The sequence below is a fragment of the Streptomyces sp. NPDC032721 genome, from assembly GCF_055579625.1.
Genome location: NZ_JBVIMX010000017.1, coordinates 32109 through 87506, shown reverse-complemented (window position 1 = coordinate 87506; position 55398 = coordinate 32109). Strand labels below are relative to the sequence as shown.

The following is a 55398-nucleotide window of genomic DNA, read 5'->3' as shown; positions in this document are numbered from 1 at the left end:
ACCGCCGACAAGGCCCCGGCCGCCGCCGGATTCCCGTACACCGTCGAGAACTGCGGTGTGAAGACCACCTTCACCAAGCCCCCCGCCCGCGCGCTGCCGATGAACCAGCACGCGACCGAGGTCCTGCTTGAGCTCGGGCTCGCGAAGTCCATCACCGGGACCGCCTACCTCGACGACAAGATCCTGCCGAAGTACGCCGACGAGTACGCGAAGATCCCCGTCGTCGCCAAGGAGTACCCCGGCAAGGAGAAGCTCCTCGCCGCCAACCCCGACTTCGTCTACGGCGGTTACGCCTCCGCCTTCGACCCCAAGCAGGGCCGCTCCCGCGAGGACCTCAAGAAGTCGGGGATCGAGTCCCGGCTGAACATCGAGTACTGCACCAAGGGGAGCAGTGCCGTCGATGACATCTACCGCGAAGTGGCCGAGACCGGGCGGACGTTCGGCGTCGGGGACCGGGCCGACAAGTGGGTCGCCGGGGCGAAGAAGACCATCGGGGACACCGAGAAGCAGCTCAAGGGCGTGCCGCCGGTCAGCGTCTTCGCCTACGACAGCGGCGACAAGACCGCATCGACCACCGGCGGCAAGGGCATCGCCAACGAAATGATCACGCGGGCGGGCGGCAGGAACGTGATGGCCGACGTGGCCAAGTCCTTCACCGACGCCTCCTGGGAGCAGGTCGTCACCCGCAAGCCCGACGTCATCATGATCATCGATTACGGGTCGACGACCGTCGAGCAGAAGAAGAAGCGGCTGCTCGACGACCCGGTGCTCAAGGACGTGCCGGCCGTCAAGAACAAGCGGTTCGCCGTGATGCCGCTCTCCGAGCTGGTGGTCGGCGTCCGCGCCCCCGCCGCGATCGAGAGGCTGGCGCTCCAGCTGCACCCCGAGCTCAAGAAGTAGCGCGGGCGAGCCGGCCGTGAGCTGCAAGACCCCGCCCGCCAAGGGCCCCCTGCGCTACACCCTCGTCATCGGCGTGCTCACCGTCGTCCTCGCGGCGGCGATGGTCGCCGGACTCGCCCTCGGGCAGGTCCGGATCCCGGCCGCACAGGTGCTCGACATCGTCACCGGGGGAGCGGAGCCCAGCCCGTTCCGGACGATCGTCCTCGACGTACGGATGCCGCGCGTGCTGCTCGGGGCGATCGTCGGGGCGGGGCTGGCGGTCGTCGGCACCGTCCTCCAGGCGCTGGTGCGCAACCCGCTCGCCGACCCCTACCTCCTGGGCATATCCTCCGGCGCGTCCGCCGGCGTCGTGCTCGTCATCGTCTTCGGGCTCGGCAGCGGGCTGGGGCTGACGACCGCCGTCACCATGCCCGCCGGGGCCTTCGCGGGCTCGATGCTCGCGCTCGTGCTCGTCTACACGCTCGCCAGACGCGGCGGACAGATGACCGGAACCCGCCTGGTCCTGGCGGGAGTCGCCGTCGCGTACATCCTCTCCGCGCTGACCAGCCTGATCATGGTCACCTCCGCCAAGCGCGAGCACTTCCAGGAGGCGATGTACTGGACGCTGGGCGGGCTCGGCAGCGCCCGCTGGGACGCGCTGCCGCTGCCCGCCATCGTCCTCCTCGCGGGCACCGCACTCCTCGTCGCCCTCGCCCGGCCGCTCGACCTGATGCTGGTGGGGGAGGAGGGGGCGACCGTCCTCGGGCTCGACACCTCGCGCTTCCGGGCCGCCGTCTTCGTGCTGACCTCGCTGGTCACGGGCGTGCTGGTGTCCGTTTCCGGGGCGATCGGCTTCATCGGACTGCTGGTGCCGCACGCCGCCCGGATGCTGGTCGGCGCCTCGCACCGGACGCTGCTGCCGGTGGTCGGGCTGGGCGGGGCGGCGTTCCTGGTGCTGGCCGACCTGGCCGCCCGCACGATCGCCGAACCCCAGGACGTACCCGTCGGCATCCTCACCGCGTTGATCGGCGGCCCGTTCTTCCTGTGGCTGCTGCGGCGGCGTCCCGAAGGAGCCCCGGCGTGACCGTTCTCCGTACCGAAGCACTCTCGTACGGCATCGACGGCCGGCACCTCGTCGACGCCATCGACATCGAGGCGGGCCCCGGCGAGACCATCGGCCTCGTCGGCCCCAACGGCAGCGGCAAGACCACCCTGCTGCGCTGCGTCTACGGCACCCTCACCCCCACCCACGGCCGCGCCCTCCTCGACGGCGAGGACCTGCACGCCATGGGCGCCAAGAACCGTGCCAAGCGCCTCGCCACCGTCCCGCAGGACGGACAGGCGGTGTTCGAGCTGACCGTGCGCGAGGTGGTCGCGATGGGGCGCTCGCCGCACAAGAAGTTCTGGGAGGCGGACACCGCCGCCGACGCGGTCCTCGTCCAAGAGGCCCTGGAGCGGGTCGGCATCACGGACCTCACCGAGCGCGCCTTCCCCTCCCTCTCCGGCGGCGAACGCCAACGTGCCCTGGTAGCAAGGGCGTTGGTCCAGCAGCCCGCCCTCGTCGTACTCGACGAACCGACCAACCACCTCGACATCCGCTACCAGCTGGAAGTCCTCTCCCTGGTCCGCGACCTGGGCACCACCAACCTCCTCGCCCTGCACGACCTCAACCTCGCCGCGTACTACTGCGACCGGATCTACGTCCTGGACGGCGGCCGGATCGTCGCCTCCGGCACCCCCGACGAGGTCCTCACCCCCGACCTGCTCAAGCGCGTGTACGGGGTGAACGCCGAGGTCAGCATCCACCCCACGACCGGCGCCCCGACCGTCGTCTACCTCCCGCCGTCCGCCTGACGGACACATCCCTCTCACCAGGTGAGATCACATGCCCGGATCGGGGCCGGGAATCTATACGATGACCGCATGGTTCCCCATGACGTGACAGCGAAGACGACGCCGGGCAGCGTGCTTGCGCTCGCTCCGCTGCGCTCCGCCTCCACGCTCCTTTTGGGGGCCTTTGGATGTGGAGCGGCGCGCCTGCACGTCGACCTGTGCCGGCTCGACAGCACCCTCTGTACGGCTGCCTGACCCACCCGCACCACTGCGAACCACGCAACACCCCCGCGCGGGGGGAGGACGACCTGCCGCGCGCCCGTTCCCGCAAACGCCCCGCCCCTCTCGCGCACGTACTCCCCAGAAGGAGCCGCAAGCCATGGCCATCGAGGTCCGCATCCCCACCATCCTGCGCACCCACACCGACGGCGCCAAGGCCGTCGAGGGCAACGGCGCCACCCTCGCCGACCTCCTCGCCGACCTGGAGACCCGCCACACCGGCATCCAGGAGCGCATCGTCGACAAGGGCGAGCTGCGCCGCTTCGTCAACGTCTACCTCAACGACGAGGACGTCCGCTTCCTCGACGGCATCACCACCAAGCTCGCCGACGGCGACAGCGTGACGATCCTGCCCGCCGTCGCGGGCGGCTCCCGCTGACATGCGGTACGACTCCCCGCTCGCCGCGGTCGGCAACACCCCGCTGGTACGCCTGCCGCGCCTCTCGCCCTCCGCCGACGTCCGCATCTGGGCCAAGCTGGAGGACCGCAACCCGACGGGCTCGATCAAGGACCGCCCCGCGCTCCACATGGTCGAGCAGGCCGAGAAGGACGGCCGGCTCACCCCCGGCTGCACCATCCTGGAGCCCACCAGCGGCAACACCGGCATCTCCCTCGCCATGGCCGCCAAGCTCAAGGGCTACCGCATCGTCTGCGTGATGCCCGAGAACACCTCCCAGGAGCGGCGCGACCTGCTCACCATGTGGGGCGCCGAGATCATCCCGTCCCCGGCGGCGGGCGGCTCCAACACGGCCGTACGGGTCGCCAAGGAGCTCTCCGCCGAGCACCCGGACTGGGTGATGCTCTACCAGTACGGCAACCCGGACAACGCGGGCGCCCACTACGCCACCACGGGCCCCGAGATCCTCACCGACCTGCCCTCGATCACCCACTTCGTCGCGGGCCTCGGCACCACCGGCACCCTGATGGGCGTCGGCCGCTACCTCCGCGAGCACAAGCCGGACGTCAGGATCGTCGCCGCCGAGCCGCGCTACGACGACCTCGTCTACGGCCTGCGCAACCTCGACGAGGGCTTCGTGCCCGAGCTGTACGACGCCTCCGTCCTCACCACCCGCTTCTCCGTGGGCTCCGCCGACGCGGTCACCCGCACCCGCGAGCTCCTCCAGCAGGAGGGCATCTTCGCGGGCGTCTCCACCGGCGCCGCCCTGCACGCGGCGATCGGTGTGGGCAGGAAGGCCGTCAAGGCGGGGGAGTCCGCCGACATCGCCTTCGTCGTCGCCGACGGCGGCTGGAAATACCTTTCCACCGGCGTCTACACGGCCCCCACCACGGAGGCCGCCATCGAGACGCTGCAGGGCCAGCTCTGGGCGTAGCCAAGGACAAGGACGAAGGAAGGGCCCGGCGCGAACCACTTCGCGCCGGGCCCTTCCACGTGCGTACGAGCTCCTAGCGGGGAGCGGGAATGGTCGCCCGCACCTCCGGCTCCACAGCCTTCTCCTGCGCCTTCTCCTCCGGCGCGACCCCCACCTTGCGGCGCAGCCGCTGCGGCATCTTCCGGTTCAGCCACTTCGCCGCCGGTTCCTCCACGAAGTGGAAGAGCGCCCATGACATCGCCGTCACCACCAGGCCGCAGCCCAGCAGGTCGAACAGCACGCTGTCGTCGTCCCCGGCCCGGCCCCAGGCGTACGTCGCCAGCCGGGAGACCGAGTGGTGCAGCAGATAGAAGCCGTAGCTCCAGGCACCGAGCAGGATCAGCACCTTGTTGTTGAGGATGCCCCGGTGGCCGTTGATCTCCCGCTGTACGAACGCCACGATGATCAGCATCGACAGCAGGGCGACGACGGGCCGTACGGCGTAGTCGAGCTGCCCGACCCAGGCGTCGGAGAGCCGGGCGCGGCCCTGGTAGTACCCGTACACGTACAGCCCGAGCAGCAGCACCGGGACGATCGGGCGCATCGGCAGCCGCCAGCCCCGCCGCACCGCCAGCGCGACCGTCATGCCGAGCAGGAACTGCGGCAGGTAGACGAGCGGGTTCCGCATGATCCAGCCCTCGGCGGGGCCGGAGAAGGTGGCTGCCGCCCACCAGTTGACCGCCCACATGCCGACCAGGCCGACGCCGGTCGCCAGGGCCAGCGTCCGGGTGCGCAGCCGTACCGCGATCCGGGCGGCCAGCGGGAACAGCGCGTAGAAGAGCAGCTCGACGCTGAGCGTCCAGGTGACCTCGTTGCCCGGCAGCGTCGGCGTGACGCCGGGGAACCAGGTCTGCACGAGGAACAGCGACGAGATCAGGCTCGGCCAGTCGATGGAGTGGTGAGCGGCGATGTAGTACGCGTAGACGCCCAGCACGGCCGCCACCAGCGAGGCGGGCCAGATCCGGCCGATCCGCCGCCAGTAGAACGCGAGCGGGTGCTCCTGCGGCTTGAAGACCCAGGTCAGCAGGAAGCCGGAGAGCACGAAGAAGAAGGTGACACCGTGCCCGCCGATCATCGAGTACGGGAAGATCAGCGGCGCGGTGCCGTAACCGGTGCCCTGGCCGTGCCCGGAGAAGTGGTGGGCGAACACCGCGAACGCGGCGAAGAATCTGAGACTGGTGAGGGAGTCGAGACGATTGGGCAGAGCGGAGGAAACGGACGGCTGCCGGAACGACTCGGGGACGAGGCGCGGACGGGCAGCGGTGAGCGTCGCAGTCACAGGCATCTCAGTACGTCGGGGACATGGAGGGAACGTTCTGCAAAGGTGCTGTTGAGGTCTCGTGCACGCCGGGGGCGCATAGGGCGACCGGTGGGGTATCGACCAAGAGCGCACAGGCTAGCGCAGGCATCTGTGCCTCCGATGTGAGCTGCGTCGCCTCTGTTCCCCCTGGTCGGCCCTTGTGTGTCAACGACGCCGGAGCCTTTCGGGCAACGCCCGGGCCCTTCCCCGGCTCAGCGGGCATGCCGTTCCCGGACGGCGCCGGTACCTTCGAGCCATGGACACGTCGTGGTGGCTGGCGCTGCTCGCAGTGGTCGTGATCGCGCTGGTCGCCGCGCTCACGGACGGATGGGGCCGGAGCGGGCGCCCCCGCCGGCGCGGCCGGGGCCCCGCCAGGGACCGGACCCGCCCGCCCGGACGCCCCACCGGGCCCCGCCGCACACCGGGCAGACTGCCCACGCGGCTGCCGAGGGCCGGGGAGATCTGGTGGGCGGACGTGCCGTACGAGGACGGGCCCGGATCGAAGGACCGGCCCTGTCTGGTGCTGTCGGTGCGCGGGGAGAGCGCGGTCGTCGCGAAGATCACCAGCAAGTGGCAGCACGACCGGGCCGGAGTGATCGCACTGCCACCGGGCTCGGTGGGGGACGCACAGGGCCGCCCCAGCTTCCTGGAGACGGACGAACTGCGCGACGTGGCGCTGTGGGACTTCCGCCGCCGGGTGGGAACGGCGGACCCGACGGTGTGGGACCAGGTGCGGCACCTGGCGCACTGAACGGCGCGCCGCCCGGCTCACCGGTCTTCTGTCCCTCCCTCAACACCGTCCCGGTGAGGACCAGTTCGTCCCACGCTCCCCAGCCGGGTACGCGCCCCCGTGCGCTCCCCCCGAACCGGTGACACCCCAGGTGAGTTGCCCCACAACGACCGGCGGTCGAGGAGCGGGACCCCCTGGCGCGCCTTACGCTCGACGCACCCCACCCCCCTCCCCGCACCCGCCCCCGCACCACGGAGGTCCCAGCTCAATGAAGCTCACCGTCGTCGGCTGCTCGGGGTCGTTCCCGTCCGTGGAATCGGCCTGTTCGAGCTACCTCGTCGAGGCCGACGGCTTCCGGCTGCTTCTCGACATGGGCAACGGTGCCCTCGGCGAGCTGCAGCGCCACACCGGTCTCTACGACCTGGACGCGATCTTCCTCAGCCATCTCCACGCCGACCACTGCATCGACATGACCGGCTACTTCGTCACCCGCTACTACCGCCACGACGGCGGCCGCGCCCCCAGCCTGCCGGTGTACGGACCCGAGGGCACCGAGGAGCGGCTGTCCGCGGCGCACGCGGACCTCCCCACCCCGGACGCGATGAGCGAGGTCTTCGACTTCCACACCCTGAAGCCGGGCTCCTTCGAGATCGGCCCGTTCTCCGTGCGTACGGAGAAGATGCGCCACCCCGTCGAGACGTACGGCATCCGCCTGGAGCACGGCGGACGCACCCTCACGTACTCCGGGGACACCGGGCCCTGCGAGTCCCTGTACGAGCTGGCCCAGGGCAGTGACCTCTTCCTCTGCGAGGCATCGTTCCTGCACGGCAAGGAGGACATCCCGGAGCTGCACATCAACGGCCGCCAGGCCGGCGAGTACGCGCAGCGGGCCGCGGCGGGCCGCCTCGTCCTGACCCACATCCCGCCGTGGACGGACGCGGAGCGCAATCTGCGCGATGCCCGCCAGGTGTACGGGGGGCCGGTCGAGGTGGCCGCCAGGGGTGCGGTCTACCAGGTCTGACGCAGGGCCGGTAACGAACGGGGAAGGGCCCCGGAACCTTTCGGTTCCGGGGCCCTTCCGTCAGTACAACCGCCCTGCGGCGAGGCTTACTTCGCCTCGGCCTTCTGGAGCTCGGCGAGCTCCTCGTCGGACTCGCGGCCCGGCGTCGGGATGTTGAACTTCGTGATCGCGAAGCGGAAGACGAAGTAGTAGATCACCGCGAAGCAGAGGCCGACCAGGACCAGCATCCACGGCTTGGTGGCGATGCCCAGGTTGAGGAAGAAGTCGATCGCACCGGCGGAGAAGCCGAAGCCGTCCTTCATGCCGAGCGCCCAGGTCAGGGCCATGGAGACACCGGTCAGCACCGCGTGGACGCCGTAGAGCACCGGGGCCAGGAACATGAAGGTGAACTCGATGGGCTCGGTCACACCGGTCACGAAGGCGGTCAGCGCGAGCGAGAACATCATGCCGCCGACGATCTTGCGACGCTCGGGGCGGGCGCAGTGGACGATCGCCAGGCAGGCCGCCGGGAGGGCGAACATCATGATCGGGAAGAAGCCGGTCATGAACTGGCCCGCGTTCGGGTCACCGGCCAGGAAGCGGGCGATGTCGCCGTGCTTGCCGTCGAACTCGCCGGCCTGGAACCACGGGAAGGAGTTCAGCAGGTGGTGCATGCCGACCGGGATCAGCGCACGGTTGGCGACACCGAAGATGCCCGCGCCGACCGCGCCGGAGCCGACCAGCCACTCACCGAAGTTGTGCAGACCGGTGCCGAGGATCGGCCAGATGAAGCCGAAGACGATGCCGGTGATCAGACCCGCGAAGGCGGAGAGGATCGGGACCAGACGACGACCGCCGAAGAAGCCCGCCCAGTCGGGCAGCTTGGTCCGGTAGAACTTCTGGTACAGCAGGGCGACGATGATGCCCATGACCACGCCGCCGAGCACACCGGCGTTGACCGGGGCGTCGTTCATGACGATCTTGCCGTCGACGACCGCGGCGACCTTGGGCAGGTTGCTGTCGGTGAAGGTGGCGAGCACCTTCTGGAAGACCAGGTAGCCGGTGACGGCGGCCAGGGCGGTCGAGCCGTCCGACTTCTTCGCGAAGCCGATCGCGATACCGACGGCGAACAGGATCGCCATGTTGTCGATGATCGCGCTACCGCCGGCGGCCATGTAGCCGGCGATCTTGGTGAGGAACTCCGGGAAGCTGTCGCGGCCGAGCATGTCGGGCTGGCCGAGGCGGATCAGCAGTGCGCCCGCGGGCAGCACGGCGACCGGCAGCATGAGGCTGCGGCCGATGCGCTGCATGACGGCCATCACGCCCGCGCCCTTCTTCTTCTCAGCCGCGGGGGCGGCGCTGGCCTTGGACATCTGATCCTCCATGGGGGCAAGGCGCCGCCAGGACATGGAAAAGAGGGGGACGGCGGCGTCTCCGGGGGCTGCGCGCGAACCGAAGAGTTCGGGTCGCGTGGTCTACACCACTCAGTGGTGTAGACCAGTTGTAACACGGTGAGGGGGAGATAAGGAACCCGTGATTCCGCACCCCTTGGTCACATCCGCACAGAACAGACAAAGGCCCCCGGACCGCATGGGTCCGAGGGCCTTTTGGGTGGGGACGTACGCCCCTAAATCAGTGCCGCCTACAGCTGCTTGTCCGCTGCTTCTCTACTTCGTGTTCGCCCGCTCGATCTCCTCCTCCAGCTCCTCGGGTTCCCGTCCGGGAGTCGGCAGGTTGAACTTGGTGATCGCGAAGCGGAAGAGCACGTAGTACACGACCGCGAAGCACAGACCGATCGGAATGATCATCCAGGGCTTCGTCGCGAGGCCCCAGTTGATGACGTAGTCGATCAGACCGGCCGAGAAGCTGAAACCGTCCTTGACGCCCAGCCCCCAGGTCACCGCCATCGAGACACCCGTGAGCACCGCGTGGATCGCGTACAGCGCCGGGGCGATGAACAGGAACGAGTACTCCAGCGGTTCGGTGATGCCGGTGACGAACGAGGTCAGACCCACCGAGAGCATCAGTCCGCCGACCGCCTTGCGGCGATGCGGTCTGGCGCAGTGCGTGATGGCCAGCGCCGCCGCGGGCAGCGCGAACATCATGATCGGGAAGAAGCCGGAGGTGAACTGGCCCGCCGTCGGGTCGCCCGCCAGGAAGCGGTTGATGTCACCGTGCACGGTGGTGCCGTCCGGCTTGGTGTAGCTGCCGAACTGGAACCAGAGGGGCACGTTCAGGAACTGGTGCAGACCGATCACCAGCAGACCGCGGTTGGCGATGCCGAAGATCGCCGCACCCAGCGAGCCGAGTCCGATCAGCCAGTCACTGAAGCTCTCCAGGGCGCTGCCGACCGGCGGCCACACCCACAGGCAGAGCGCGGCGAAGACGATCGCCACGAAGGACATGATGATCGGCACCAGGCGCCGGCCGTTGAAGAAGCCGAGCCAGTCGACCAGCTTGGTGCGGTGGTACTTCTGCCAGAAGTACGCCGCCAGCAGACCCATCACGATGCCGCCGAACACACCGGGATTCTGGAACTGGAAGGCCGAGACGGTGTTGTCCGCCGCCTGGCACCCCGTCGCGACCGCCTTCGCGCCGTCCGCGCAGTCCATCGGGAACTGGCGCAGCACGTTGTAGTACACGAGGAAGCCGACCACCGCGGCCAGCGCGGTCGAGCCGTCCGCCTTCTTGGCCATGCCGATCGCGACGCCGACGCAGAACAGCAGCGGCAGCCCGAGGTTGGCGTCCAGCAGGGCGCCGCCCGCGCCCATCATGACCTTGGCGACGTTCTCCCAGCCGAGGCCGTCCTTGCCGAACACGTCCGGCTGGCCCAGGCGGTTCAGGATGCCCGCCGCGGGGAGGACCGCGATCGGCAGCTGAAGGCTGCGGCCCATCTTCTGCAGGCCCTGGAACAGGCCGTTCCACCACTTGGGCCGCGGCGCCGCCGCGCTCTGCACACTCATGGACGTCCTCCCGGAACAAGCCATTCCTCACGGGTGTTGCACACTGGTGTAGACCAGTTGCGATACGGTCCCGGAGTGCTGCGGTGCGCGGACCTCCGGTGATCGTCATCCTTTGCCACGTACGACCCAGGCGCCCGCGAAGATGGGCCAACCGTGGGTTAACGTGACAAAGCGGCCAACGCTGGGCCGACGCGGCGTGACGCAGCGACCTTTGATCATCAGGGAGAAACACATGGCCACCAAGGCTGAGAAGATCGTCGCCGGGCTCGGCGGGCTCGACAACATCGAAGAGGTCGAGGGCTGCATCACGCGCCTGCGGACCGAGGTCATCAACGCCGACCTCGTCGACGAGGCCGCGCTCAAGGCCGCGGGCGCCCACGGCGTCGTCCGCATGGGCACCGCGATCCAGGTCGTCATCGGCACCGACGCCGACCCGATCGCCGGCGAGATCGAAGACATGATGTGAGCCACTGAGCTCCCCCGCCAGGGCCCGGATCCGACCCCCGGATCCGGGCCCTGTCACGTCCGGCGACGACGCGTCCCGTGACCGGCCGCCCCGCCCTGCCGCGTCCACCGACGGCGCCCCTCGCGAACCGGCCTTCTCGCGCCCTTCGCGCATCGGTCACCCCGCGCCCTTTGCGCGCCGGTCACCCTGCCCCCGCGAACGGGCCGCCCGGCCCCCTCGCGAACCGGCCACCCCACACCGCCCCGGGCCGGCCCCCCTGTCGCAGCGACTAGGCTCGTCCCATGTCTCGTATCGACGGCCGAACCCCCGAACAGCTCCGCCCCGTCACCATCGAACGCGGATGGAGCAAGCATGCCGAGGGCTCCGTCCTCGTTTCCTTCGGTGACACGAAGGTCTTCTGCACCGCCTCCTTCACCGAGGGCGTCCCCCGCTGGCGCAAGGGCAGCGGCCAGGGCTGGGTGACCGGCGAGTACTCGATGCTGCCGCGCGCCACCAACACCCGGGGCGACCGCGAGTCCGTACGCGGCAAGATCGGCGGCCGTACGCACGAGATCAGCCGGCTCATCGGCCGCTCGCTGCGCGCCGTCATCGACTACAAGGCGCTGGGCGAGAACACCATCGTCCTGGACTGCGACGTCCTCCAGGCCGACGGCGGCACCCGTACCGCTGCCATCACCGGCGCGTACGTCGCCCTCGCCGACGCCATCGCCTGGGGCAAGTCCAAGAAGCTCATCAAGGCCAACCGCGAGCCGCTCACCGGCACCGTTTCGGCCGTCTCCGTCGGCATCGTCGACGGCGTCCCGCTCCTCGACCTCTGCTACGAGGAGGACGTCCGCGCCGACACCGACATGAACGTCGTCTGCACCGGCGACGGCCGCTTCGTCGAGGTCCAGGGCACCGCCGAGGCCGAGCCCTTCGACCGCAAGGAGCTCAACGCGCTCCTCGACCTGGCCGCCGGCGGCTGCGCCGACCTCACCGCTCTCCAGACCCGCGCCCTGACCGCGGCGAACGCGGACACCGAGGCCCCCACCGCACCGTAGGCGGGATCGCGCCACCCCGGGCGCCCCTCGGGTGTCCCGAGCAACCACCCGGATCCTCCCGGCGTCGTAACGGATACGGGTGTACGGCTTCAACTCCGTACACCCGTCCGTCCGTTGACCAACGACACCACCGACGCCACGGACCACACGTGGCCCGTCCCGGGAGGACCCTTCCCCATGCCGTCCGCTGTACGCCGCCCCCGCCAACGCGCCCTCCTGGCCCTCGCCGCGGCAGCTCTCGCGCTGCCGCTCGCCGTCGGCTGCGGAGCCCTCGACAAGGCCATGGACTGCGCCAAGACCGCAACAGCCATCGCCAGGAGCGTCGACAAGCTGCAGCAGGCGATCAGCTCGGCGGTGAACGACCCGACCCAGTCGAAGCAGGCCCTGGACGACATGGACCGCGAGCTGAAGAACCTCGGCGACCAGACGGACAACGCCGACCTCTCCAAGGCGGTCAAGGACCTCGGCGCGGGCATCACCAACGTCCGCAAGGCCATCGACTCCGGCGACACCAGCCCGGAACTCAAGCCCATCACCGACGCGGCCGGCGAGATCGGCAAGGTCTGCACCCCGGGATAGCGGGTCCGGACAGAGCCTGGGGCACGGGGCGGTCCCCGTGCCCCTTAGCGTGGACCCATGACCACCCGCCTCGTCCTCGCCACCCGCAACGCCGGCAAGATCACCGAACTCCGCACGATCCTGACCGGCGCAGACCTCCCGTACGAGCTCGTCGGCACCGACGCGTACCCGGAGATCCCCGACGTCAAGGAAACCGGCGTCACCTTCGCCGAGAACGCCCTCCTCAAGGCCCACGCCATGGCGAAGGCCACCGGGCTGCCCGCCATCGCCGACGACTCCGGTCTCGCGGTCGACGTGCTGGGCGGCGCCCCCGGCATCTTCTCCGCCCGCTGGTCGGGCACCCACGGCGACGACAAGGCGAACCTGGACCTCCTGCTGGCCCAGCTCGGCGACATCGCCCCCGAACACCGCGCCGCGCACTTCGCCTGCGCCGCCGCCCTCGCCCTGCCCGACGGCACCGAGCGCGTGGTCGAGGGCCGGATGCCGGGCACGCTGCGCACCGCCCCGGCCGGCACCAACGGCTTCGGCTACGACCCGGTCCTCCAGCCGGAGGGGTACGAGGTGACCTGCGCGGAACTCTCCCCGGCGGAGAAGAACGCCATCTCGCACCGCGGCAAGGCCTTCCGGGCCCTGGTGCCGGTGCTGCGCGAACTGCTGGGCTGAGCACGGCTTCAGCACACGTACGACCTCGGCGCGCACACGACGAAGGGCCGCCCGTGCGAGACGGGCGGCCCTTCGCCGTACGTGTGCGGCCGGGGGGACTCGAACCCCCACGGGTTTTACCCCACTGGGACCTAAACCCAGCGTGACTGCCAATTCCACCACGGCCGCGGGTGCGCCCCCATCGTAAGGGGCGCGTGCGGCTGGGCCGTGCGGAAGGTCAGAACTTGGGCTCGCGGACCTGTGCTTCGACCAGTTCCGCCGCTTCCTCCTTCGTCTCGACCGACGGAGGGGAGCCTTCCAGCGGCTTCTGGGCGGTCTCCTTCATGCAGGCGACCGCGATGATGCCGATCAGGGCGGCGGCCATCGAGTAGTACGCCGGCATCAGGTTGTTGCCCGTCAGCGCGATCAGCCCGGTGATCACCAGCGGCGTCGTACCGCCGAAGAGCGAGGCGGAGAGGTTGTAGCCGACCGACAGGGAGCCGTACCGGACCGAGGTCGGGAACAGTGCGGGCAGCGCCGCCGACATGGTGCCCAGCAGACAGACCAGGGACAGCCCCAGCATCAGCATTCCGGCGATGATCGCGGGGATGCTGCCCTGGCCGATCAGCAGGAAGGCCGGCAGCGAGAGGAAGAAGAAGCCGACCATGCCGGCCATCAGCAGCGGCTTGCGGCCGAAGCGGTCGCTGAGCTTGCCCACCTGATTGATGATCAGCATCAGGAACACCATGACGCCCAGCAGGATCAGCAGGCCGTGGGTCTCCGAGTAGCCCAGTTCGTCGGAGAGGTACGTCGGCATGTACGAGAGCAGCATGTAGTCGGTGACGTTGTACGCGCCGACCAGGCAGATGCACAGGATCAGGGTGGGCCAGTAGTCGCGGAAGATCCGGCCCAGGTCGCCCTTGGCGGACTTCTCGACGGCGTCGGCGGCCTCGGAGGCCCGCGCGTTCTCGTTCTCCAGCTTCTGGAAGGCGGGCGTCTCGTCCAGCTTGAGCCGCAGGTAGAGGCCGATCAGGCCCATCGGGGCGGCGACCAGGAAGGGGATGCGCCAGCCCCACTCGCGCATCACGTCATTGCCCAGGACCGCGGTCAGGGCGGTGACCAGACCGGCGGCGCCGACGTAACCGGCCAGCGTGCCGAACTCCAGGAAGCTGCCGAAGAAGCCCCGGCGCTTGTCCGGCGCGTACTCGGCGATGAAGGTGGACGCGCCGCCGTACTCACCGCCGGTGGAGAAGCCCTGGAGCATCCGGAAGAGGATCAGCAGGATCGGTGCCCAGATGCCGATCGAGTCCCAGGACGGGATGAGGCCGATGGCGAGGGTGCCGATCGACATCAGGATCATCGTCAGCGCCAGGACCTTCTTGCGGCCGATCCGGTCGCCCATCGGCCCGAAGAACATCCCGCCGAGCGGCCGCACCAGGAAGGCGACGGCGAAGGTCGCGAAGGAGGAGAGCAGCTGGGCGGTGTCGTTCCCGGACGGGAAGAAGACCTTTCCCAGGATGACGGCGAGATAGGAGTAGATGCCGAAGTCGAACCACTCCATGGCATTGCCCAGCGAGGCCGCCTTGACCGCCCGCTTGACCGCCGCTTCGTCCGTGATGGTGATGTCGGACCTGCGCAGACGCGGATTCTTGCGTCTCTTGATCGTGCGGAAGAGCGCACGGTGCCGCTTGACCGCCTCGGGGTCGGCCTCGGCCTGCGGCTCGTTCTCCGCCATGGTGCAGATCCTTTCCTTGAACACCTGTCCAAGGATTACTTCTGCACAATCGCGACGACCGCAAACGGAAGCCCTGTGCAAAGAGGACTTTCGTCACTCCGGCGCACAGGGCTTCGGTCCCGGTCCTGGGCGAGGACCGTCAGATCTTCAGGTCCTTGATGATCTTCGCTACGTGGCCGGTCGCCTTGACGTTGTAGAAGGCGTGCTCGACCTTGCCCGCCTCGTCCACGACGATCGTCGAGCGGATCACGCCCGTCACCGTCTTGCCGTACAGCTTCTTCTCGCCGAAGGCGCCGTACGCCTCCAGGGTCTCCTTGGACGGGTCACCGACCAGGGTGACCTTCAGGTCCTCCTTCTCGCGGAACTTCGCCAGCTTCTCCGGCTTGTCGGGGGAGACGCCGATGACGTCGTACCCGGCGGCGGCGAGCACGTCGAGGTTGTCGGTGAAGTCGCAGGCCTGCTTGGTGCATCCGGGGGTCAGCGCGGCCGGGTAGAAGTAGACGATGACCTTGCGGCCCTGGTGGGAGGCGAGGGAGACGTCGTTGCCGTCGGCGTCGGGCAGGGTGAAGGCGGGGGCGGTGTCGCCGGGGACGAGGCGCTCGCTCATGGGAACTCCCGGGTGGGGTAGGAGGCGGATACCGGACGAGCGTAATGGGGGTGCCGATGGGTGCGAGTGAGCGGGAGCTGACAGACTGCACGCGACGGAATACCGGACCGGACCACGGAGGCGGCGCAGTGTCGGAAGCCAGGACCCCTGCGCAGATCGAGGCGGACATCGTCCGCAGGCGCGACCAGCTCGCGGTGACGCTCGACGAGATCGGTGTACGACTGCACCCCCAGACCATCGTGGGCGATGCGAAGGCCAGGGTGAGGTCGGCGGTGGACGAGACCGCCGGGCGCGCCTTCGTCGCCGTGAACCGCAAGGTGACGGACGTACGGGCCCAGTTCGTGGACGCCGACGGCGCGCCCCGGCTGGACCGCGTGGTGCCGGTGGCGGTGGTCGCGGTGGCGGTCGTCAGCCTGCTCCTGGTCACCTCGCGCCGCCGCAAGGGCTGACCCGCGCGCGGACGCCGGACGTTTCGACAGGTAGGTTGCGTGGCGTGAGCGAGAAGACCCGTCCCCGCGACAACAGCGACGACAAGCTGCCCATCCGGATGCTGCACGACCGCGTGCTGGTGAAGTCCGACAGCCCGGAGGGCGAGCGCCGCTCCGGCGGCGGCATCCTGATCCCGGCCACGGCGGCGGTGGGCAAGCGCCTCGCCTGGGCCGAGGTCGTCGCCGTCGGGCAGAACGTGCGGACCGTGGTCCCGGGCGACCGGGTGCTGTACGACCCCGAGGACCGCGCCGAGGTCGAGGTGCGCGGCACCGCCTACGTACTGATGCGGGAGCGGGATCTGCACGCGGTGGCCTCCGAGCGGGTCTCGGAGGACTCGACCGGGCTGTACCTGTAGGGCCTGGATCCGTAGGACCTGTAGCCGCTGTAGCCGTGCGTGAAGGGCCTGGTGACCACCGTCACCAGGCCCTTCTGCTCGTACTTTGCTACTTTGGGGGGGCCCCGACGAGACGCGCCGTACCGGGTTTCACGACAAGACGACGCACCCGTGAGTTGTCCGAGTGCTGTTACTTGTCGGAGGTGCCGTCATGGCATGGGTTCTGTTGGTCGTCGCCGGTCTGCTCGAAGTCGGCTGGTCGATCGGGATGAAGTTCACCGAGGGGTTCACCCGGCTGTGGCCGAGCGTGTTCACCGGTGCCGGGATCGTCGTGAGCATGCTGCTGCTGTCGCAGGCGGCCAAGACGCTGCCCATCGGTACGGCGTACGGAGTCTGGGTCGGTATCGGTGCTGCCGGTGCGGCGGTGGTCGGCATGGTCGCGCTGAACGAGCCCGTCACCGCCGCCCGGATCTTCTTCGTCTGCCTGCTGCTGGTCGCCGTGGTGGGGCTCAAGGCGACCTCCGGCCACTGACCCTCCGGCCACTGACTAGCGGGGCGGGTTGCCGCCGTCCGCGCCGCCGCCGTTGCCGCCGTTCCCGCCCCCGTCGTCGCCTCCTCCGATGAGGCCGCCGATCGGGTCCTGGCCGCCGGTGTCGTCGCCGCCCCCGGTGTCGGCGGCGCCGCCGGTGTCGGTGGCCCCGCCGTCGCCGTTGCCCCCGGTGCTGGCGGTGCCGCCGTTCGCGTCGGTGCCGCCGGTCTGGCCGCCGGCCGGGTCGGTGCCGCCGTTGTTCGCCGTGCCGCCGTCGCCGGTCTGGCCGCCCTGCTGCTGGCCGCCGTCTGCTGCGGCACCGCCGGTGTCGGCGCCCGGGTCCTGGCCCGCGGTGTCCTCGTTGGACGGCGGGGCCACGGGCGAGGTCCGGACGGGCGGGGCCACCGGAACCTCGGCGCCCTCCTCCAGCTCCAGCTCGAAGTCCTTGACCTCCTTGCCCTTGAGCGCGGCGGCCGTGTACTGCGCCCAGGTCTCGGCGGGGGCGCCGCCGCCGTTGACGCGCTGCTGGCCCAGCGCCCCGTACAGCGGGGTCTGCACGGCGGTGTCCGGGTCGGCGCCCATCACGGCGACCACGGTGGCCAGGTCCGGGGTGTAGCCCGCGAACCAGGCCGCCTTGTCCTCCTCCGCGGTACCCGTCTTGCCCGCCGCCGGACGGCCCGCGGCCCTGGCGGCGGCGCCGGTGCCGCCGTCGACGACGCTCCGCAGGATCGAGGTGGTGGTGTCGGCGGCGGCCCGCGAGACGACCTGCTTGACCTCCTGGGTGGGCAGCGGGAGGTCCGTGCCGTTCTTGGAGATCTTCTCGACCATCGTGTACGTGCCGTGCTTGCCGTGGTTGGCGAGCGTCGCGTACGCCTCCGTCATGTCCAGGACGCTCGCGGTGGCGACACCGAGCGCGATCGAGGGGTACGGGGTCAGCTCGGGGGTCTCCTCGGGCAGGCCGAGCGCCACCGCGGTCTCCTTGACCTTGGCCGGGCCGACATCGACGGCCATCTGCGCGTACACGGAGTTGACGGACCTGTCGGTGGCGGTGCGCACCGAGATCTGACCGTAGGAGACGTCGTCCTCGTTCTCCGGGGCGAACGGGATCGAACTGCCCACGACGGGCCGCCTGTTGGTGCCGTCGTACGTGGTGTTGGGGGTGATCGGCACCCCGGCCTGGGTGGTGGAGCCGTTCTCCACGGCCGCCGTGAAGACGAACGGCTTGAAGGTGGAGCCGACCTGGAAGTCGCGGCGGGTGGCGTTGGAGACGTACTGCCTGGTGTAGTCGATGCCGCCGTACATCGCGACGACCTTGCCGGTGGCCGGGTCGATGGAGGCGCCGCCGACCCGGACGTTGCGGTCGGCCTTGCGGTCCTTGTCGACCTTGTCCATGACGTTGTCCTGGACGGACTTCACGAAGGCGTCCTGGCGGGGCTTCTCCAGGGTGGTGGTGATGCGGTAGCCGCCGGTGTTGAGGGTCTCCTCGTCGATGACCTTGTTGTCGGTGAGGTAGTCCTCGACGGCCTGCACGATGTACCCGCGCTGCCCGGACAGGCCCGAGGCGGGCTTGGCCTGCTGCGGCTGCGGGAACTTGATCCTCGCCCGGTCGGCCTGCTTCAGCCAGCCCTCCTTGACCATGCCGTCGAGCACGTAGTTCCAGCGGCCGAGCGCCTTGCCCCGGTTCTCCGGGTGGGTGGCGACGTCGTACGCGTTGGGGGCGTTGAGCAGCGAGGCCAGGTAGGCGCCCTCCGGCGCGCCCAGGGCCTCGATGTCCTTGCCGTAGTAGGCCTGGGCGGCGGCCTGGATCCCGTACGCGTTGCGGCCGAAGTAGCTGGTGTTGAGGTAGCCCTCCAGGATGGAGTCCTTGGACTCCTCGCGGTTGAGCTTGATCGCGATGAAGAACTCCTTCACCTTGCGGGTGACGGTCTGCTCCTGCGCCAGGTAGTAGTTCTTCACGTACTGCTGGGTGATGGTCGAGCCGGACTGCTTGCCCTTGCCGGTGAGGGTGTTCCAGGCGGCGCGGATCATCGCCTGCGGGTCGACGGCCGGTTCGCTGTAGAAGCCGCGGTCCTCGGCGGCGAGCACCGCGTGCTGGACGTCCTTGGGGACCTGGGAGAGCTTGACGTTCTCCCGGTTGACCTCGCCGTCGCGGGCCAGCGGGGTGCCGTCCGCGTACAGGTAGACGTTCGACTGCGCGGTCGCGGTGTCGTTCGCCTTGGGGATCTTCACCATGGTGTAGCCGGCCACGAACGCGCCGCTGAGCAGGAGTGCGAGCAGCAGGAAGGAGCCGAGGAGGAACCGCCAGGTGGGGATGAGCCGGCGCCAGCCGGTGCGCTTGGGCCGTTTGGGCTTCTTGCCCTTGCCGGTGGTGGCGGCCTCGTCGGTGGCTTCGTCCGTGCCCCCGTCCGTGCTGTCGCCCGTGGCGTTGCCCGTGCCGTCGCCCGTGGCTTCGGAGCCCGCCCGGTGGTTGTCCGGGTGGGAGGCGGAGTCCGGGGCCGGATTCGGTACGGAGGGATCCCGGGGGGCCCAGCCCGGTTGCTGCTGCGGCTCGTCGCTCATGCCTGTGAAGACTCCTCGGACGCGGCCAGAGGTTCGCTCTCCGGCATAACGGTGTCGTATCGGGCGATTTAGTAAGTACCCCCATAAAACACCGTGCCCCGCTGCTCGTCCCACCCGCCCCTCACGCGCGGCGAGTATTCGCTCGCGGACGGTGACCCCGTTGCACTAGGGTCGAACGCTTTGGTGTCGCAGGTGTGGCAGGGCCATGCGGCACAACGAGCGAGGAGGTGCGGGGGGTGTGGGTGCAGTGGCGGTTGTACGCGCTCGTGGCGGCCGGGGGCTTCAGGCGGTACGCCACGTACCGGCTCGGCACGGCCGCCGGGGTCTTCACCAATACGGTCTTCGGCTTCGTCATCGCGTACACCTACACCGCGCTCTGGGCCGAGCGCCCCGGCCTCGGCGGCTATGACCTGCCGCAGGCACTCACATACGTCTGGCTCGGCCAAGCGCTCCTGGCGGCCGCCTCGTTGATGGGCGGCGGCATGGAGAGCGAGCTGATGGAGCGGATCCGCTCCGGTGCCATCGCCACCGACCTCCACCGGCCCGCCGACCTCCAGCTCTGGTGGCTGGCCGGGGACCTGGGGCGCGGGGCCTTCCTGCTGCTGGGGCGCGGGGTGGCGCCGATGGTGGCGGGGGCGCTGGCCTTCGACCTCGCGCTGCCGCCGGTGTGGTGGCTGTGGCCGGCGTTCCTGGCGTCGGTGTGGCTGGGGCTCGTGGTGAGCTTCGCGCTGCGGTTCATGGTGGGGCTGAGCGCGTTCTGGCTGATGGACGGGGCGGGGGTGGCCCAGGTGGCGTGGCTGTCGGCGATGTTCTTCTCCGGGATGCTGCTGCCGCTGACGCTCTTCCCCGGGGCGCTGGGGGAGGTGGCCAGGATGCTGCCGTGGTCCTCGATGCTCCAGATCCCCGCCGATGTGTTCCTGGGCAAACGGACCGGCTGGGACCTGGTGGGCGCGTACGCCTTCCAACTGGGCTGGGCAGCCGCCCTGTTGACGGCGGGGCGGCTGTTGCAGGGCGTGGCGACGCGACGGGTGGTGGTGCAGGGTGGCTGAGCGGGCGGGCCGGATCGCCGTCGCCCGGGACGGGCTGCGGGCGTACGGGATGATCGCCGCGATGTGGGTGCGCTCGACGATGGCGTACCGCGCGTCCTTCGCGATGACCGCCCTCGGCAGCTTCGCGGCGACCGGGCTGGACTTCGTCGCCGTACTGCTGATGTTCCAGCACATCGACGTGCTCGGCGGATTCACCCTGCCCGAAGTGGCGCTGCTGTACGGACTGGCCGGTGCGGCGCTCGGCCTGGGGGACCTGGCGATGGGGCAGATGGGCAGCCTGGGGGCGAAGGTGCGCGACGGCACGCTGGACACCCTGCTGGTGCGCCCGGCGCCGGTGCTGGCGCAGGTGGCGGCGGACCGGTTCGCGCTGCGCAGGCTGGGGCGGGTCGCGCAGGGGCTGGGGGTGCTGGCGTACGCCCTCGTACAACTGGACCTGGAATGGACGCCGTTGAAGGTGCTGATGGTGCCGATGATGCTGGTGAGCGGCGGGGCGGTCTTCGCGGCGCTGTTCGTGATGGGGGGTGCGTTCCAGTTCTGGGCGCAGGACGCCTCGGAGGTGCAGTCGGCGTTCACCTTCGGCGGGAACGCGCTGCTCCAGTACCCGCCGACGGTGTTCGCGAAGGATCTGGTGCGGGGGGTGACCTTCGTGCTGCCGCTGGCGTTCGTGAACTGGATCCCGTCGATGTACGTGCTGGGGCGGCCGTATCCGCTGGAGGTGCCGGGGTGGTTCGCGTTCCTGCCGCCGGTGGTGGCGGTGGGGTTCTGGGTGGTGGCGGGGATCGTGTGGCGAGCGGGGTTGCGCTCGTACCGGAGTACGGGGAGCTGAGGGGTGGACGAGGGCATGGGTGAGGGCACGGGCGAGGGCACGGGCGAGGGCATGGAGTTCATCACGCTGGAGGGTGTCGAGAAGGTCTTCGACGTACGGCGGAAGACCGGATTCCTGCGGCGCGAGAAACGGCAGGTGCGGGCCGTCGACGGGATCAGCTTCACCGTGCCGCGCGGGGAGATGGTCGGCTACATCGGGCCCAACGGGGCGGGCAAGTCCACCACCATCAAGATGCTCACCGGCATCCTCACCCCCAGCGGCGGCCGGCTGCGGGTGGCGGGCATCGACCCCGCGCGCGAACGCACCCGGCTCGCACAGCGGATCGGGGTCGTGTTCGGCCAGCGGACCACCCTGTGGTGGGACCTGCCGCTCAAGGACTCGTACCGGCTGATGCACCGGATGTACCGGATCCCCGACGACCGGTTCGCCGCGAACATGGCGCGCTGCGTCGAACTCCTGGACCTGGGCGAGCTGTTGGACGTCCCCGTACGGCAGCTGTCGCTCGGGCAGCGGATGCGCGGGGACATCGCGGCGGCGCTGCTGCACGATCCGGAGGTGCTGTACCTCGACGAGCCGACGATCGGCCTGGACGTGGTCTCCAAGTCCAGGGTCCGCGAGTTCCTCCGGGACCTGAACGCCGAGCGCGGCACGACCGTCCTGCTCACCACCCACGACCTCACCGACATCGAGCAGCTCTGCAAGCGGGTGATGGTCATCGACCACGGGCGCCTGGTGTACGACGGCGCGCTGGCCGGGCTGCACGAGGTGGGGGAGAGCGAGCGGACGCTGGTGGTCGACCTGGAACGAGAACTTCCGCCCGTGGAGACCGAGTTGGCGCGGGTGGTGAAGGTGGAGGGGCCCAGGCAGTGGCTGGCCTTCCCGGCCTCGGTGTCGGCGGCGCCGCTGGTGGCCGCGCTCGCGGCGGCGTACCCGCTGGTCGACCTCTCGGTCCGGGAGCCGGACATCGAGGCCGTGATCGCGAAGATGTACGCGGGGAAGGGCGGCCCAACCGGTGCGCGGTTAGGCTGACTTGCATGACCAGTGACCTGCCGGACCGGCGTCCCGAACCGTCGGGCGGCGCCACCCCCGACGTACCCGATCTGCGTGCCTCCGACGCGGACCGCGAACGCGTGGCCGAAGTGCTGCGCGACGCGGTCGCCGAGGGGCGGCTCGACATGGAGGAGTTCGACGAGCGCCTCGGCGCGGCGTACCAGTCGCGCACCCAGGGCGAGCTCCAGCTGCTCGTACGGGACCTGCCGGCGGCCGCCGGGGCGGCGGCGCCGATGTCGCTCTCGAAGCCGGGCGGCGGCGAGGTGACGTCCTGGGCGGGACGGGTGGGGGTGCCGGCCACGTCGAAGGGGGCGTTCGCCTTCTGGGGCGGATTCCGCCGCTGGGGCAAGTGGAGCGTGCCGCGCAGCTTCACCGCGGTCGCCATCCAGGGCGGCGGCGAGATCGACCTGCGGGACGCGGACTTCGAGGACCGCGAGGTGGTCATCCGCTGCTTCACGCTGATGGGCGGGATCGTGGTGAAGGTCCCGAACGACCTGACGGTGCATGTGTCCGGGGTCGGGATCATGGGCGACTTCGAGGACAAGGCGACGGGGGAGGGCTCACCAGGCTCGCCGGTGGTCCGGGTGACGGGGTTCGCCCTGATGGGCGGCGTGGGCGTCGAACGCAAACTCCGCAAAGCGGAAAAGGAGCGCCTAAAAGAAACCCGCCGCAAAGAACTCGACTGACCGGGGCCGCCCCAACCCACCCCCGAGCCCCCTTGGGCGGCGGGGCCGCCCCCCGGGGGCGGAACGGGCGGGCAAGGGGGCGGCCCCCGGCGGAGCCGCACCCCTGGGCCCCGTCCCAGCTCCGCCTTGGCTCCCGCTCCGCATACGAGTGGTCCGCTGCGCGGGGCTTCACCCCACCCCGCCCCTTCCCGAAACCGGGGCTCCGCCCCGGACCCCGGGGTGGCAGCCCGGTTGGGGTGGGTGGGGGAGGTGCGGGTGCGTCGTGGCTGGTTGCGCAGTTCCCCGCGCCCCTGAAGGGCGCGCCTCAGCGCGGGGGTGGGTGGGGGCGAGGCGTCTCCGCGCCTCGAAGGCCTACACCCCCGACTGGCCGGAGGCCGTTCCGCCTCCCACCAAAGCCCCCAGCTCCACCCACTGCCCCATCCGCCGATACCCCTCGTCGCTCGGATGCAGATGATCCCCCGAGTCGTACACCGGCAGCATCCGCACCGGTGCGAACGGATCCCGTACCGCCCGGTCGAAGTCCACCACCCCGTCGAACACCTGCCCGGCCCGGATCTCCGCGTTCACCTCCTGTCGCACCGCCTCCAGCTCCGGCGTCCACCCCGAGTGCCCGCCGAAGGGCAGCAGCGTCCCGCCCAGCACCCGCTGCTGCCGCGTGTGCCCCTGCCGCACCAGTTCCCGCAGGCCGTCCACGATCCGGCCCGCGTCCAGCTCGTGCGGACGGGCGATGATGTCGTTGATCCCCAGCAGCACCACGACCGCCTTCGCCCCCGGCTGCCGCAGCGCGTCCTTCTCGAAGCGGGAGAGGCCGCTGGGGCCACGGTTGTCCAGGAGGAGGCGGTTGCCGCTGATGCCCTGGTTGAGCACGCCGTACCGGGGCGCCCCCGCCTCCGACCGCAGCCGGTCGGACAGCACGTCCGGGTAGCGGAGGTTGGCGTCGATGCCGGACGTCATCCCGTCCGTTATCGAGTCGCCGAACAGGACGACCGCGCCGTCCGCGTCCGCGTTCAGCACGTCCACACCGGTCAGATAGCGCCACCTGTTGGTGCGCGAGGCGTAGGCGCCGCCCGCGATGTCCTGGCTGCGGTCGCCGTGTGCCGAGTAGCCGGTCTGGCGCGCGTGCGGGTGGTACGTCACATAGCTGCCCGCCCTCGACGTGTACACGCTGACCAGCAGATCCCCGTCGTACGGCACCTTGATCGCCGTACCGTCACTGACCACCGACCCACCGGCCGGCACGGTCACGTACGGCTTCCCCCGGAACGTCACCGGCCGCATGCTCCCCGGCTCCGCCGCCGGGGCGCCCGAGGCGGCGGCGACCGCGATGGACGCGTGCGCGATGTAGAGCGGCGTGCGTCCGAAGAGGTTCGAGAGGGTGATGCGGGCACCGGTGCCGCCGATGCTGGTGTGCACGACGTTACGTATGGAACGCCCGGGAAGCCCCCGCGCGGTACCCGGCTCCGGGCCGACCGGCGAGGCGGTCCAGGTGCCGACCCAGCGGCCGGCGGTGGCGGGCCGCATCCCCTTGCCGTTCTCGCCGCGGCGGTCCTTCTTAGCGGCCTGGTCCTGGTGCGCCCCGGTCCTGCCGTGCGCGGGACCGTTCCCGCCCAGCAGGGAGGCGAAGGCGAAGATTCCGCCGGATATCAGTACGACCACTGCTGTCAGACCGGCCAGCAGGGCATAACCGTGGCGCCTGGTCATGCGGTGGGGGACTCCTTGGTGCGCGGGGGGAGTGTGGGGCTCCCCGTTCGAGATTCGAACTGATCACCATGATGGGGCATGGCGTTGAGATGTGTGACGCCGGGAACTCGACGTGCGTTCCAGGAGTAGGTCAGGTAAGGAGTTCGCGTACGGGTCTTCTCGTACGTACGACAACGCACGACAACGCACGAACGGAACCGGACGGCAGCGGCCACCCGGAACCGAGAGCAGCACCGGACGGCACCGGAGCCGGCACCGGACGGAAACCGGTCGGAACCGGCACGGGCGAACGGAGTGGGCGGAGCGGATGGATCGTACTGACGACAGGGCGGCGGCCGAGGGCGAACGCGACGGACGTGACCCACGCAACGCGCGCGACGGAGGGGGTGAGGGCTTGGGCAACGAGGCGGTCGGCGGCGGCCCCCGCGACGGACGGGACGGACGTGACGGACGTCACGGCTTCGGCGGACGTGCCCGGCCTGACGCTTCCGCCGACGCCTCGGGGAAGACTGCCCCGCCCACCCCCCGCCCACCCTTCGCCTTCAGCGCCGCCGACGAGGAGAAGCGCCGGGGCGTACGCCGCATGAAGGCGACCGCCACCGGCCTGCTCCTCTTCGTCGCACTCGTGTACGTCCTCGCCAAGTGGGCCGAACACAGCGGCCTCACCGGCTGGCCCGGCTACGTGGCCGCCGCCGCCGAAGCCGGCATGGTCGGCGCGATGGCCGACTGGTTCGCGGTCACCGCACTCTTCAAGCACCCCCTCGGCATCCCCATCCCGCACACCGCCATCATCCCCACCAAGAAGGACCAACTAGGCGTATCGCTGGGCGAGTTCGTCGGCGAGAACTTCCTCTCCGAGGACGTCATCAAGGCCCGCCTCGCCCCCCTGAACATGGGCGGCCGGCTCGGCGCCTGGCTCGCCGACCCCGCCCACGCCGACCGCGTCACCGAGGAACTCGCCACCGCACTGCGCGGCGCCCTCACCGTCCTGCGCGACTCCGACGTACAAGCGGTCGTCGGCGAGGCCATCACCCGCCGCGCGGACGCCGCCGAGATCGCCCCCGGCCTCGGCAAGGCCCTCGACAAGGTGGTCACGGACGGCGCCCACCACCGTGCCGTCGACCTGATCTGCACCCGCGCCCACGACTGGCTGGTCGAACACGGCGACTCCGTCATGGACGCGGTCCAGGGCGGCGCCCCCGGCTGGACCCCCCGCTTCGTCGACCGCAAGATCGGCGACCGCGTCTACAAGGAGCTCCTGCGCTTCATCACCGAGATGCGGGACATGCCCACCCACCCGGCACGCGGCGCCATCGACCGCTTCCTCGCCGACTTCGCGACCGAGCTCCAGACGGACTCCGACACCCGGGCCCGTATAGAACGCCTGAAGTCCGACATCCTCAACCGGGGTGAGGTCCAGGACGTCATCGCCTCCGCCTGGTCCGCCGTACGTACGATGATCATCGCCGCCGCCGACGACGACCAGTCCGAACTCCGCCTCCGCGTCCGCGCCTCGCTGATCTCCCTCGGCGCCCGCCTGGCCACGGACGGCCGCCTGCAGCGCAAGCTGGAGGGCTGGGTGGAGGGCGCGGCGGTCTACGTCATCACCACGTACCGCTCCGAGATCACCTCACTGATCACGGACACGGTCGCCGGCTGGGACGCCGACCACACCTCCAAGAAGATCGAGGCCCACATCGGCCGCGACCTCCAGTTCATCCGCATCAACGGAACGGTGGTCGGCGCGCTGGTGGGCCTGCTGATCTACACGGTGTCGACGGCGTTCGGGGCATGACCTTCCGGGCGTAACTCCGAAGGTACGTGGCCAACTCGGGGCTCCGCGCAACCGCCGGAGCCCCCTCCCCACACCCAGGCCCGCCCACTCGCCCGGCTGCTTACTTGTTACGGGTGGCAACCCACGACGAAGCGGCGACGACCCCGGCCACACCGAACACCGCTGGCCAGGCCCCCACCTTCTTGGCCAGGGGGTGCGACCCGGCGAACGCGGCCACGTACACCCCGGTCAGCCCCGCCGCCACCTTGTTCCCCGCCTGCTGCTGCCACTGCCGGGCCGCGACGGCCCCGGCCGCCGCCAGCGCGACCCCGCCCAGCGGACGCTTCTTGGTCCACCGGGCAACGCCGTAACCTCCGACGATCCCGGTCGCGGCCACTACGGATGCGGGCACCTTCACCATGACTCTGCCTCCACTGCTGCTGCTCATTCGCGACCGCCGAACTGGCGTACGTCTGTAGTTCTCCACCGGAGGCTATCGGGACGCCCCACGCCACTAACTCGGCCCCCGCCCTCACCGTTACGTCACAGTCCGCACACGCCTGCACCGTAATCCCGTAACGCCGGGTACCCGACGGCTCCCTCGGGGCACACCCGCCACATGCTCACCACGGACTCGCTCATCACCATCGCGCTCGCCTCGGACCCCCTGATCGAGGCCCAGGACGGCCTGGCCACCGTCCACCAACTCCTCGACCTGGGCTGCGCGACCTCCACGACGACGGCCCGCTGCCGCCCGGGCGGCGACTGGCAGCGCGTACTCCCGAGGGTGGTGAAACTCGACGCCCACCCCGCCCTCACCCACCGCCAACGCCTGAGGGCGGCGCTGCTGTACGCGGGGGAGGGGGCGAGACTCACGGGCCGGACGGCGCTGGAGCTGTACGGACTCTGCGAGGCAGGAGAGACGGGGGAGATGAAGGTCAATGTGGAAGTAACCGACCCCCGAGCCCCCCGCCCGCACTCCTACGTACGCATCCACCGCGTCCCCCACGCGTCGCGAACGGCCCAGGCGGCGCACCCCACCCCGGTGTCAGGCTTCCCGTGCGTGACCCCACAGCAAGCACTGGCCGCCTACCTCACGACCACACCCACACCATCACCACGACCAGCTGCTCACTCGCAACCGACGCCGTCCCCGTCCCGGTCGAGGTGACGGGCGTACCCGGGGTCACCGCGCCGGATGGGAGCCGCACCCGCGGCCCGCACCGCAGAACAGTTCTTGTAGTAAACGGACCCCCCACCCCCATTGCCCCCACCGGCCGAGGTATCGGCCGAAGGCTTGGTGGGCTTGACGGTCTTCTTGGGAGTCGGCGTGGTCTTCGGCTTCGGCTTGGGTACGGAGGGCGCCTTGGGAGTGCTTACGGGGACGGGCGCGCTGACGTTGATCCGTACGACGGCCGTGTCGCTGAGGGCGCCGGCCCCGCCCTTCCCCGCCACCTGGTAGGTGAACTCGTCGGCCCCCGAGTACTTGCCGGTGGCGGTGTAGACGAGGTTCGTCCCGCTGACGACGGCGGTCCCGTGCCGAGGCGCGACGGAAACGCTCAGCACATAGGTCCCGGCCCCCACATCCCGAACCAGATCCCCGTCCTCCCCCTTGGCACCGGTCACGCTGTCATTGGCCAAAGCGGCAACGACGATCTGCTTCCCGCTCCTGCCACTGCCCTCGTCGTCGACCAACTCCAACTCGGGTCCCTGGGCGACGGAGGCGGACGGCGCACTCGAAGCGGTCGACTGCACGGCCACCGGCTTCACGTCCCCGGACTTGGCACCCCCGGAACCACTCCCACCGCACCCGGCAAGGACGGCCACCATCACACCGGTCAGACCGGCCCCGCCTATCGCCCCTGCTCGCCGATGAAACGTCGCGCTGTTCTTCCGCACGTGCCCCCCAAGGCATCTGAAGTGAACTGAGAGGCCGATGATGACATTCGTGTGAAGATCAAGTAATGAAACCGTGCTCGAATGGCTGGAAAGAGCCGGTTTACCAGTCGCAACCGGTGCCGTCGCCGTCGCTGTCGAGGTGAGGCCCGTACCCGGGATCACCCCGCCGGATGGGATCGGCCCCAGCACCCCGCACGTCCGCACAATCCTTGTAAAAGACGCCACCTCCCCCACCTCCTCCGCCCTTCTTGCCACACGCGACCCCATCCCCGTCCTGATCGAGATGGCGCCCGTACCCGGGATCACCGCGCCGGATGGGCGCGGCCCCGGCAGCGCGTACGGCAGCGCAATTGGCATAGAAGGCGGCGGGCTTGGTGGGCAGGCCGACAGTAGCCCCGGGCGAAGGTTCACTCGCCTCGTCCTCGTCCTCGCCGTCCTCCTCCGGCTCCTCGGGAGGCTCGGTGACCGTCACGGGCTCGTTGACGGTGAGACGCACGACGGCCGTGCCGCTCACACCGCCGGCACCTTTCCCCGCCACCCTGTAGGTGAACTCGTCGGCCCCCACGTACCCGTCGGACGAGACGTAGACGAGGTTCGTCCCGCTCACGGTGACCTTCCCGTTCCTGGGCAGCCCCGAGACGCTCAGCGCATAACGCCCGGCTCCGACGTCGCGGGTCAGGTCCCCGGCCTCCCCACCCCCGGTGGCCCTGTCATTGGCCAGCGAGGCAACGATGATCTGCCGCTCCGCCGGCCCACTCGCCTTGTCGTCCACGAGCTCCAACCGCACTTTTCCGGCCACGGCCGTCGCAACGGTCGGAGTCGCCGCGGCCTTCGTGCCACCCCCCGCCGGCCGCCCACCCGCCACGCCACCACTCCCCATGCACCCGGCCAGGGTCACCACCCCGAGGGCGGCGACCCCACCTATCCCCGCTGCCCGCAGACGACGCGCACTGTTCCTCTGCATGTGCCCCCCAAGGCATCAGAACCAGAAGTGACCCAAGGGGCTGATGATGACAGCTACTCGCCGCACGGCCCAGGCCCCGTCATCCTTTACCGATCGGTCGACCAACCATCGGCCCAGGTCACGTAACTTCCGAGGCACCCCAACCCAACCGGCAACCTCACGCCGGGCCGACAGGAGAAGTGCGCCGTGACCCTGATCAACCTGAAGACCACCGCAGCCGACCTTCCCGAAGGGTGGCGCTCCCTCGCCCTGGGACAGGTGGGCACCGCGTGCGTAAAGGTGCTGCGGATGGACGAAATGCCCGTGGAGGAGGAGATCCACGCCGCCCCCGAAGCACTACTGGTCCTGGAAGGTCGACTCGAACTGGAGATAAGCACCCGCCCGATCCCCGTAACCACGGGCGAGCTCTACCTGATCCCGGCCGGCACCCCGCACAAGGTCCGCCCCGGCAGCCGGGGCACCCTCGTGATCGTGGAACTCCGGGATCAGGACCAGCCCGGACCGATGGCTAGGACGTGATGTCGCCGTGCCGCACGGCGCGGACGAATTCGATCCAGGCGGTGGGCGTGACGGCGATCGAGGGGCCGTCGGGGGACTTCGAGTCGCGTACGGCGGTGTGGGTACGCAAGGGAGCGACCTCGACGCACTCACCCCCCGTTCCGTTGCTGTAACTGCTCTTACGCCATATCGGCGTCGAGGTCGCGGATGCGGTCATCGGGAGTAGTCCTCCAGGGTTTCGCGGATCATCGTGGCTGACCTCTGTGGGCTCAACGCGAGCGCCCGAAGGTGGTCGAACGCTCGGGTGTAGAGGCCTACGTCCGAGGGTTGTTCGAGGTAGACCGAGTCAGTGAGACCCTCTCGGTAGACCACGTCGGGGTCCTCCTGCTCGGGGAAGCCGAGGATCGTGTACGTGCCTGTGGCCGGATAAGCGCCTGCATCAAAGGGCAGGACCTGAACTGTCACATTTCTCAAGGTCCCGTAATCCAGCATACGTTCGAGCTGCTGGGCCATGATGCGGCGATCGCCGACGACTTGCACCAGGGCGCTTTGATGAACGACGGCCCATAGGTTCGGCGGGACGGCTGCGGTCAGTAGCTGTTGGCGTCGGGTACGAACATCCACCAGTTTCTGGATCTCTTCCGCGGTGTGGTCGGCCGACACTCGACACAACTCGGCGGTATACAGAGGCGTTTGCAGAAGCCCGGGTACGAACTCGGCTTGGTACGTCCGCAAGTCAGCTGCTGCCTGCTCCAGTCCCACGTACACCGAAAACCAGGACGGTACGGCATCGCCATGAGCGTGCCACCAGCCCTTCGTCTTTGACTCCTTCGCGAGGGATTTGAGGAGTTCACGTAGCTCATCAGACGTCTCGTAGAAGCGGCAGAGCGCATCGACATCGGACGGCTGGACGCGCCCCTGCCCCGTCTCCATGCGGTTGACCTTGGAGCCGCTCCAGTCGAGTGCGTCGCCGACCTGGTTACAGGTAGCCCCGCTCTGTTCGCGCAACTTCTTGAGCTCAATAGCCAGCCGACGACGCCGTGCTGTGGGGGAACCAGCCATGCCAACTCCACTGCTCGTAACGGAAGCCCCATCACACCGGAAGGGGCTGGCTATGCCAATCACTCGATCGAGCGAATCTCGCTGTGCACATTGCAGGGCGGGACGCGCACTGCGACTCTCTCACAAGGAGTGACCGACGGTCACGCAGTGCACATCGAGTGCGCGGGAGGTAGACGGAAGTGATCTACGCGAGCGAATGTGTCAAGCGGCAGCCATGGGACCTGAGCTTCCTTGCCGAGCCGAGAGAACTAGCCGGCCTACGGAGGGTTTTGCACCTACATCTGACGATCTGGGGGCTGCCAGAACTGATCGAAGCGGCCCAAGCCTGCGTGACGGAGATGGCCGCGAATGTCATCGAGCACGTGGGCCCGGGCACACCTGCGACGCTCGCCGTTGCCATGAAGGGCACCCGCCTCCGCATCGAAATGCACGATCCGGATTCGCGAGTGCTTCCCACGCTGCTGGATGCCTCGTGTGAGGCGGAGTCGGGTCGCGGCATGCTGTTGGTCGACGCGCTGGCGGAGCGATGGGGTGTGGATCTCCACTGTGATGCCAAGGCGGTTTGGTGCGAGCTCGCCACAGAGCTGACCACCGCAAATGGCCATGTCGATGGGCCGCAGGTTGCGCGCGCAGGGGAACAACTCACCTTCTACGGCGCCCTTCGCGATCCGCATTGCCATGGGCGGTCATCCCGGCTTTGCGGTGTCAAGGCGGAAGAGGGCGCGATCGCACTGATCGCGGATGTCCTCCACTGGCTCCGTGCGCATGGTCGGGATCCCGACGAGGCGCTGGACTCGGCGCAAATGCACTTCGAAGCCGAGGTGGGGTAGAGCTGTACAGGTGTCGCTGCCCACAGTCCTGTGGGCAGCGACACCTGGTTGGTCAGCTTGCTGGTGGAGCGCAGAACGCCATCACGTCAGCGGGGATCTCGTATTCCAGATCCCAGGTGATAGCGATGGGCTTGCTTCCCGACTGGGAGTGATGTGTAGCTGGCCCCAAGAGCATCCACGGCTGTGCCTTGCCGATGTCAGTTTCCTTGAACTGACGGATGAAGAGCAGTACTTGAGTGCCTTGTCGTACATGGTGCTGGTACCGCTGTCCAGTCGTTGAGGTTTCCGCTGTGGCGCCCTGCGATTCCCAATGGAACTGCCTTGAGTTGACCGCGTAGTCCTTGTAACGAGTAGTAGGAGTGAACTCCTTCTCGTTCTTATCTTGTGTGATCAACAACGCATCGGTTTGGAACTTCTCGGACCAAGCAACTCCTTGAGCGAAGGAACCGGGCATTTGCCCATTGAATTGGGCGATCCCCAATGCCGCGAGGATTTCGGAGCGGTTGTATGAACTGTGGACTTTCAAGGGTAGCCCGTTGAACTCCGAACCGAGGGGATATGGCACGTGATCGATTCGGGCGGCAGCAAGGGCGAGGACCTGGCGGATCTCATGCCGAAGTTGACGCTGCCCGATAAGTGAGTCGAGCCCGGCCTGGTAGGTCGTAAACTCTCCTCCCTTGTCCCACAGGCAGTAGAAGAGCATGCGAGCATATGTCTGCTCGATGGGAGTGAGATCCTCGTACCTGGGGGGATTCTCTGATAGAAGAAGTTCGTAAGCTGTTGCTCGCTCAGGGTCATCCACGTGGAGGAAGGAGTGAACTCGCTTGAGGAGAGCATCCTCTCCCGCGGGCTTTTTTTCCGTGAGGAGCTTCGCCCTGCGTAGGATCACTGTCCAAGAGCTTTTGTTTCGGTAGATGTCCTTGAGATCCCTGCCGCTGTCGGCGAGGAAGTGAGACAAGGCGGTGTGCTTGTACTCGGCTGCCTCCTTGGCAAGCGAGATTACGTCAGTATTCAACTGGCTTCGCACATTGTCGAGTACCAGGCTCTTGGACTTTCCTTCGAGTATGATTTCGCAGCTCGACGGCATGTGTGGGAAGTCGGCCTCGATCTGGCCGATGAGACGCTTTCGGGTAAACCCTGTGAGCGCTCGGAATTGCACTTCGAAGCGGAACTCTGCGCGGTGCTGTCCGATGAAGTCAAGTACTGTGAGAACAGCTTTCTTTGGGGTGCGACGCAGGCCGCGTCCGAGTTGTTGTAGAAAAACTGTGGCGCTATTTGTGGGACGGAGTAGGAGGAGTGTGTCCACGTCGGGAATATCGAGGCCTTCATTGAAGAGATCGACAGAGAAGATCACTTGAATCTTGCCGTCGCGAAGCTCTTCTAGTGCCTTTTCGCGCTGCGTCGGTGTCGATTCACTGTCCAGCCCGACCGCGGCGTATCCTGCGGATCTGAAATGTGCCGCCATGAAGTGAACGTGTGCCTTGGTTACACAGAATCCCAGGGCACGCATTTCCATCGGATTAGAAATCTTATCTTTGATGGCCTTCAGGACAAGGTCGGCGCGTTCAATGTTTCCTGTATATTTGCTACTCAAGTCTTCCTGGCTGTAGGTCCCTTTCTTCCACTTCAGCTGAGTGAGGTCAGTTCCATCCGGAATTCCGAAGTAGTGGAACGGGCAGAGCAGGTCATTATCAAGTGCCTCCCAGAGCCTCATTTCGGCCGCAATGCGTCCTTCGAAGTACTCATCTTGGACGTTCTTCCCATCCATCCGCTCAGGAGTAGCCGTCAGTCCCAAAAACTGCTTGGGTTGGAAGTGCTCTATGATGCGCTCGTAGGTCGGTGCAGTCGCGTGATGGAATTCGTCGATGACGATCACATCAAAGTGATCCGGCGGGAGACTTTCTAGTCGTTCTCCCTGCAAAGAGAAAACGCTGGCAAATACGTGCTCCCACTCGGTTGCGATCTTTCCGCCATGGAAGCACTCGCCGAAAGAGTAATCCTTAAGCACGCGCTGATAAGTAGCTTGTGATTGCTTAAGGATCTCCTTCCGGTGTGCAACGAATAGGAGCTTGAGTTTGCGGCCGTACTGGCGAACCAGGTTTCGATAGTCCAGAGCGGCCATAACGGTCTTTCCTGTTCCCGTTGCCGCAACAAGAAGGTTGTTAGTGTGACCGTGGATATCGCGGGCGACCTGGAGTCGCTCTAGCATGTCCCGCTGATGCGCGTATGGTGTTACCTCATGGCCGGAAAGGTCGACGGCCTCGCTCCCAGGGGTGCTGGATGCGCCGGCTTTCTTCAGCGCCGCGTCAAGGCGTTCGGAATCCAAGTCGGGGTCGTACGATTCGAACGCCAAGTCATTCCAATATTCTTCAAATGTGGACTCAAATTTCGAGAGCACATCTGGAGTGGTGACAGATGAGAGTCGCACATTCCATTCCAAGCCCTCCAGGAGTGCGGCCTTAGAGAGATTCGAGCTGCCGACGTAGCCAGTATCGAACCCTGTATTCCTTCTGAATAGCCAAGCCTTGGCGTGCAAGCGAGTTGAGCGAATCTCGTAATTCACCTTAACTTCGGCGCCGAAGTCACGCACGAGGCGATCGAGAGCATAGCGATCAGTTGCTCCCATATATGTCGTAGTGAGTACCCGGATGGGTACTCCTCGGGATCTCGCTGCGTGCAAGGACTCTTCAAGAACTCGCAATCCGTACCACTTGACGAAGGCGCAGAGAAGGTCGACCCGATTGGTGCTGTCCAGCTCTGCTCTCAGTTCATGGCCAAGGCTCGGATCATTAGGGGAGTTGGTGATCAGAGTTGTTTGGGAAAGGGGTGTGAGAGGGAAGGTGTGCAATTCATGGACGCCGGGTGCCTTCTCTTCAGCCAGGGCTAGTAACTGCCTTGGTCCATCCGCGAGCTGGCCGCCTTGGTCGATGGTGGTCTCGTGTGTAGCCAGGGACTGCATGATTTGGTTGGCGGCGTCAACCTGCTTGTCGCGTGGGAGCTTTCGCAAAGTGCGCTGGATGGTTTGACTGAGGTGGCGGGCCAGGGCCTGGGCCGAAAGTTCTTCGCTCACCCGCTCATCGATGATTTTCCAACCTGCTCCTTCGAGCTGCGACAGTTGGCCTTGCAAGCGATGAGTGATGAGCTGTTCGTACACGCCAGAAACTGGACGTTCAAGGTCCCTTGATCTTTCCACGGTCACAAACTCCTCAGCTGCGAGTAGAGGTGAAGGCCAGAACTATCGGTGGAAGGTCTCTCATATGTGCTGTCGGCGCCCAGGAATTGCGAGGCGGCGCAATGTGGACTGGCCACATTGCACCGCCTCGTCTCTGTACCTTTCGAACTCAGCCCGCAGTCGCGGTCGCCCCGCCGTGGCAGTCCCGGTACGCGTCGCCCGAGCCGCACCAGCACGCCGCCGATGCCGATGGGGGCCAGGCGACCGCTCGGCCGCGGGCGGCCAGGGTTGTGGCGTATTCGGCGAGGAGGGACGGGGAGTCCGGGGAAGTGCGTTCCGAGGCGGCGAAGGCTTCGTAGGAGGGGATGGAGCCCGTGACCACGCCCAGGTTCGGGGTGCCGGCTGCCGCCAGTTCGCGGAGGGAGGTTTCCACGGTGGCCAGGTGGGCGGTGTGGGAGGCGGGGTATTCGGCGGCGAGGGTGGGGTGGGTGGCGATCAGTTCGGCGTACTCGCCGGCCGGCCAGTGCAGGAGGGCTACCGGGAAGGGGCGGGAGAGAGCCGCGCGGTAGGAGCCCAATTCGGCCTGGAGGCGGGTGATTTCGGCTCGGAGTTCCGCGGGGTCCGAGGAGCCGAGGGCCCACAGGCGCTTCGGGTCGTGGAGTTCGTCCAGGGTGATCGGGCCCGGGTTGACCGTGTCCGCGAGGGCGTCCCAGCTGTCGTGCGCCTTGCCCAGCATGCGGCGTACCCGGTGCCTGCCCGTGAGGAGGGGGCGGGTGGCGTACGGGACCTCGTTGTCGGAGGGGTTCACGAGGAGCGTCAGGGAGGTGGTGTACGTGTCGTGGGCGAGGGTCAGCTCGTCGTGGTTCTCCAGGGCCTCCGCGATGACGGTCCAGGGCTGGGCGGTGCGCGGGGCGGCCGTCCGGATGCCGTCGATGATGGCGCGGGCCTCGGCCTCGTGGCCGTACTCCCAGAGGTTCGCGGCCTTGAGGGCCTTGATGAGGTGCGGGTCCTCGGGGGTGGTCGTGAGGAGCTGGTCGTAGAGGGTGGCCGCCCGGGCGCGGTCACCGGCCAGCTCCAGGTGGGCCGCTGCTTGGAGGAGGAGCGGCTCCTGGTCTTCCGGGTACTGCGCCGCGGTGCGCAGCAGACGCTCGGCTTCGGTCGTGTGGTCGGCGGGCGAAGGCGTGTCGGGGCGCATGGTGGACACCGTACTGCGGTACGGGGTGTGGGCGAGAGGGTGCGGAACCTTGGGGTGGGGAGTGGGTGGGGGCGTGGTCCCCGTCGTGGGCGGCGTCGAGGGTGTGGAGGGTGTCGGGCGGTGCATGGGGGGAGCGTTCCCCGGTGGGGTGGTGGTGGAACTTCGGGTGGGGGTCCGGGCGGGTGGGATGACCTGGATGACCTAAAGGGTGGCGCGGGGATGGTGAGTTGGCGGGGTTGCGCCTAGGGTGCGCGCCGTGTTGAGGCGGCGAAGTGGGAGTAGGGGTAGGGGTTGGTGGGGGCGGGGGTGGGTGCCCCGGCCTCGGTGGGGGTTTTGGCGGGCTTACGGGGGTGGGGACGCGCGGTATCGGCCGCCGGGGCGGGCCCGGCGGGGTGGGGTTGCCGGTGGGTTGTGGGTGGGGGCCGAGGTCGTCGTGACCTGTGGGGTGGTGCTCCTGCTGCTCGTGGTGCACCAGTTGTGGTGGACCAATCAGGAGGCGAAGGGCGGGGCGCGGGAGACCGTTCAGGCCTTGGTGAAGGAGTGGGACGTGACTCCTGCTGGGGTGGCTCCCGCCGGGACTCCTGAGGAGCCGGCCGTGGCGTCCGAGCCGAGTGGTGAGAGTGGTGTGGGGGCGTCGAGGAGTGCCGCGGGCGGGGCGGAGGGCCGGCGCAGTGGTGTGCGGGAGCGGAAGGTGGGGCCGCCGCGGTGGGATCAGGCGTACGCCGTCGTGCGGATCCCGAAGGTGGGGATCGTGGCGCCCGTGGCTCAAGGGGTGAGCAAGCGGGGGGTGTTGGACAAGGGGTACGTGGGCCACTACCCCGGGACCGCCCAGCCCGGCGGGGCCGGGAACTTCGCCGTCGCCGGGCACCGCAACACGCACGGGGAGCCGTTCCGCTACATCAATCGGCTCGGGGCGGGCGACGAGGTGGTGGTCGAGACCCGGGAGGCTGTTTACACGTATGTGGTGAGTGGGGGTGTGGCCCAGACCTCGGCACGGGACGTGGCCGTCATCGGGGACGTGCCGCGCAGTGACGTCAGGGCCGGTGCCGGGTACAGCGAGCCGGGGTACTACCTCACGCTCACCACCTGTACCCCTGAGTTCTCGTCGAAATATCGGCTGGTGGTGTGGGGGAAGTTGGCGCGGATGCGGCCGCGCTGAGGAGTCGGGGGCGGGGGTGCCGGGGGCTGGGGGCTAGGGTCTCGGGCGTGCCCAGTGATTCACTTGATACCCCAGATTCCGTTGGTGCGGTTGGTGGAGCTGGTTCCCCTGGTTCTCCCGGTACCCCTGGTTCCCGTCGGACTCATGTGTTGCGGCGGCGGCCTCAGTTGCTGTGGTTGCTGGTGCCCTATGTGTTGTATCTGGGCGTGCTGCCCGTGGTGAATCGGGTGCAGCCCGTGTTGTTCGGGTTGCCGTTTCTGTTCGTGTGGCTGCTCGGGGCGACCCTCCTCACGCCCGTTTGCGTGTGGCTGACCTGGCGGGGGGATCACCGGCGATGAGTTCCGCAGTGGTGGCTACGTCCATCTTCGGTGTCTTCATGGTGGGGACCGTCGGGCTCGGGCTGCTCGCCATGCGCGGGCGCGGGGGTGGCAGCGGCGGGCTGGCCGAGTGGTCCGTGGGCGGGCGGAGTCTGGGGGCCGTGTTCATCTGGGTGCTGATGGCGGGTGAGGGGTACACGAGTTTCAGCTATCTCGGCGCCGCCGGGTGGGGGTACAACTACGGGGCTCCCGTGCTGTACGTCGTCGCCTACATGTCGTGCGGTTATGCCGTGGGTTATGTGGTGGGGCCGATGTTGTGGGCTTATGCGCGGCGGCATTCGCTCGTCGGGATCACCGACATGGTGGCCCATCGGTACGGGAAGAAATGGCTCGGGGCGGTGGTTGCCGTTCTCGCTTCGGTTTTCCTGCTGCCTTATATCCAGTTGCAGATCACTGGTATGGGAGTGGTCGTCTCGACCATTTCGTACGGTGCCATCAGCCTCAATTGGGCCTATTTCATTGGGTTTGCCGTCACCGTGGGATTTGTGGTGGTGAGCGGGCTGCGCGGGAGTGCCTGGGTTTCGGTGCTGAAGGATGCTCTGGTTATTTTGACCCTGGGTTTCCTGGCGGTGTACGTGCCGTTGCACTACTTCGGGGGGTTCGAGCCGTTCCTCGACAAGGTCGTGGCCGAGAAGCAGGAGTGGCTGATGTTTCCCGGGCACGGGGACAGCGGGTTCGGGCAGGTCTGGTTCATTACGACTTCCTTCTTGAATTCGCTTACCGTGGTGATCTTTCCGACCACCGTGGCCGGATATCTCGGGGCCCGGTCCGCCGACGGGCTGCGCCGGAACGCGATGTGGCTGCCCGCGTACAACATCCTGCTGTTCATTCCGATGCTGCTCGGGATCGCCGCCCTCTTCGTCGTGCCCGGGCTCGTCGGGGCCGACTCCAACCTGGCGCTCTTCAAGCTGGTCGTCGACTCGCTGCCGGCCTGGGCGGTGGGCGTCATCGGGGTCGCCGCCGCGCTCTCGTCGATCGTGCCGATGGCGGTGTTCATGCTGGTCATCGGGACCATGTGGGGGCGCAGCGTGCTCGGGCTCGTGCCCAGGTGGCGGGGGCGGGAGAAGCTGGCCTCGCAGGTGGTCGTCGTCGTGGCGGGGGCGCTCGCGCTCGTGCTGACGTACACCGCGCCCAACACCCTCGTACGGCTGTCGCTCATCTCGTACGAGGGCATGGCCCAGCTCCTCCCCATGCTGCTGCTGGGGCTGCTGTGGCGGAAGCTCACCCTTGCCGGGGCACTCAGCGGGCTCGTGGTGGGGGTGGGGATGGTGTGTGCGCTGGTGTTCAGCGGGCACGATCCGGTGTGGGGAATGAACGCGGGAATTGTGGCGCTCGCAGTCAACCTCCTCGTCGCACTCACCGTCTCCTTCAGTGGGCCGCGTGAGCAGGACGAGCGGCCCGACGGGGAAGTGCTGGCCCGGGATCCGAGGGGAGACCTCCCGGAGGGCCCCCTGGCCAAGGACGGCGAGCTCGTGGCAGGCTGAGGGCAGTCGCGTTACGTCGCGACTGGTGGCATGGTGGAGGCTGTGCGTCGTGCGCTGCTGCGAAGTGGCAGCTGTGCGTCGTGCCGCGAAGTGGCACGAGTGGCGAGTGTGGGAGGAGGGGTGGGTGTGATCAGGACTGCCGGGCGGGCGCGTTATGCGCTGCTGATGTTCTTCCTGGTGGCCCAGGTCCTCTTCGACCTCGGTGGCTTCGGCTTCGCCGGTGCCGTCGCGCTTGCCGCCACCGCCACGGTCGGTGCCGCGCTCATCGCCTGCGCCGTCCTCTCCGGGCGCAGCGCGCCCGCCGTACCGAGGACGAGGGTACGGACCGCCATCCGCGACCGGGAACGGCGAACCGCCTTCCTCGCGCAGCGTGATCCCGATGCGGCGGGCAGGGCCCGGCCGCGAGCCCCGGGTCGGCTTTCGCCGACGGCCGCGTAGGGGTTCCAGCTTTTCTCTTTTCGAGCCCTTTCGTTTTTTGAGCCCTTTCGTGGGTCGTCATACCGATGTGTGTGTTTCTTCCTTCGGTGCGACGAGACCCCTGGAGGGCTCTTCCGTTATGTATTCCCTTTTCGCTTCCCTCGTGGAGGCGGTGGCCGGGCTCCTTGAGCCGGTTTTCGCCGCCTCGGCCACTGCCGCCGCCATTGTCGCCATCACCATGCTCGTACGCATCGCCCTCCATCCGCTGGCCCGGGCTGCCGTACGGGGTGAGAAGGCGCGGGCCAAGCTGGCTCCGCAACTGACCGCCGTACGGAAGAAGTACGCGAAGAATCCGGAGCGGATGCAGCGGGAGATCCTGGCGCTGCATTCCAAGGAGAAGACCTCGCCCTTCGCGGGAATGCTTCCCATGCTGGCTCAGTTGCCGGTCTTCTTCGTGATGTATCACGTGTTCTCGTCGGTGGAGGTGGGCGGCCGGGCGAACGAGCTGCTCGGGCACCGGCTTTTCGCGGCGCCGCTCGGGTCGCGGTGGGGCGACGCGCTTTCGGAGGGCGGGGTCTTCGGGGCGCAGGGGATTGTTTATGTGGGTCTTTTCGTAGTCATTGCGGCGGTGGCCACGTGGTCGTTCCGGCGGGCCAGGAAGAACGCGGCCACCGCTGAGATTCCGCAGCTGGTGGGGGCGGCGGGAGCGGCCGGCGCGCAGCCGCCCGGGGCCGGGCTGCTGAAGTGGCTGCCGCTGCTGTCCTTCGGGACGCTGATCACGGTGGCCGTGGTGCCGCTCGCGGCGGGGCTGTACGTGGCGACGACCACCGCCTGGACCGTGGCCGAGCGGGCCTGGCTACACCGGGAGCGGGCGGCGGTCGAGGTCCAGTCGGTGAACGCGGTCTTGCGCAGCAGCCGCTGACCTTGGAGGATCGAACAATTCTCCGGTGGCCGGGCCGCGCGACAGCGGCCCAGGTTGGGCGCGACCTTCGACCACGAGGAGACGACTATGAAGCTGCTGCGTGTGGGTCCTGTCGGGGCCGAGCGGCCTGCCCTGCTCGACGAGGACGGCGTGACGGTACGCGACCTCTCCGGGCTGGTCGGCGACATCGACGGAGCCCTGCTCGACGATGCGGCGACGCTGGAACGGATCCGGGAAGCGGCCCGCGTGGGCTCGCTGCCCGTCATCGACGCGGCCGGGCTGCGGATCGGGGCGCCGCTGGGGCGGATCGGGAAGATCGTCTGCGTCGGGCTGAACTACCACGACCACGCGGCCGAGACGGGCCAGGCGATTCCTGAGGAGCCGATTCTGTTCTTCAAGGCGCCGGACACGGTCGTCGGGCCGTACGACACCGTCCTGGTGCCCCGGGGGAGCGTGAAGACGGACTGGGAGGTCGAGCTCGCCGTCGTGGTGGGGCGGACGGCCAGGTACCTGGAGAGCGCGGAGGAAGGGCTCGGGTGCGTGGCCGGGTACGCCACTTCGCACGACGTGTCCGAGCGGGAGTGGCAGATCGAGCGGGGCGGGACCTGGGACAAGGGGAAGAACTGCGAGACGTTCAATCCGCTGGGGCCCTGGCTGGTGACGGCCGACGAGGTGGCGGACCCGCAGGCGTTGGGGGTGCGGCTGTGGGTGAACGGTGAGCTGAAGCAGGACGGGACCACTGCTGAGCAGATCTTCGGGGTGGGGGAGGTGGTGCGTTATGTGTCGCAGTTCATGACGCTCTATCCCGGGGATGTGATTAATACCGGGACGCCGGCGGGGGTGGCTATGGGGCAGGCGGAGCCCAAGCCGTATCTGAGGGCGGGGGATTTGGTGGAGGTTGAGGTGGAGGGGTTGGGGCGGCAGAGGCAGGAGTTGAAGGGGGCGTAGGGGGGTGGGGCTGGCCTGCGGCCGGGCTAGGGGGGGGCGGGGTCGCGCCTCCCCGCCCCTTTCCGCTGCGTTCAATTTGTAGTTGCCGCCGCGTGGGGCTCGAAGTGTTCGGCGGGGTTGCGCCTGCGGCGGGCAGATGCCCCTCCCCGCCCCTTCCCGCTGTGCTCGATTTGCGGCTGCCGCCGCGTGGCGCTCGAAGTGTTGTGCGGTGTCGCGCCTGCGGCGGGCAGGTGCCCCTCCCCGCCCCTTCCCTAAACCGCTCCGCGGGGCCAGGGGTTCGCACGCGCGGGTCGAGTGTGGTTGCTCGCGCAGTTCCCCGCGCCCCTGGGGGCGGGTCCGAGGGGGTTTGCCTGCGAGCCGTGGGGGGTTGCTCGTGCAGTTCCCCGCGCCCCCAGCGGAGTTCCCCGCGTCCCCCCAGCGATGCTCCCCGTCCCCCAGCGGAGTTCCCCCCGCCACCCGGCGATGCTCCCCCCGCGCCCCCAGCACCGGTGCGCGGGGAGCACCGCCCCGGTCACGTCCGCAGCGTGACCGTCGTGCCCGTCGTCGCGGATTGGCGGGCGGCTTCCAGGACCGCCAGCGTCGCTGCCGCCTGGAGCGCCGTGACCGGGGGTTCCTCGTTCTCGCGCAGCGCGTTCTCGATCGCCGCGTAGTACGCCGGGTAGTCGCCCGGGGCCGTCGGGACCGGTGTTCCGCCGCCCGTCAGGGGGGATTCGCCCGCGCCCAGGTGGCCCCACATCTCCTTGGGTTCCTCGCCCCACGGCTCGCCCCCGGTCGGGCGCTTGCCCTCGCGGAGTGCGGCCTCCTGGGGGTCCAGGCCGTACTTCACGTAGCCGGCGCGGGAGCCGAGCACCCGGAAGCGCGGGCCGAGCTGCGCCGTCGTCGCGCTGACGTACAGGTGCGAGCGCACGCCGTTCGTGTGGGTGAGGGCGATGAACGTGTCGTCGTCCGCCTGCGTACCCGGGCGGCGTACGTCCGCCTCCGCGTACACCTGTGCCGCCGGGCCGAAGAGGGTGAGCGCCTGGTCCACCACGTGGCTGCCCAGGTCGTAGAGGAGGCCGCCGATCTCCGCCGGGTCGCCGGACTCGCGCCAGCCGCCCTTCGGCTGCGGGCGCCACCGCTCGAAACGCGACTCGAAGCGCTGTACGTCGCCCAGCTCGCCCTCCTCCAGGAGCGTGCGGAGAGTGAGGAAGTCGTTGTCCCAGCGGCGGTTCTGGAAGACCGAGAGCAGCAGGCCCCGGTCGGCGGCGAGCGCCGCCAGCTCCCGGGCCTCCGCCGCCGTGGCGGCCAGGGGCTTGTCCACCACCACCGGAAGCCCCGCTTCCAGCGCGGCCTTCGCCAGGGCCACGTGCGTCTTGTTGGGGGAGGCGATCACGACCAGGTCCAGGTCGGCGGCCCGCTCCCACAGCTCCGTCGCCCCGGCGGCGAAACGTACCTCCGGGAACTCGGCCAGGGCCTGCGCCCTGCGCTCCTCGTTCGACGTGACGATCGTGTCCAGGGCCAGGCCCTCGGTGGCCGCGATCATCGGGGCGTGGAACACGGATCCGGCCAGGCCGTAGCCGATCAGGGCCACCCTCAGGGGTGCGGCGGAAGTGGTGCTCGGGGCAGCTGTGGGCGTCATGGTTTCCACTTAAACAATGCGGGGCGGCTTGCGCAAAAAGACACCGGTTCCCCCGCGTGCGAGCGGCCCATCCGAAATGACGGGAACTGGGCTGATGGAGGGGATTTCGTACGGTGTTCGGCCCTACGCCGTCGTGGCGCCGTCATCCCCCCGGGTCCGCGTGGCAGGGTCGCGGACCATGGCTCACGGGGAGGGTGCCGGGCCTGTTCGTGCTCTGTTCGTTCCCTGCGCTCCGGAGAGGCCCACCCATGCGACTGCGCCGTGCACTTGTGCTGGCAGTTACCGTCGCGGCCCTCGCGCCGGGGCCGGCTGTCGGGGCCGTCGTCGTCCCCCCGGAGTTTCCCGTCGCCGGGCGTGCGTCCAGCCAGGTGGCCGTCGCGCACCCTTCCCGGGAAGCTCCCGCCGATCAGCAGCAGCCCTCCTGCGGCGATCCGCACAGTCCCGACTTTCCGCTCGGCACCCGCGTCCACGGCGGGCCCCGCACCTACCAGCCCGGCGGCGACAGTGCCGAGTGGTACGTCGATCTCGCCAACGCCACCGCCGCCGCCTGCCACGACATCCACCCCGTGCTCGTCCTCGTCGACAGCGGGCGCAAGCTCCGGCCCGAGCACGTCCGGGCCGAGTACCAGGACGCCGGTACCGGTGTCTGGCACGCCGTCCCCTTCCTCCGTACCGACCAGGACGAGCTCATCGGCGTCTTCGGCGAAGGGCTGCCCGGGTTCACCGTCGGCGCGGACAGCACCCTGTCGGTGAAGGTCAGCCTCGGCTTCACCGAGGGCGCGCGGCGCAACACCGTCGTCGCCAACACTGCTGTCGTGCAGCGCAAGGGGCACGACGGGGAGTGGGTCGGCGAGTCCGGGGACTACCGGTTCGCCGTCGATCCCGACCTCGCCACCGGTGGAGGAGTGGACGGGTGGGGAGGGAGTGGCGACGGAAATGACGGAGGCGGCGACTACTCCGAGGGCGCCGGGAGTCGCGCCGAGCTCGCGCAGTCCGGTCCGGGGCCCCTGCTCGGACTTGGGGGCACCTCCTTCGTCCTCCTCCTCGGCGGCGGCGCCCTCGTGGTGGGTTCTCGACGGATGGGTACGGCGCCGAAGCGCTGACCGCGCGTGAACGGCGGCGCGGCACCGCCGTGTTCCGGACAGACCGGGCGCGGTGGCGGGCGCGAACCGCTCCGCGCCCGGCCCCCGCCCGCCGCCATCTGCGACGATCCCTTGCGTGGACTACCCGAACACGCACCACCAGGACCCCGGCGCGCCCGTCCGGTCCGGCATCCCGGAGCACGGACGCATCCCCAAGTACTACGCCGTGAAGGCCCATATCTCGGATCTCGTACGGGAGTTGGCGGAGGGGCAGCCGCTGCCCACCGAGCGCGACCTCGCCCTGCGCTACGAGGTCGCCAGGGACACCGTCCGCCAGGCCCTGCGCGAACTGCTCCTGGAGGGGCGGGTGCGGCGGCAGGGGCGGGGGACCGTCGCCGCCGGGCCCAAGCTGGAACAGCCCCTGGCGTTGGCCAGTTATACAGAAGGAGTACGCCGGCAGGGCAGGCGGCCGGGGCGCAACCTCATCGGTCTTGAGCGCTTCGCGTGCCCCGAGCGGCTCGCGCCCGAGATCGGGGTGGCGCCCGGCGACCCCGTCTGGCACCTGGAGCGGGTGCTGCTCGCCGACAACGAGCGGGTGGGTCTGGAGAGTTGCTACGTCGCCGTGGAGCGGGTGCCGCGCTTGGACGTCGAGTTCCGGCCGGACTCCTCCTTCTACGCGTACCTCCGCGAGGACTGCGGGATCGCGCTCGGGCGGGCCGGGGAGCGGATCGAGACCGTGCTCGCCACCCCGCGCGAGGCCCTGCTCATCGGGACGCCGCCCGCGCTGCCCATGCTGCTGATGCACCGGTGGTCGCGGGACATGGCGGGGCGGCCGCTGGAGCGGGTGCGGATGCTGTTCCGGGGGGACCGGTTCAGCTTTACGACGCAGCTGAATACGTAGCGCCGACACCCGGCGGGTCTACGTGCAGGCAGCGCGACCCGCGTTGGTAACGGGAACATAACGGGTCTGAGCCAGGCTTGGGTGGCTGTTCACCGTGCCGTTGCCGGGTGGATCCGGTTCGGCCATCCGCCCCCAGGAGCGTTGCCGTCGTGAGAGTCATAGTGGTGGGAGCCGGCGTGGTGGGAACCATGCACGCCTGGCACGCAGTGGAACGCGGCCACGAGGTCGTACAGATCGAGCGCGAGAGCGAGGCGCGCGGAGCGAGTCTGCGCAACTTCGGCCAGATCTGGGTCAGTGGCCGGGCCGGCGGCGAGGAGCTGGACACCGCGCTGCGGGCCCGCGAGCTGTGGGAGGGCATCGGCGCCCGGGTCCCCGAGCTTGGCTTCCGGGCCAACGGCTCGCTGACCCCGGTCCGTACCGAGCTCGAACTCGGCGTTGCTGAGGGTGTGTTGGGGCGGGATGACGCCGCAGCGCGCGGCTACAAGCTGCTGACCGCCGACGAGGCCAGGGGGATCAACCCCGCCCTGCGCGGCGACTTCCTCGGCGCGCTGTACTGCGAGCGGGACGCGGCCGTCGAGCCACGGACCGCGCAACTCGACCTGAAGAGTGTGTTGTTGGCGTCCGGGCGGTACACGTTCATCGGCGGGCGCGAGGTCCGCGAGGTGGTCGGTGAGGGTGCCGTACGCGACGACCACGGGGTCGTGCACCGCGCCGATCACGTCGTCCTGTGTACGGGGGCGTGGCTCGGCGGCCTCGTCCGCGAGCTGGCCGGGGACCTGCCGGTGCGGCGGGTGCGCCTCCAGATGATGCAGACCGAGCCGCTCGGCGAGACCCTCACCACCTCGGTGGCCGACGGCGACAGCTTCCGCTACTACCCGGCGTACGCGGGCGAGGCACTCGACGCGCTCAACGCGGGCCAGGACCAGACGCCCACCGCCGCCGCCCACAAGATGCAGCTCCTGATGGTGCAGCGGCGGGACGGCGGGCTGACCATCGGCGACACCCACGAGTACGAGCACCCGTTCCGCTTCGATGTGGAGGAGGAGCCGTACGAGCACGTCCAGGCCGTCGCGGAGAGTTTCCTGGGGCGTCCGCTTCCGAAGATCCGGCGGCGCTGGGCCGGGGTGTACGCCCAGTGCACCGACAAGAGCCGGGTGGTGCACCGCGAGCAGGTGCGCGCCGGCGTATGGCTGGTGACCGGGCCCGGCGGACGCGGGATGACCTGCTCGCCGGCCATCGCCGAGAAGACCGCGAACGAATTGGGCTGGTGAGCACGGACATGAGCAGCAACGCGAACACGAGCAGCGACACGGCCATGAACGGCGACACGGCCATGAACGGCGACACGGCCATGAACGGCGACACGGCCACGAGCAGCGACACGGCCATGAGCAGCGACACCAACCGCATCGGGCTCGTCGTCCTCGACATGGCCGGCACCACCGTCGCCGACGGCGGCCTCGTCGAGCAGGCCTTCGCCGCCGCCGCCGAACACCTCGGCGTGCGGCCCGGGTCCGCCGACTTCGACAGCAAGCTGGACTACGTCCGCAGGACCATGGGCGAGTCCAAGATCTCCGTCTTCCGGCACCTCTTCGGCGACGAGGAACTCGCCCGGCGCGCCAACACCGCCTTCGAGGAGGCGTACGGGGAGCTGGTCGACGGCGGCAGGATCGCCGAGATCCCGGGCGCCCGCGCCACCATCGAGAAGCTCACCGCCGACGGCCGCACCGTCGTCCTGACCACCGGTTTCGCCCGGGTCACCCAGGACGCCATCCTCGCCGCACTCGGCTGGCAGGACCTGGTCGGGCTCACCCTCTGCCCGGCGGACGCGGGCGGCCGGGGCCGCCCCTACCCGGACATGGTGCTCGCCGCGTTCCTGCGCACCGGCGCGGTCGCGGGCGTGAGGGACGTCGCGGTGCTCGGCGACACCTCGTACGACATGCTCAGCGGCGTACGCGCCGGGGCCTCTCTGGTCGGCGGGGTGCTGACCGGCGCCCACGGGCGGGCCGACCTGCTCGCGCACGGCGCCACCCACGTACTGGAGTCGGTGTCCGAACTGCCGTCGCTCTTCGGAGAGTTGGGCCGATGAGCAGCGGCATACGCTTCGACGGCGTCACCGTCACCTACGGTAAGAACACCGTCCTGGACTCGCTCGACCTGACCGTCGAGCCCGGCGAGGTCATGGCCCTCCTCGGCCCCTCCGGATCCGGCAAGACCACAGCCCTGCGCGCGGTCGCGGGCTTCGTCCAGCCGGCCGCCGGGCGGGTGTTCATCGGCGACCGCGACATCACCGCACTGCCGCCGCACCGGCGCGGCATCGGCATGGTCGTCCAGCAGTACGCCCTCTTCCCGCACCTCAGGGTCGAGGACAACGTCGCCTTCGGGCTGAAGGCGCAGAAGGTGCCCAAGGCCGAGATCCCCGGCCGGGTCACCGAAGCCCTGGAGATGACCGGGATGGCGTCCTACGCGGCCCGGTACCCCCGCGAACTCTCCGGCGGCCAGCAGCAGCGCGTCGCCATCGCCCGCGCCCTGGCCATCCGCCCGAACGTCCTGCTCCTCGACGAGCCGCTGTCCGCCCTCGACGCCCAGCTCCGCTCCGGCATGCTCGCCGAACTGGCGCGCCTGCACCGCGAGTTGCCGGACGTCTCCATCCTGTACGTCACCCACGACCAGGTCGAGGCGCTCACCCTCGCCGACCGCATCGCCGTCATGGACAAGGCCCGCCTCCAGGACTGCGGCACCCCGCAGGACCTCTACCGCAGGCCGCGCACCGAGTTCACCGCGTCCTTCGTCGGCAATGCCAACCTCCTTCCCGTGAAGGTCGGTTCGGGCTCGGTCACCCTGCGCTCGACCGTACTCAAGGTGAACACCGACGGCGTCGCACCGGGCGCGTCCGCCACCCTGTGCGTCCGCCCGCACCTCGTGGGCATCGGCGAGGACGGACCCAATGCGCTGCGCGGGGAGATCTCCGAGGTCCAGTGGCGCGGCTCGACCCACCGGCTGTACGTCGACGTGGCGGGCCACCGCGTCAAGGCCGACGTACGGGAACTGCGCGAGACGCCCGCACTGGGCAGCGAGGTCACCCTGCACTTCGCACCCGAGGACGCGGTGCTGCTGGGGGCGGACGTCGGCGGCTCCCCGGCCGCCAAGGTCCCGGCGGGAGCCCTCGATGGCTAGCGCCACGCTGAGTCCGCCGCTCGCCCAGCCTGGCGCCAAGTCGCCGCGCGGGGTGCCCCGTTGGGTGTGGGCGCTGCCGCCCGTCGCCGTCCTCGGGCTGGTCTTCCTCTACCCGCTCGCGCTCGTGGTGCAGCAGTCTTTCACCACCGACGCCGGGGTGGTCTCCACCGAGCCGTACGCCGATGTCTTCGCCTCGGAGGCCTTCCGCGAGGCGCTCACCACGACCGTGCTGCTCGCGGTCGGTGCCACCGTCGGCTGTCTGGCCCTCGGCTTGCTGCTCGCCCTGATCATCGCCTTCGTGCCCTTCCCCGGCGGGAAGGCGGTCGCCAAGTTCATCGACGTCTTCCTCTCCTTCCCCTCCTTCCTCATCACCCTCGCGCTGCTGTTCATCTACGGCACGGTCGGCATGGCGAACGGGGTGTGGACCGGCGTCACCGGGGCGGCCGAGGGGCCCTTCCACTTCCTCACCACCCCCTGGGGCGTACTGCTCGCGGAGATCACGTACTTCACGCCCTTCGTGATGCGTCCGCTGCTCGCCGCGTTCTCCCAACTGGACACCGCACAGCTGGAAGTGGCGTCCTCGCTGGGTGCCAGGACCGGCCGGATCGTACGGCAGGTGATCCTGCCCGAGTCGCTGCCCGCACTCGCCGCAGGCGGCTCCCTCGTCCTGGTCATGTGCCTCAACGAGTTCGGCATCGTGCTCTTCACCGGCGCCAAGGGCGTCACCACGCTGCCGATGCTCGTCTACAGCAAGGCGATCCTGGAGTCGGACTACACCGCCGCCTGCGTGGTCGCCGTCGTCAACGTCCTGATCTCCGTGGGGCTCTACAGCCTCTACCGGGTGGTGAGCCGTCGTGTTGGTGCATAGCCGCACCGGGAAGTGGGCCACCTGGGCGCTCTTCCTGATCCTCTTCCTGCCGCTCTTCGCGCTGCCGATGCTGGTCATCGTCGCCGCGTCGTTCTCCACCCACTGGTCGGGCGCCTTCCCGTCGGGTGCGACCGCCGAGAACTACGGGGCCGCCGTACGGGGCGAATCGCTCCAGGCACTGACCACCAGCCTGGTGACGGCGGTCGCCGCCAGCGTGCTGGCCCTGTTCTTCGGCAGCTGGGCGGCGCTCGCCGCGGCGGCGCTGAAGAAGCGGGGCAGGCGGGTGCTCGACGCCCTGTTCATGCTTCCGGTCGCCGTGCCCTCGGTGGTCGTCGGCCTGGCCGTCCTGGTCGCCTTCTCCCAGCCGCCGTTCCTCCTCAACGGCACCCGCTGGATCGTCATCCTGGCGCACACCATTCTTGTCACCGCGTTCGCCTACCAGTCGGTCTCGGCCGCGATCGTACGACTCGACCCGATGTACGAGCAGGCCGCGGCCTCGCTGGGCGCCAGGCCCGCGTACGTACTGCTGCGGGTGAAGCTTCCCCTGCTCCTGCCGTCCCTGAACGCGGCGGCCGGTCTCTGCTTCGCCCTGTCCATGGGCGAGCTGAGCGCCACGATGATGCTCTACCCGCCGGACTGGATGCCGCTCCCGGTGCAGATCTTCACCGCCACCGACCGAGGGTCCCTCTTCACCGGATCGGCCGTCGCGGTGGTCCTCATGGGCACCACCCTGCTGGTCCTCCTCGCGGTCTCCCGCATCCGCACCAAAGCCACCTACCGCTGACCTCTCCCCAGGAGACACGAATCGCCATGCGCAACCGCCACCTGCTCAAGCCGATCGCCGCCGTCACCGGCAGCCTCGCCCTCGTCGCCACCCTCTCCGCCTGCGGCGGCTCCTCGGCCGCCTCCTCCGACGAGAAGACCGTCACCGTCTACAGCGCCGACGGCCTCAAGGGCGAGAAGGGCGACGGCTGGTACGACAAGGTCTTCAAGGACTTCGAGAAGAAGACCGGCATCAAGGTCAAGTACGTGGAGGGCGGGTCCGGCGAGATGGTGCAGCGCGCCGTCCGCGAGAAGTCCAACACCCAGGCCGACGTCATCGTCACGCTGCCCCCCTTCATCCAGCAGGCCGGATCCAAGGGGCTGCTCCAGAAGTACGAGCCGGCCGGCTCCGACAAGGTCAACGGCGCGGACAAGGCCGCCGACGGCACCTGGACCTCGGTCGTCAACAACTACTTCGGCTTCATCAAGAACAAGAAGGAACTCCCCGGCGACACCCCCAAGACCTGGGAGGACCTCCTGGACGCCAAGTACAAGGGCAAGCTCCAGTACTCCACCCCGGGTGTCGCGGGCGACGGCACGGCGGTCGTCATCAAGGCCATGCACGACTTCGGCGGCAAAGAGCCCGCCATGGCCTACCTGAAGAAGCTCCAGGCCAACAACGTCGGCCCGTCCTCCTCCACCTCCAAGCTGGCCCCCAAGGTCGACAAGGGCGAGATCCTGGTGGCCAACGGCGACGTACAGATGAACTTCGCCCAGTCCAAGTCCGCCCCCAACCTGGACATCTGGTTCCCCGCCAAGTCCGGCGGAAAGCCCACCACCTTCGCCCTCCCGTACGCGGCCGGCCTGGTCAACAAGGCCCCGCACACCGAGAACGGCAAGAAGCTCCTCGACTTCATGCTCACCGAGGGCGCCCAGAAGGACGTCAGCCCGGTCGGCGGCGGCTTCCCCGCCCGCACGGACATCAAACCGACCGACGCCAACGCCATCGAGCTGATGAAGGTCATCGACGGCGTCGAGATCTTCGAACCGGACTGGGCGGACATCGACAAGAACCTGAAGGACTACGTGGACGCCTGGAAGACGGCCACGGGCAGCTGAGAGCCGGTGGGGGCGGTGACGGGGGAGGGGGGAGGCGGAGGCGGCGGCATCGGCCGGACATGAGTCGAACCGCCCCTCCTCCAAGCAGGCCGACCGGCTGGCGGCGTGGGGGCCATCGCACGCCAGCGGCTGCGGCGAGTGGATTCTGGTTCCCAACTGGCCTGTCTTCAGGGTGTTGTGGGGGTGCGGCGGCCCCCGGAAGTTCGCGGTGTGAAGCCGGGTGGACTTCTGTCGGTAACCATTCGGCCAAGGTTGGCTGCGAGGGTCTGGACCAGTCGTCGATATCACGTCAAGGTAACGGGTCTGGTCCCAGACTTCTGGGTTCGGCACCTCGTTGGTCCCGCACATCCCGTTCTGCCTCGATCTCAACAGCCCGTTCCCGTTGGAGGATCGCCATGCCCCGAGGTATGTCACGCCGTACCGTGCTCGCAGGAACAGCCACCGCCGCCGCGGCCGTCGCCGTGGCGGGAGGTGTGTCGACGGGGGCCGCCCAGGCGGCTCAGGTGCCGCTCGCCGTGCCGGGGCTGCCCGACGGCACCAGCAGAAACAAGGTGCTCTTCGTCGGCATGGACGGGCTGCGGCACGACCGGATCCACGCGGCGAAGGCCCCCGTCTTCAAGTCGCTGATGGCGCGGGGCACGTTCGCGACGAGCCTGCTGTACGCCCCGCCGACCGCGCAGACCTCATCGGGGCCCGGCTGGTCCACCGTGTCCACCGGCGTCTGGCCGGACAAGCACGGAGTGGTCGACAACAGCTTCAAGGGGAAGGCCTACGACAGGTACCCCGGCCTCCTGGCCCGGTTGCGGCAGGTCAGGCCCGAGCTGTCGACCTTCGCGGCCGTCGACTGGATGCCGCTGGACGCCCAGGGCACCGTCACCGCGGGGGCAAGTGCCAAGATCGCGCTCGACGGGGACGCCGACGGGTACGTGCAGCACGACGCGACCATCGCCGCCGCCACCGAGAGCATCCTGCGCGACCAGAACCCGGACGTCTGTTTCGTCTACTTCGGTCAGAGCGACATCGTCGGGCACAACTCGGGTGCCATGAGCCCGAAGTACCTGGAGCAGATCGAGGTGATGGACGGGTACGTGGGCCGGATGATCGCCGCGATCAAGGGGCGCAGGACGTACGGCCGCGAGCGCTGGACGGTCATCCTGACCACCGACCACGGGCACGCGGACGCGGGCGGCCACGGCGGGTCCTCCATCGAGGAGCGGCGGGTCTTCACCCTGGCCCAGGGGCCGGGCATCCCGGTGGGGAAGAAGCCGGTCAACGCGCGGCACGTGGACGGCGTCGCCACCGTCTTCCACGCGCTGGGCATCACCCCGGACCCCGCGTGGGGCCTGGACGGACGGCCCCTCCAGCGGCCCTTCGCGGACGGGTTCGACGCCTCGTACCCGCTGCTGAGGCCCGCCGTCGACGAGAGCGGCGTACCGCAGGAGGTGCTCGGCTTCACGCACACCCCGGCGGGCGGCTGGAGCATCGACAACACGCGGATGCCGGCCAGTGGGGGAGTCGAGGAGTGGCGTGGGTGGTCGCTGACCACCGACGAGTTCTGGACGCGGGCGGAGCGCGGTCAGGAGCGGGAGGCGTTCACCCGGGGGCGCGGGGTGATCGCGGTCGCCGACCCCGACGAGTGGGACGACAAGGGCAGCCCGTCCAAGGAGTACGAGTTCGACTCGACGCTGGTCTCGCCCGCGTACCGGGTTGCCCGCAAGTCGTCCGCCACGCTGACGTACTTCAGCCACTACCGTCAGGACGGCACTCAGCGCGGCGACGTACTGGTGTCCTTCGACGGAGCCGCCGACCAGCTGGTCAAGAGCTACGCGGCCGACGCCAGGAACGCGGCCGAGAAGCTCACCGTCGCGGTGCCGGACGGGGCCCGCACGGTCCGGGTCAAGTTCCGGCTGCGGGATGCCCGCAACAGCTGGTACTGGGCCGTGGACGACGTGCACGTCGGCTGATGTCCCGTCCGTGATCCCCCTTCCCCCCACGTTCCACACGTCTGCTCTTACAGGAGATTGACATGGCATCAGGCATTTCCCGGCGCGCCGCGATCCTCGGCGCGGCCGCCGCCGTCGCCGCCGTCGCCGGCCCCCTCGCCCCGGTCGCGCAGGCCGCCGCCGCACCCCGCGCGGCGAAGACCCCCAAGGTGCTCGTCATCGGGCTCGACGGAGCGATGATCCGCCGGATCAAGGACGCCGACGCGCCGAACCTGGACGCACTGATGGCGTCCGGCGTCACCGCGCCCAGCAGCATCTACACCAACCCGATGGCGCCGACCTCCTCCGGGCCCGGCTGGTCCACCCTCATCACGGGTGTCTGGCCGGACAAGCACAAGGTGGTCAACAACGAGTTCACCGGGCACAACCTCGCCCAGTACCCGGACTTCATGACCCGTATCGAGGCCGCGAAGCCCGCCCTGAAGACGTACGCGGTGGCCTCCTGGAACCCGGTCACCGAGATCATCTTCTCCGCCAAGGTCGACGAGCGGGTCTCGACACCGGGCGCCGAGTACGACGCCGGGACGACCTCCCGGGCGGTGGCCAGAGTCAAGACGGACGTCGACGCCGTCTTCGTCCACCTCGACAACGTCGACCACGCCGGACACGAGCACGGCAACGCCAGCCAGCAGTACCTGGACGCGCTGCACGCGGCCGACACCCAGGTCGGCCAGATCGTCGCGGCCGTCAAGTCCCGTGCGTCGTATGGGAACGAGGACTGGCTCATCATGATCACCGCCGATCACGGACACACCGCCGCGGGCGGCCACGGCGGCGACAGCTGGGACGAGCGGCAGACCTTCATGATCGCGAGCGGGGCCGGGCTGCCCGCCGGGACGACACGGTACGACGTGAAGATGCCCGACATCGCGGTCTCCGCGCTCCACCACCTGGGTGTCGCCGTCGACCCCGCCTGGGGCCTGGACGGACGCGCCGTGCAGAAGCACGTGCCCGACACCTTCGACTCGCTGCGCGGCAAGCTCCAGAAGGCGGTCGACGAGGGCGGGGTGGGGGCGGAGGTGCTCGGCTTCACGCACACGCCGCCGGCCGGCTGGAAGATCGACAACTCCAGGATGGGCACCGGCGGGGTCACCGAGTGGCGCGGCTGGTCCTTCACCACGGACGAGTTCTGGACCAAGGCCGAGAAGAGCCAGCGGCGCGAGCTGAACATCCGGGCGCGTGACGTCTTCGCGGTCGCCGACGGCGACGAGTGGACCGACAAGTCGTTCACCGGGACGTTCGACTCGACGCTGATCAGCCCGCCCTTCGCGGTACCGGCGGGCGGCGCGGCCACCCTCACCTACACCACGTACTACCGGCAGGAGGCGCCCCAGAAGGGCGAGGTGCTGGTGTCGTACGGGGGCGGGGCGCCGACCGTCGTGAAGACGTACACGGCCGACACCTCCTCCCGGGTGGAGAGCCTCCGGCTCAAGGTCCCGGCGGGGGCGACCACCGTCCAGGTGCACTTCCGGTACACCGGCGGCAACAACTGGTACTGGACCGTCGACGGGGTCTCGATCAGCGCAGGCTGACGGGGCGGGCAATTGACTAGTCTGGGGGCGTGCACAAGGTCGTGCGCGCCCCCTTAGCTCGTTTTGATCGCGTACGAGGAGTTCCGTCAGATGGCAGAGCGCAAGCCGATCGAATCCTGGCTCACCGACATGGACGGCGTCCTCATCCACGAGGGCGTTCCGATCCCCGGCGCCGACGCCTTCATCAGGAAGCTCCGGGACACCGGCAAGCCTTTCCTGGTACTGACCAACAACTCCATCTACACCGCCCGTGACCTGCACGCGCGGCTCGCGCGGATGGGTCTGGACGTGCCGGTCGAGAACATCTGGACCTCCGCGCTGGCCACCGCCCAGTTCCTGGACGACCAGCGGCCCGGCGGCACCGCGTACGTCATCGGCGAGGCCGGTCTGACGACCGCGCTGCACGACATCGGGTACGTCCTCACCGACCACCAGCCGGACTACGTGGTGCTCGGCGAGACCCGTACGTACAGCTTCGAGGCCCTCACCAAGGCGATCCGGCTGATCAACGGCGGCGCCCGCTTCATCTGCACCAACCCCGACGAGACGGGCCCCTCGGCGGAGGGCCCGCTGCCCGCGACCGGCGCGGTGGCCGCACTGATCACCAAGGCGACCGGCAAGGACCCGTACTTCGCGGGCAAGCCGAACCCGCTGATGATGCGGACCGGGCTGAACGCCATCGGCGCGCACTCCGAGTCCAGCGCGATGATCGGCGACCGGATGGACACCGACGTGCTGGCGGGCCTGGAGGCGGGGATGGAGACGTTCCTGGTGCTCACCGGGCTGACCGGCAAGGACGACATCGACCGGTACCCGTTCCGGCCCTCGTCGGTGGTGGACTCCATCGCGGACCTGGTCGAGCGGATCTAGCGGATCCAGCCAAGAGCGACGCGGGGGGGCGGAACAGGGTGTGGTCCCCCGCCCCCCCCCCCCCCCCACAAAAAAAAAAAACCCTCCCGCGCCATTACAAGGATCTTTCGGCGCGGAAC

55 protein-coding genes, 1 tRNA gene and 1 riboswitch (1 of these 57 cut by a window edge) are annotated in these 55398 nt (G+C 69.0%); of the genes, 40 read left to right on the top strand and 16 right to left on the bottom strand.

All coding sequences use genetic code 11. The annotated features are described in order from the left end of the window. The 6 genes from ACZ5PB_RS31110 to ACZ5PB_RS31085 form a co-directional block, all read left to right on the top strand. A protein-coding gene (locus ACZ5PB_RS31110) for an ABC transporter substrate-binding protein (protein ID WP_468695738.1) crosses the window boundary here: on the top strand, positions 1–900 show its 3' portion. Its footprint begins 78 nt before the window's first position; only the last 900 of its 978 coding nucleotides appear in the window; its start codon lies beyond the left edge, outside the window; the stop codon is at positions 898–900. Between the two features lie 16 nt (positions 901–916). Then, complete coding sequence (locus tag ACZ5PB_RS31105; protein WP_468695736.1) at positions 917–1963, top strand: FecCD family ABC transporter permease; 1047 nt, start codon at positions 917–919, stop codon at positions 1961–1963. Continuing rightward, entirely contained in the window at positions 1960–2733 is a 774-nt protein-coding gene (locus ACZ5PB_RS31100) for an ABC transporter ATP-binding protein (RefSeq protein ID WP_468695734.1), read from the top strand. Before ACZ5PB_RS31105 ends, ACZ5PB_RS31100 begins: the two co-directional genes overlap by 4 nt. A gap of 69 nt (positions 2734–2802) precedes the next feature. Further along, complete coding sequence (locus tag ACZ5PB_RS31095) at positions 2803–2967, top strand: putative leader peptide (protein ID WP_468695733.1); 165 nt, start codon at positions 2803–2805, stop codon at positions 2965–2967. Between the two features lie 124 nt (positions 2968–3091). Beyond that, positions 3092–3370: a MoaD/ThiS family protein gene (locus tag ACZ5PB_RS31090; protein WP_468695732.1), complete on the top strand. Its 279-nt coding sequence runs from the start codon at positions 3092–3094 to the stop codon at positions 3368–3370. Between the two features lies 1 nt (position 3371). Beyond that, on the top strand, positions 3372–4322 hold the full coding sequence (locus ACZ5PB_RS31085) for a PLP-dependent cysteine synthase family protein (RefSeq protein ID WP_468695731.1): 951 nt from the start codon (positions 3372–3374) through the stop codon (positions 4320–4322). A 73-nt stretch (positions 4323–4395) separates the two neighbouring features. Here the strand turns inward: ACZ5PB_RS31085 and ACZ5PB_RS31080 are convergent, their stop codons facing one another. Beyond that, entirely contained in the window at positions 4396–5640 is a 1245-nt protein-coding gene (locus ACZ5PB_RS31080; protein WP_468695729.1) for an acyltransferase family protein, read from the bottom strand. Between the two features lie 277 nt (positions 5641–5917). Between ACZ5PB_RS31080 and ACZ5PB_RS31075 the strand changes: the two genes are divergently transcribed. Both ACZ5PB_RS31075 and ACZ5PB_RS31070 read left to right on the top strand, forming a co-directional pair. Next, entirely contained in the window at positions 5918–6412 is a 495-nt protein-coding gene (locus ACZ5PB_RS31075) for a type II toxin-antitoxin system PemK/MazF family toxin (protein WP_468695727.1), read from the top strand. Between the two features lie 247 nt (positions 6413–6659). Then, positions 6660–7412 (top strand): MBL fold metallo-hydrolase, encoded by a 753-nt coding sequence (locus ACZ5PB_RS31070; RefSeq protein WP_468695726.1) that lies wholly within the window; start codon positions 6660–6662, stop codon positions 7410–7412. Between the two features lie 86 nt (positions 7413–7498). Here the strand turns inward: ACZ5PB_RS31070 and ACZ5PB_RS31065 are convergent, their stop codons facing one another. Both ACZ5PB_RS31065 and ACZ5PB_RS31060 read right to left on the bottom strand, forming a co-directional pair. Continuing rightward, on the bottom strand, positions 7499–8764 hold the full coding sequence (locus ACZ5PB_RS31065; protein WP_468695725.1) for a PTS transporter subunit EIIC: 1266 nt from the start codon (positions 8762–8764) through the stop codon (positions 7499–7501). Positions 8765–9058: 294 nt separating this feature from the next. Continuing rightward, positions 9059–10354, bottom strand: a complete 1296-nt coding sequence (locus tag ACZ5PB_RS31060; protein WP_468695724.1) for a PTS transporter subunit EIIC — start codon at positions 10352–10354, stop codon at positions 9059–9061. A gap of 232 nt (positions 10355–10586) precedes the next feature. On the opposite strand from ACZ5PB_RS31060, the gene ACZ5PB_RS31055 reads away from it, so the two are divergent. From ACZ5PB_RS31055 to rdgB, 4 genes are all read left to right on the top strand, one after another. Beyond that, positions 10587–10820, top strand: coding sequence for a PTS sugar transporter subunit IIB (locus ACZ5PB_RS31055; RefSeq protein WP_468695723.1), 234 nt, complete (start codon positions 10587–10589; stop codon positions 10818–10820). Positions 10821–11101: 281 nt separating this feature from the next. Next, positions 11102–11860, top strand: a complete 759-nt coding sequence (gene rph / locus ACZ5PB_RS31050) for a ribonuclease PH (protein ID WP_468695722.1) — start codon at positions 11102–11104, stop codon at positions 11858–11860. Between the two features lie 177 nt (positions 11861–12037). Further along, on the top strand, positions 12038–12439 hold the full coding sequence (locus ACZ5PB_RS31045) for a hypothetical protein (RefSeq protein ID WP_468695721.1): 402 nt from the start codon (positions 12038–12040) through the stop codon (positions 12437–12439). Between the two features lie 57 nt (positions 12440–12496). Then, on the top strand, positions 12497–13102 hold the full coding sequence (gene rdgB, locus ACZ5PB_RS31040) for an RdgB/HAM1 family non-canonical purine NTP pyrophosphatase (protein ID WP_468695719.1): 606 nt from the start codon (positions 12497–12499) through the stop codon (positions 13100–13102). A gap of 84 nt (positions 13103–13186) precedes the next feature. Here the strand turns inward: rdgB and ACZ5PB_RS31035 are convergent. From ACZ5PB_RS31035 to bcp, 3 genes are all read right to left on the bottom strand, one after another. Next, positions 13187–13270 (bottom strand) — tRNA-Leu (locus ACZ5PB_RS31035). A gap of 49 nt (positions 13271–13319) precedes the next feature. Further along, the gene (proP, locus tag ACZ5PB_RS31030; protein ID WP_468695718.1) at positions 13320–14816 is read right to left on the bottom strand and encodes a glycine betaine/L-proline transporter ProP; all 1497 of its coding nucleotides are present in this window, start codon (positions 14814–14816) and stop codon (positions 13320–13322) included. 139 nt (positions 14817–14955) lie between these two features. Continuing rightward, positions 14956–15423 carry a thioredoxin-dependent thiol peroxidase gene (bcp, locus tag ACZ5PB_RS31025; RefSeq protein WP_468695716.1) on the bottom strand — a complete coding sequence of 156 codons (468 nt, stop codon included), beginning with the start codon at positions 15421–15423 and terminating at the stop codon, positions 14956–14958. Positions 15424–15551: 128 nt separating this feature from the next. Between bcp and ACZ5PB_RS31020 the strand changes: the two genes are divergently transcribed. The 3 genes from ACZ5PB_RS31020 to ACZ5PB_RS31010 all read left to right on the top strand — a co-directional run bounded on the left by ACZ5PB_RS31020 (position 15552) and on the right by ACZ5PB_RS31010 (position 16778). Next, a complete protein-coding gene (locus ACZ5PB_RS31020; RefSeq protein WP_468695714.1) occupies positions 15552–15872 on the top strand; it encodes a DUF3618 domain-containing protein in 321 nt (106 codons plus the stop codon). Positions 15873–15970: 98 nt separating this feature from the next. Continuing rightward, complete coding sequence (locus ACZ5PB_RS31015) at positions 15971–16267, top strand: GroES family chaperonin (protein ID WP_362412162.1); 297 nt, start codon at positions 15971–15973, stop codon at positions 16265–16267. Between the two features lie 82 nt (positions 16268–16349). Then, positions 16350–16416: riboswitch (guanidine-III (ykkC-III) riboswitch) on the top strand. 41 nt (positions 16417–16457) lie between these two features. Further along, positions 16458–16778: a DMT family transporter gene (locus tag ACZ5PB_RS31010; RefSeq protein ID WP_362411757.1), complete on the top strand. Its 321-nt coding sequence runs from the start codon at positions 16458–16460 to the stop codon at positions 16776–16778. A gap of 15 nt (positions 16779–16793) precedes the next feature. On the opposite strand, the gene ACZ5PB_RS31005 is transcribed toward ACZ5PB_RS31010, so the two are convergent. Next, positions 16794–19334 (bottom strand): transglycosylase domain-containing protein, encoded by a 2541-nt coding sequence (locus ACZ5PB_RS31005; RefSeq protein WP_468695712.1) that lies wholly within the window; start codon positions 19332–19334, stop codon positions 16794–16796. 242 nt (positions 19335–19576) lie between these two features. Here ACZ5PB_RS31005 and ACZ5PB_RS31000 point away from each other — a divergent pair, with 242 nt between their 5' ends. Genes ACZ5PB_RS31000 through ACZ5PB_RS30985 form a run of 4 tightly spaced genes read left to right on the top strand, consistent with a single transcriptional unit; the run spans position 19577 to position 22945 of the window. After that, positions 19577–20383, top strand: a complete 807-nt coding sequence (locus ACZ5PB_RS31000; protein ID WP_468695882.1) for an ABC transporter permease — start codon at positions 19577–19579, stop codon at positions 20381–20383. Between the two features lie 49 nt (positions 20384–20432). Next, positions 20433–21209, top strand: a complete 777-nt coding sequence (locus tag ACZ5PB_RS30995; protein WP_468695881.1) for an ABC transporter permease — start codon at positions 20433–20435, stop codon at positions 21207–21209. Positions 21210–21224: 15 nt separating this feature from the next. Then, positions 21225–22238: an ABC transporter ATP-binding protein gene (locus ACZ5PB_RS30990; protein ID WP_468695711.1), complete on the top strand. Its 1014-nt coding sequence runs from the start codon at positions 21225–21227 to the stop codon at positions 22236–22238. A gap of 5 nt (positions 22239–22243) precedes the next feature. Continuing rightward, the gene (locus tag ACZ5PB_RS30985) at positions 22244–22945 is read left to right on the top strand and encodes a DUF1707 SHOCT-like domain-containing protein (RefSeq protein WP_468695709.1); all 702 of its coding nucleotides are present in this window, start codon (positions 22244–22246) and stop codon (positions 22943–22945) included. Positions 22946–23296: 351 nt separating this feature from the next. Here the strand turns inward: ACZ5PB_RS30985 and ACZ5PB_RS30980 are convergent, their stop codons facing one another. Continuing rightward, the gene (locus ACZ5PB_RS30980) at positions 23297–24646 is read right to left on the bottom strand and encodes an SGNH/GDSL hydrolase family protein (protein WP_468695708.1); all 1350 of its coding nucleotides are present in this window, start codon (positions 24644–24646) and stop codon (positions 23297–23299) included. Positions 24647–24953: 307 nt separating this feature from the next. On the opposite strand from ACZ5PB_RS30980, the gene ACZ5PB_RS30975 reads away from it, so the two are divergent. Next, positions 24954–26441, top strand: coding sequence for a DUF445 domain-containing protein (locus ACZ5PB_RS30975; RefSeq protein WP_468695706.1), 1488 nt, complete (start codon positions 24954–24956; stop codon positions 26439–26441). Positions 26442–26541: 100 nt separating this feature from the next. Here ACZ5PB_RS30975 and ACZ5PB_RS30970 read toward each other — a convergent pair whose 3' ends face one another. Next, the gene (locus ACZ5PB_RS30970; RefSeq protein WP_468695704.1) at positions 26542–26841 is read right to left on the bottom strand and encodes a hypothetical protein; all 300 of its coding nucleotides are present in this window, start codon (positions 26839–26841) and stop codon (positions 26542–26544) included. 198 nt (positions 26842–27039) lie between these two features. Between ACZ5PB_RS30970 and ACZ5PB_RS30965 the strand changes: the two genes are divergently transcribed. Then, positions 27040–27591 carry a hypothetical protein gene (locus ACZ5PB_RS30965; RefSeq protein WP_468695703.1) on the top strand — a complete coding sequence of 184 codons (552 nt, stop codon included), beginning with the start codon at positions 27040–27042 and terminating at the stop codon, positions 27589–27591. On the opposite strand, the gene ACZ5PB_RS30960 is transcribed toward ACZ5PB_RS30965, so the two are convergent. Beyond that, on the bottom strand, positions 27552–28181 hold the full coding sequence (locus ACZ5PB_RS30960) for an excalibur calcium-binding domain-containing protein (protein ID WP_468695702.1): 630 nt from the start codon (positions 28179–28181) through the stop codon (positions 27552–27554). The genes ACZ5PB_RS30965 and ACZ5PB_RS30960 overlap by 40 nt on opposite strands. A gap of 238 nt (positions 28182–28419) precedes the next feature. Beyond that, complete coding sequence (locus ACZ5PB_RS30955; protein ID WP_468695701.1) at positions 28420–29091, bottom strand: excalibur calcium-binding domain-containing protein; 672 nt, start codon at positions 29089–29091, stop codon at positions 28420–28422. A gap of 378 nt (positions 29092–29469) precedes the next feature. On the opposite strand from ACZ5PB_RS30955, the gene ACZ5PB_RS30950 reads away from it, so the two are divergent. Continuing rightward, a complete protein-coding gene (locus ACZ5PB_RS30950; protein ID WP_468695700.1) occupies positions 29470–29802 on the top strand; it encodes a cupin domain-containing protein in 333 nt (110 codons plus the stop codon). Here ACZ5PB_RS30950 and ACZ5PB_RS30945 read toward each other — a convergent pair. Then, a complete protein-coding gene (locus tag ACZ5PB_RS30945) occupies positions 29792–29998 on the bottom strand; it encodes a DUF397 domain-containing protein (RefSeq protein ID WP_468695698.1) in 207 nt (68 codons plus the stop codon). The two genes, ACZ5PB_RS30950 and ACZ5PB_RS30945, sit on opposite strands and share 11 nt — an antisense overlap. Further along, complete coding sequence (locus ACZ5PB_RS30940) at positions 29995–30843, bottom strand: helix-turn-helix domain-containing protein (RefSeq protein ID WP_468695697.1); 849 nt, start codon at positions 30841–30843, stop codon at positions 29995–29997. The genes ACZ5PB_RS30945 and ACZ5PB_RS30940 overlap by 4 nt, the downstream gene beginning before the upstream one ends. 182 nt (positions 30844–31025) lie before the next feature. On the opposite strand from ACZ5PB_RS30940, the gene ACZ5PB_RS30935 reads away from it, so the two are divergent. After that, positions 31026–31673: an ATP-binding protein gene (locus ACZ5PB_RS30935; RefSeq protein ID WP_468695879.1), complete on the top strand. Its 648-nt coding sequence runs from the start codon at positions 31026–31028 to the stop codon at positions 31671–31673. Between the two features lie 52 nt (positions 31674–31725). On the opposite strand, the gene ACZ5PB_RS30930 is transcribed toward ACZ5PB_RS30935, so the two are convergent. Then, complete coding sequence (locus ACZ5PB_RS30930) at positions 31726–34866, bottom strand: DEAD/DEAH box helicase (RefSeq protein WP_468695878.1); 3141 nt, start codon at positions 34864–34866, stop codon at positions 31726–31728. Between the two features lie 148 nt (positions 34867–35014). Next, positions 35015–36040 (bottom strand): SEC-C metal-binding domain-containing protein, encoded by a 1026-nt coding sequence (locus tag ACZ5PB_RS30925; RefSeq protein ID WP_468695695.1) that lies wholly within the window; start codon positions 36038–36040, stop codon positions 35015–35017. A gap of 415 nt (positions 36041–36455) precedes the next feature. Here ACZ5PB_RS30925 and ACZ5PB_RS30920 point away from each other — a divergent pair, with 415 nt between their 5' ends. The 6 genes from ACZ5PB_RS30920 to ACZ5PB_RS30895 all read left to right on the top strand — a co-directional run bounded on the left by ACZ5PB_RS30920 (position 36456) and on the right by ACZ5PB_RS30895 (position 41347). Continuing rightward, positions 36456–37199, top strand: coding sequence for a class E sortase (locus tag ACZ5PB_RS30920; protein WP_468695694.1), 744 nt, complete (start codon positions 36456–36458; stop codon positions 37197–37199). Continuing rightward, positions 37166–37537 (top strand): DUF3311 domain-containing protein, encoded by a 372-nt coding sequence (locus ACZ5PB_RS30915; RefSeq protein WP_468695693.1) that lies wholly within the window; start codon positions 37166–37168, stop codon positions 37535–37537. The genes ACZ5PB_RS30920 and ACZ5PB_RS30915 overlap by 34 nt, the downstream gene beginning before the upstream one ends. Further along, on the top strand, positions 37534–39060 hold the full coding sequence (locus ACZ5PB_RS30910) for a sodium:solute symporter family protein (RefSeq protein WP_468695691.1): 1527 nt from the start codon (positions 37534–37536) through the stop codon (positions 39058–39060). The genes ACZ5PB_RS30915 and ACZ5PB_RS30910 overlap by 4 nt, the downstream gene beginning before the upstream one ends. A 165-nt stretch (positions 39061–39225) precedes the next feature. Then, positions 39226–39498, top strand: a complete 273-nt coding sequence (locus ACZ5PB_RS30905; RefSeq protein WP_468695876.1) for a DUF6412 domain-containing protein — start codon at positions 39226–39228, stop codon at positions 39496–39498. Positions 39499–39616: 118 nt separating this feature from the next. Further along, a complete protein-coding gene (locus ACZ5PB_RS30900) occupies positions 39617–40399 on the top strand; it encodes a YidC/Oxa1 family membrane protein insertase (RefSeq protein WP_468695690.1) in 783 nt (260 codons plus the stop codon). Positions 40400–40486: 87 nt separating this feature from the next. Further along, on the top strand, positions 40487–41347 hold the full coding sequence (locus tag ACZ5PB_RS30895) for a fumarylacetoacetate hydrolase family protein (RefSeq protein WP_468695689.1): 861 nt from the start codon (positions 40487–40489) through the stop codon (positions 41345–41347). Between the two features lie 511 nt (positions 41348–41858). On the opposite strand, the gene ACZ5PB_RS30890 is transcribed toward ACZ5PB_RS30895, so the two are convergent. Beyond that, entirely contained in the window at positions 41859–42965 is a 1107-nt protein-coding gene (locus ACZ5PB_RS30890; RefSeq protein WP_468695688.1) for a Gfo/Idh/MocA family oxidoreductase, read from the bottom strand. A gap of 248 nt (positions 42966–43213) precedes the next feature. On the opposite strand from ACZ5PB_RS30890, the gene ACZ5PB_RS30885 reads away from it, so the two are divergent. The 11 genes from ACZ5PB_RS30885 to ACZ5PB_RS30835 all read left to right on the top strand — a co-directional run bounded on the left by ACZ5PB_RS30885 (position 43214) and on the right by ACZ5PB_RS30835 (position 55279). Next, complete coding sequence (locus ACZ5PB_RS30885) at positions 43214–44068, top strand: hypothetical protein (protein ID WP_468695687.1); 855 nt, start codon at positions 43214–43216, stop codon at positions 44066–44068. 115 nt (positions 44069–44183) lie between these two features. Further along, positions 44184–44948, top strand: coding sequence for a GntR family transcriptional regulator (locus tag ACZ5PB_RS30880; RefSeq protein WP_468695686.1), 765 nt, complete (start codon positions 44184–44186; stop codon positions 44946–44948). A 149-nt stretch (positions 44949–45097) separates the two neighbouring features. Further along, the gene (locus tag ACZ5PB_RS30875; protein ID WP_468695685.1) at positions 45098–46219 is read left to right on the top strand and encodes a TIGR03364 family FAD-dependent oxidoreductase; all 1122 of its coding nucleotides are present in this window, start codon (positions 45098–45100) and stop codon (positions 46217–46219) included. 116 nt (positions 46220–46335) lie between these two features. Next, on the top strand, positions 46336–47037 hold the full coding sequence (locus ACZ5PB_RS30870; RefSeq protein WP_468695875.1) for a phosphonatase-like hydrolase: 702 nt from the start codon (positions 46336–46338) through the stop codon (positions 47035–47037). Then, entirely contained in the window at positions 47034–48125 is a 1092-nt protein-coding gene (locus tag ACZ5PB_RS30865; protein ID WP_468695684.1) for an ABC transporter ATP-binding protein, read from the top strand. The genes ACZ5PB_RS30870 and ACZ5PB_RS30865 overlap by 4 nt, the downstream gene beginning before the upstream one ends. Next, positions 48118–48993 (top strand): 2-aminoethylphosphonate ABC transporter permease subunit, encoded by an 876-nt coding sequence (locus ACZ5PB_RS30860; protein WP_468695683.1) that lies wholly within the window; start codon positions 48118–48120, stop codon positions 48991–48993. The genes ACZ5PB_RS30865 and ACZ5PB_RS30860 overlap by 8 nt, the downstream gene beginning before the upstream one ends. Further along, positions 48980–49777 carry an ABC transporter permease gene (locus ACZ5PB_RS30855; protein ID WP_468695682.1) on the top strand — a complete coding sequence of 266 codons (798 nt, stop codon included), beginning with the start codon at positions 48980–48982 and terminating at the stop codon, positions 49775–49777. The genes ACZ5PB_RS30860 and ACZ5PB_RS30855 overlap by 14 nt, the downstream gene beginning before the upstream one ends. A gap of 26 nt (positions 49778–49803) precedes the next feature. Then, positions 49804–50874, top strand: coding sequence for a 2-aminoethylphosphonate ABC transporter substrate-binding protein (locus ACZ5PB_RS30850; RefSeq protein WP_468695680.1), 1071 nt, complete (start codon positions 49804–49806; stop codon positions 50872–50874). Positions 50875–51269: 395 nt separating this feature from the next. Further along, a complete protein-coding gene (locus ACZ5PB_RS30845; RefSeq protein WP_468695679.1) occupies positions 51270–52838 on the top strand; it encodes an alkaline phosphatase family protein in 1569 nt (522 codons plus the stop codon). A gap of 62 nt (positions 52839–52900) precedes the next feature. Then, the gene (locus tag ACZ5PB_RS30840) at positions 52901–54409 is read left to right on the top strand and encodes an alkaline phosphatase family protein (protein ID WP_468695677.1); all 1509 of its coding nucleotides are present in this window, start codon (positions 52901–52903) and stop codon (positions 54407–54409) included. A 90-nt stretch (positions 54410–54499) separates the two neighbouring features. After that, entirely contained in the window at positions 54500–55279 is a 780-nt protein-coding gene (locus ACZ5PB_RS30835) for an HAD-IIA family hydrolase (protein WP_384356582.1), read from the top strand. Positions 55280–55398: the final 119 nt, after the last annotated feature.

Excerpts from the sequence above, each read along its gene's own strand:
- ACZ5PB_RS30965 (WP_468695703.1), top strand. The coding sequence starts at position 27,040 with ATGCTCACCACGGACTCGCTCATCACCATCGCGCTCGCCTCGGACCCC.
- bcp (WP_468695716.1), bottom strand. The coding sequence starts at position 15,423 with ATGAGCGAGCGCCTCGTCCCCGGCGACACCGCCCCCGCCTTCACCCTG.
- ACZ5PB_RS31005 (WP_468695712.1), bottom strand. The coding sequence starts at position 19,334 with ATGAGCGACGAGCCGCAGCAGCAACCGGGCTGGGCCCCCCGGGATCCC.
- ACZ5PB_RS30840 (WP_468695677.1), top strand. The coding sequence starts at position 52,901 with ATGGCATCAGGCATTTCCCGGCGCGCCGCGATCCTCGGCGCGGCCGCC.
- ACZ5PB_RS30845 (WP_468695679.1), top strand. The coding sequence starts at position 51,270 with ATGCCCCGAGGTATGTCACGCCGTACCGTGCTCGCAGGAACAGCCACC.
- ACZ5PB_RS30905 (WP_468695876.1), top strand. The coding sequence starts at position 39,226 with ATGTTCTTCCTGGTGGCCCAGGTCCTCTTCGACCTCGGTGGCTTCGGC.
- ACZ5PB_RS30945 (WP_468695698.1), bottom strand. The coding sequence starts at position 29,998 with ATGACCGCATCCGCGACCTCGACGCCGATATGGCGTAAGAGCAGTTAC.
- ACZ5PB_RS31095 (WP_468695733.1), top strand. The coding sequence starts at position 2,803 with ATGGTTCCCCATGACGTGACAGCGAAGACGACGCCGGGCAGCGTGCTT.
- ACZ5PB_RS31015 (WP_362412162.1), top strand. The coding sequence starts at position 15,971 with ATGCTGCACGACCGCGTGCTGGTGAAGTCCGACAGCCCGGAGGGCGAG.
- ACZ5PB_RS31075 (WP_468695727.1), top strand. The coding sequence starts at position 5,918 with ATGGACACGTCGTGGTGGCTGGCGCTGCTCGCAGTGGTCGTGATCGCG.
- ACZ5PB_RS30865 (WP_468695684.1), top strand. The coding sequence starts at position 47,034 with ATGAGCAGCGGCATACGCTTCGACGGCGTCACCGTCACCTACGGTAAG.
- ACZ5PB_RS30995 (WP_468695881.1), top strand. The coding sequence starts at position 20,433 with ATGATCGCCGCGATGTGGGTGCGCTCGACGATGGCGTACCGCGCGTCC.
- ACZ5PB_RS31090 (WP_468695732.1), top strand. The coding sequence starts at position 3,092 with ATGGCCATCGAGGTCCGCATCCCCACCATCCTGCGCACCCACACCGAC.
- ACZ5PB_RS30990 (WP_468695711.1), top strand. The coding sequence starts at position 21,225 with ATGGGTGAGGGCACGGGCGAGGGCACGGGCGAGGGCATGGAGTTCATC.
- ACZ5PB_RS30835 (WP_384356582.1), top strand. The coding sequence starts at position 54,500 with ATGGCAGAGCGCAAGCCGATCGAATCCTGGCTCACCGACATGGACGGC.
- ACZ5PB_RS30895 (WP_468695689.1), top strand. The coding sequence starts at position 40,487 with ATGAAGCTGCTGCGTGTGGGTCCTGTCGGGGCCGAGCGGCCTGCCCTG.
- rdgB (WP_468695719.1), top strand. The coding sequence starts at position 12,497 with ATGACCACCCGCCTCGTCCTCGCCACCCGCAACGCCGGCAAGATCACC.
- ACZ5PB_RS31065 (WP_468695725.1), bottom strand. The coding sequence starts at position 8,764 with ATGTCCAAGGCCAGCGCCGCCCCCGCGGCTGAGAAGAAGAAGGGCGCG.
- ACZ5PB_RS30885 (WP_468695687.1), top strand. The coding sequence starts at position 43,214 with ATGCGACTGCGCCGTGCACTTGTGCTGGCAGTTACCGTCGCGGCCCTC.
- proP (WP_468695718.1), bottom strand. The coding sequence starts at position 14,816 with ATGGCGGAGAACGAGCCGCAGGCCGAGGCCGACCCCGAGGCGGTCAAG.
- ACZ5PB_RS30860 (WP_468695683.1), top strand. The coding sequence starts at position 48,118 with ATGGCTAGCGCCACGCTGAGTCCGCCGCTCGCCCAGCCTGGCGCCAAG.
- ACZ5PB_RS30940 (WP_468695697.1), bottom strand. The coding sequence starts at position 30,843 with ATGGCTGGTTCCCCCACAGCACGGCGTCGTCGGCTGGCTATTGAGCTC.
- ACZ5PB_RS31055 (WP_468695723.1), top strand. The coding sequence starts at position 10,587 with ATGGCCACCAAGGCTGAGAAGATCGTCGCCGGGCTCGGCGGGCTCGAC.
- ACZ5PB_RS30970 (WP_468695704.1), bottom strand. The coding sequence starts at position 26,841 with ATGGTGAAGGTGCCCGCATCCGTAGTGGCCGCGACCGGGATCGTCGGA.
- ACZ5PB_RS30985 (WP_468695709.1), top strand. The coding sequence starts at position 22,244 with ATGACCAGTGACCTGCCGGACCGGCGTCCCGAACCGTCGGGCGGCGCC.
- ACZ5PB_RS30980 (WP_468695708.1), bottom strand. The coding sequence starts at position 24,646 with ATGACCAGGCGCCACGGTTATGCCCTGCTGGCCGGTCTGACAGCAGTG.
- ACZ5PB_RS31045 (WP_468695721.1), top strand. The coding sequence starts at position 12,038 with ATGCCGTCCGCTGTACGCCGCCCCCGCCAACGCGCCCTCCTGGCCCTC.
- ACZ5PB_RS30890 (WP_468695688.1), bottom strand. The coding sequence starts at position 42,965 with ATGACGCCCACAGCTGCCCCGAGCACCACTTCCGCCGCACCCCTGAGG.
- ACZ5PB_RS30900 (WP_468695690.1), top strand. The coding sequence starts at position 39,617 with ATGTATTCCCTTTTCGCTTCCCTCGTGGAGGCGGTGGCCGGGCTCCTT.
- ACZ5PB_RS30925 (WP_468695695.1), bottom strand. The coding sequence starts at position 36,040 with ATGCGCCCCGACACGCCTTCGCCCGCCGACCACACGACCGAAGCCGAG.
- ACZ5PB_RS31085 (WP_468695731.1), top strand. The coding sequence starts at position 3,372 with ATGCGGTACGACTCCCCGCTCGCCGCGGTCGGCAACACCCCGCTGGTA.
- ACZ5PB_RS31070 (WP_468695726.1), top strand. The coding sequence starts at position 6,660 with ATGAAGCTCACCGTCGTCGGCTGCTCGGGGTCGTTCCCGTCCGTGGAA.
- rph (WP_468695722.1), top strand. The coding sequence starts at position 11,102 with ATGTCTCGTATCGACGGCCGAACCCCCGAACAGCTCCGCCCCGTCACC.
- ACZ5PB_RS30910 (WP_468695691.1), top strand. The coding sequence starts at position 37,534 with ATGAGTTCCGCAGTGGTGGCTACGTCCATCTTCGGTGTCTTCATGGTG.
- ACZ5PB_RS31010 (WP_362411757.1), top strand. The coding sequence starts at position 16,458 with ATGGCATGGGTTCTGTTGGTCGTCGCCGGTCTGCTCGAAGTCGGCTGG.
- ACZ5PB_RS31060 (WP_468695724.1), bottom strand. The coding sequence starts at position 10,354 with ATGAGTGTGCAGAGCGCGGCGGCGCCGCGGCCCAAGTGGTGGAACGGC.
- ACZ5PB_RS30975 (WP_468695706.1), top strand. The coding sequence starts at position 24,954 with ATGGATCGTACTGACGACAGGGCGGCGGCCGAGGGCGAACGCGACGGA.
- ACZ5PB_RS30870 (WP_468695875.1), top strand. The coding sequence starts at position 46,336 with ATGAGCAGCGACACCAACCGCATCGGGCTCGTCGTCCTCGACATGGCC.
- ACZ5PB_RS30850 (WP_468695680.1), top strand. The coding sequence starts at position 49,804 with ATGCGCAACCGCCACCTGCTCAAGCCGATCGCCGCCGTCACCGGCAGC.